This window comes from Nostoc sp. LPT, assembly GCF_017115165.1.
Taxonomy (GTDB): Bacteria; Cyanobacteriota; Cyanobacteriia; order Cyanobacteriales; family Nostocaceae; genus Nostoc.
In genome coordinates this window covers 1-56731 of record NZ_JABXKF010000184.1, presented here as the reverse complement: position 1 = coordinate 56731, position 56731 = coordinate 1, and the positions used below count along the sequence as shown (strand labels likewise).

At 42.2% G+C, this 56731-nt stretch carries 61 protein-coding genes, 1 tRNA gene and 2 pseudogenes (1 of these 64 cut by a window edge); 26 read left to right on the top strand and 38 right to left on the bottom strand.

What is annotated here, in order from left to right; genetic code table 11:
- Positions 1–78: the end of a polysaccharide deacetylase family protein gene (locus HWQ58_RS36485; protein WP_292873470.1), read on the top strand. 768 nt of this gene lie to the left of the window's left edge; 78 of the gene's 846 nt are visible here — the last part of the coding sequence; its start codon lies beyond the left edge, outside the window; the stop codon is at positions 76–78.
- A gap of 34 nt (positions 79–112) precedes the next feature.
- Here HWQ58_RS36485 and HWQ58_RS36480 read toward each other — a convergent pair whose 3' ends face one another.
- The 3 genes from HWQ58_RS36480 to HWQ58_RS36470 all read right to left on the bottom strand — a co-directional run bounded on the left by HWQ58_RS36480 (position 113) and on the right by HWQ58_RS36470 (position 1391).
- Positions 113–502, bottom strand: coding sequence for an alr0857 family protein (locus HWQ58_RS36480; protein WP_292873469.1), 390 nt, complete (start codon positions 500–502; stop codon positions 113–115).
- Between the two features lie 16 nt (positions 503–518).
- Complete coding sequence (locus HWQ58_RS36475; RefSeq protein ID WP_292873628.1) at positions 519–1025, bottom strand: HNH endonuclease; 507 nt, start codon at positions 1023–1025, stop codon at positions 519–521.
- 114 nt (positions 1026–1139) lie between these two features.
- Positions 1140–1391, bottom strand: a complete 252-nt coding sequence (locus HWQ58_RS36470) for a hypothetical protein (protein WP_292873468.1) — start codon at positions 1389–1391, stop codon at positions 1140–1142.
- Between the two features lie 71 nt (positions 1392–1462).
- Here HWQ58_RS36470 and HWQ58_RS36465 point away from each other — a divergent pair, with 71 nt between their 5' ends.
- The 3 genes and pseudogenes from HWQ58_RS36465 to HWQ58_RS36455 all read left to right on the top strand — a co-directional run bounded on the left by HWQ58_RS36465 (position 1463) and on the right by HWQ58_RS36455 (position 5263).
- Positions 1463–1798: a hypothetical protein gene (locus HWQ58_RS36465; protein ID WP_094347436.1), complete on the top strand. Its 336-nt coding sequence runs from the start codon at positions 1463–1465 to the stop codon at positions 1796–1798.
- An 859-nt stretch (positions 1799–2657) separates the two neighbouring features.
- A pseudogene (locus tag HWQ58_RS36460) lies at positions 2658–4683 on the top strand (GAF domain-containing protein).
- On the top strand, positions 4676–5263 hold the full coding sequence (locus HWQ58_RS36455; RefSeq protein WP_292873466.1) for an SRPBCC family protein: 588 nt from the start codon (positions 4676–4678) through the stop codon (positions 5261–5263). Before HWQ58_RS36460 ends, HWQ58_RS36455 begins: the two are co-directional and overlap by 8 nt.
- A gap of 94 nt (positions 5264–5357) precedes the next feature.
- On the opposite strand, the gene HWQ58_RS36450 is transcribed toward HWQ58_RS36455, so the two are convergent.
- Positions 5358–5430 (bottom strand) — tRNA-Glu (locus HWQ58_RS36450).
- A gap of 461 nt (positions 5431–5891) precedes the next feature.
- Between HWQ58_RS36450 and HWQ58_RS36445 the strand changes: the two genes are divergently transcribed.
- Positions 5892–7811, top strand: a complete 1920-nt coding sequence (locus HWQ58_RS36445; protein ID WP_292873464.1) for a cation:proton antiporter — start codon at positions 5892–5894, stop codon at positions 7809–7811.
- Between the two features lie 67 nt (positions 7812–7878).
- Here the strand turns inward: HWQ58_RS36445 and HWQ58_RS36440 are convergent, their stop codons facing one another.
- Entirely contained in the window at positions 7879–8490 is a 612-nt protein-coding gene (locus HWQ58_RS36440; RefSeq protein WP_292873463.1) for a cytochrome b N-terminal domain-containing protein, read from the bottom strand.
- A 100-nt stretch (positions 8491–8590) separates the two neighbouring features.
- Positions 8591–9286 carry a triacylglycerol lipase gene (locus HWQ58_RS36435; protein WP_292873462.1) on the bottom strand — a complete coding sequence of 232 codons (696 nt, stop codon included), beginning with the start codon at positions 9284–9286 and terminating at the stop codon, positions 8591–8593.
- Positions 9287–9894: 608 nt separating this feature from the next.
- Here HWQ58_RS36435 and HWQ58_RS36430 point away from each other — a divergent pair.
- Positions 9895–11400, top strand: a complete 1506-nt coding sequence (locus tag HWQ58_RS36430) for a hypothetical protein (RefSeq protein ID WP_292873461.1) — start codon at positions 9895–9897, stop codon at positions 11398–11400.
- A 236-nt stretch (positions 11401–11636) separates the two neighbouring features.
- Here the strand turns inward: HWQ58_RS36430 and HWQ58_RS36425 are convergent, their stop codons facing one another.
- The 7 genes from HWQ58_RS36425 to HWQ58_RS36395 form a co-directional block, all read right to left on the bottom strand.
- A complete protein-coding gene (locus HWQ58_RS36425) occupies positions 11637–11843 on the bottom strand; it encodes a hypothetical protein (RefSeq protein WP_292873460.1) in 207 nt (68 codons plus the stop codon).
- Positions 11844–12004: 161 nt separating this feature from the next.
- Positions 12005–12349 carry a cytochrome c6 PetJ gene (gene petJ / locus HWQ58_RS36420; RefSeq protein ID WP_292873459.1) on the bottom strand — a complete coding sequence of 115 codons (345 nt, stop codon included), beginning with the start codon at positions 12347–12349 and terminating at the stop codon, positions 12005–12007.
- Between the two features lie 248 nt (positions 12350–12597).
- On the bottom strand, positions 12598–13014 hold the full coding sequence (petE, locus tag HWQ58_RS36415) for a plastocyanin (RefSeq protein WP_292873458.1): 417 nt from the start codon (positions 13012–13014) through the stop codon (positions 12598–12600).
- 251 nt (positions 13015–13265) lie between these two features.
- Entirely contained in the window at positions 13266–13757 is a 492-nt protein-coding gene (gene psbV, locus HWQ58_RS36410) for a photosystem II cytochrome c-550 (RefSeq protein WP_292873457.1), read from the bottom strand.
- 133 nt (positions 13758–13890) lie between these two features.
- Entirely contained in the window at positions 13891–14106 is a 216-nt protein-coding gene (locus HWQ58_RS36405; protein WP_292873456.1) for a hypothetical protein, read from the bottom strand.
- Between the two features lie 211 nt (positions 14107–14317).
- Entirely contained in the window at positions 14318–15154 is an 837-nt protein-coding gene (locus HWQ58_RS36400; RefSeq protein ID WP_292873455.1) for a carbohydrate ABC transporter permease, read from the bottom strand.
- Positions 15151–16059 carry a sugar ABC transporter permease gene (locus HWQ58_RS36395; protein ID WP_292873454.1) on the bottom strand — a complete coding sequence of 303 codons (909 nt, stop codon included), beginning with the start codon at positions 16057–16059 and terminating at the stop codon, positions 15151–15153. Before HWQ58_RS36395 ends, HWQ58_RS36400 begins: the two co-directional genes overlap by 4 nt.
- A 343-nt stretch (positions 16060–16402) precedes the next feature.
- Between HWQ58_RS36395 and HWQ58_RS36390 the strand changes: the two genes are divergently transcribed.
- Positions 16403–17053, top strand: coding sequence for a hypothetical protein (locus HWQ58_RS36390; protein ID WP_292873453.1), 651 nt, complete (start codon positions 16403–16405; stop codon positions 17051–17053).
- Positions 17054–17214: 161 nt separating this feature from the next.
- Here HWQ58_RS36390 and HWQ58_RS36385 read toward each other — a convergent pair whose 3' ends face one another.
- The 5 genes from HWQ58_RS36385 to HWQ58_RS36365 form a co-directional block, all read right to left on the bottom strand.
- A complete protein-coding gene (locus tag HWQ58_RS36385) occupies positions 17215–18105 on the bottom strand; it encodes a proline iminopeptidase-family hydrolase (RefSeq protein ID WP_292873452.1) in 891 nt (296 codons plus the stop codon).
- 167 nt (positions 18106–18272) lie between these two features.
- A complete protein-coding gene (locus HWQ58_RS36380; protein WP_292873451.1) occupies positions 18273–18482 on the bottom strand; it encodes a hypothetical protein in 210 nt (69 codons plus the stop codon).
- 91 nt (positions 18483–18573) lie between these two features.
- Positions 18574–18816, bottom strand: a complete 243-nt coding sequence (locus HWQ58_RS36375; protein WP_292873450.1) for a type II toxin-antitoxin system HicA family toxin — start codon at positions 18814–18816, stop codon at positions 18574–18576.
- Complete coding sequence (locus HWQ58_RS36370) at positions 18809–19033, bottom strand: type II toxin-antitoxin system HicB family antitoxin (protein ID WP_292873449.1); 225 nt, start codon at positions 19031–19033, stop codon at positions 18809–18811. Before HWQ58_RS36370 ends, HWQ58_RS36375 begins: the two co-directional genes overlap by 8 nt.
- A gap of 529 nt (positions 19034–19562) precedes the next feature.
- On the bottom strand, positions 19563–20783 hold the full coding sequence (locus tag HWQ58_RS36365; RefSeq protein ID WP_292873626.1) for an ABC transporter substrate-binding protein: 1221 nt from the start codon (positions 20781–20783) through the stop codon (positions 19563–19565).
- A gap of 222 nt (positions 20784–21005) precedes the next feature.
- Between HWQ58_RS36365 and HWQ58_RS36360 the strand changes: the two genes are divergently transcribed.
- Positions 21006–22433 carry an MFS transporter gene (locus HWQ58_RS36360; protein WP_292873447.1) on the top strand — a complete coding sequence of 476 codons (1428 nt, stop codon included), beginning with the start codon at positions 21006–21008 and terminating at the stop codon, positions 22431–22433.
- Positions 22434–22493: 60 nt separating this feature from the next.
- On the opposite strand, the gene accD is transcribed toward HWQ58_RS36360, so the two are convergent.
- From accD to HWQ58_RS36325, 7 genes are all read right to left on the bottom strand, one after another.
- Positions 22494–23444: an acetyl-CoA carboxylase, carboxyltransferase subunit beta gene (gene accD / locus HWQ58_RS36355; RefSeq protein WP_292873445.1), complete on the bottom strand. Its 951-nt coding sequence runs from the start codon at positions 23442–23444 to the stop codon at positions 22494–22496.
- Between the two features lie 213 nt (positions 23445–23657).
- Entirely contained in the window at positions 23658–23894 is a 237-nt protein-coding gene (locus HWQ58_RS36350; protein WP_292873443.1) for a hypothetical protein, read from the bottom strand.
- A 143-nt stretch (positions 23895–24037) separates the two neighbouring features.
- Entirely contained in the window at positions 24038–24865 is an 828-nt protein-coding gene (locus HWQ58_RS36345; RefSeq protein WP_292873441.1) for an A24 family peptidase, read from the bottom strand.
- 144 nt (positions 24866–25009) lie between these two features.
- Entirely contained in the window at positions 25010–25270 is a 261-nt protein-coding gene (locus HWQ58_RS36340) for a hypothetical protein (RefSeq protein WP_104908437.1), read from the bottom strand.
- Positions 25271–25360: 90 nt separating this feature from the next.
- On the bottom strand, positions 25361–26449 hold the full coding sequence (leuB, locus tag HWQ58_RS36335) for a 3-isopropylmalate dehydrogenase (RefSeq protein ID WP_292873439.1): 1089 nt from the start codon (positions 26447–26449) through the stop codon (positions 25361–25363).
- 141 nt (positions 26450–26590) lie between these two features.
- Positions 26591–29341: an HAD-IC family P-type ATPase gene (locus tag HWQ58_RS36330; RefSeq protein WP_292873437.1), complete on the bottom strand. Its 2751-nt coding sequence runs from the start codon at positions 29339–29341 to the stop codon at positions 26591–26593.
- A 103-nt stretch (positions 29342–29444) separates the two neighbouring features.
- Positions 29445–29987, bottom strand: a complete 543-nt coding sequence (locus HWQ58_RS36325) for a hypothetical protein (RefSeq protein ID WP_292873435.1) — start codon at positions 29985–29987, stop codon at positions 29445–29447.
- A gap of 290 nt (positions 29988–30277) precedes the next feature.
- Here HWQ58_RS36325 and HWQ58_RS36320 point away from each other — a divergent pair, with 290 nt between their 5' ends.
- From HWQ58_RS36320 to HWQ58_RS36310, 3 genes are all read left to right on the top strand, one after another.
- Positions 30278–30703 (top strand): universal stress protein, encoded by a 426-nt coding sequence (locus HWQ58_RS36320; protein ID WP_292873433.1) that lies wholly within the window; start codon positions 30278–30280, stop codon positions 30701–30703.
- A gap of 138 nt (positions 30704–30841) precedes the next feature.
- Positions 30842–31021, top strand: coding sequence for a hypothetical protein (locus tag HWQ58_RS36315; protein WP_292873431.1), 180 nt, complete (start codon positions 30842–30844; stop codon positions 31019–31021).
- A complete protein-coding gene (locus HWQ58_RS36310) occupies positions 31005–31493 on the top strand; it encodes an SRPBCC domain-containing protein (RefSeq protein ID WP_292873429.1) in 489 nt (162 codons plus the stop codon). The genes HWQ58_RS36315 and HWQ58_RS36310 overlap by 17 nt, the downstream gene beginning before the upstream one ends.
- A gap of 343 nt (positions 31494–31836) precedes the next feature.
- On the opposite strand, the gene HWQ58_RS36305 is transcribed toward HWQ58_RS36310, so the two are convergent.
- On the bottom strand, positions 31837–32223 hold the full coding sequence (locus HWQ58_RS36305) for a hypothetical protein (RefSeq protein ID WP_292873427.1): 387 nt from the start codon (positions 32221–32223) through the stop codon (positions 31837–31839).
- 140 nt (positions 32224–32363) lie between these two features.
- On the opposite strand from HWQ58_RS36305, the gene rppA reads away from it, so the two are divergent.
- Entirely contained in the window at positions 32364–33044 is a 681-nt protein-coding gene (gene rppA, locus HWQ58_RS36300; protein WP_292723872.1) for a two-component system response regulator RppA, read from the top strand.
- A 97-nt stretch (positions 33045–33141) separates the two neighbouring features.
- Positions 33142–34422 carry a HAMP domain-containing sensor histidine kinase gene (locus HWQ58_RS36295; protein WP_292873425.1) on the top strand — a complete coding sequence of 427 codons (1281 nt, stop codon included), beginning with the start codon at positions 33142–33144 and terminating at the stop codon, positions 34420–34422.
- A gap of 131 nt (positions 34423–34553) precedes the next feature.
- Here the strand turns inward: HWQ58_RS36295 and HWQ58_RS36290 are convergent, their stop codons facing one another.
- Positions 34554–35162: an EcsC family protein gene (locus tag HWQ58_RS36290; RefSeq protein WP_292873423.1), complete on the bottom strand. Its 609-nt coding sequence runs from the start codon at positions 35160–35162 to the stop codon at positions 34554–34556.
- Between the two features lie 232 nt (positions 35163–35394).
- Between HWQ58_RS36290 and HWQ58_RS36285 the strand changes: the two genes are divergently transcribed.
- The 6 genes from HWQ58_RS36285 to HWQ58_RS36260 all read left to right on the top strand — a co-directional run bounded on the left by HWQ58_RS36285 (position 35395) and on the right by HWQ58_RS36260 (position 41890).
- Positions 35395–36345: an ABC transporter ATP-binding protein gene (locus HWQ58_RS36285; protein WP_292873624.1), complete on the top strand. Its 951-nt coding sequence runs from the start codon at positions 35395–35397 to the stop codon at positions 36343–36345.
- Between the two features lie 43 nt (positions 36346–36388).
- The gene (locus HWQ58_RS36280; protein WP_292873421.1) at positions 36389–38158 is read left to right on the top strand and encodes an ABC transporter permease subunit; all 1770 of its coding nucleotides are present in this window, start codon (positions 36389–36391) and stop codon (positions 38156–38158) included.
- 100 nt (positions 38159–38258) lie between these two features.
- On the top strand, positions 38259–38741 hold the full coding sequence (locus tag HWQ58_RS36275) for a pentapeptide repeat-containing protein (protein ID WP_292873419.1): 483 nt from the start codon (positions 38259–38261) through the stop codon (positions 38739–38741).
- A 65-nt stretch (positions 38742–38806) separates the two neighbouring features.
- Positions 38807–39970, top strand: a complete 1164-nt coding sequence (gene purT / locus HWQ58_RS36270; RefSeq protein WP_292873417.1) for a formate-dependent phosphoribosylglycinamide formyltransferase — start codon at positions 38807–38809, stop codon at positions 39968–39970.
- Positions 39971–40367: 397 nt separating this feature from the next.
- Positions 40368–41309 carry a hypothetical protein gene (locus tag HWQ58_RS36265; protein WP_292873415.1) on the top strand — a complete coding sequence of 314 codons (942 nt, stop codon included), beginning with the start codon at positions 40368–40370 and terminating at the stop codon, positions 41307–41309.
- Between the two features lie 191 nt (positions 41310–41500).
- Positions 41501–41890, top strand: a complete 390-nt coding sequence (locus HWQ58_RS36260; protein WP_292873413.1) for a hypothetical protein — start codon at positions 41501–41503, stop codon at positions 41888–41890.
- On the opposite strand, the gene crtH is transcribed toward HWQ58_RS36260, so the two are convergent.
- A complete protein-coding gene (gene crtH, locus HWQ58_RS36255) occupies positions 41891–43381 on the bottom strand; it encodes a carotenoid isomerase (protein WP_292873411.1) in 1491 nt (496 codons plus the stop codon).
- Between the two features lie 331 nt (positions 43382–43712).
- Here crtH and upp point away from each other — a divergent pair, with 331 nt between their 5' ends.
- The 3 genes from upp to HWQ58_RS36240 all read left to right on the top strand — a co-directional run bounded on the left by upp (position 43713) and on the right by HWQ58_RS36240 (position 45191).
- Entirely contained in the window at positions 43713–44363 is a 651-nt protein-coding gene (upp, locus tag HWQ58_RS36250) for a uracil phosphoribosyltransferase (protein ID WP_292873409.1), read from the top strand.
- A 74-nt stretch (positions 44364–44437) separates the two neighbouring features.
- On the top strand, positions 44438–44791 hold the full coding sequence (locus tag HWQ58_RS36245; protein ID WP_292873407.1) for a hypothetical protein: 354 nt from the start codon (positions 44438–44440) through the stop codon (positions 44789–44791).
- Between the two features lie 130 nt (positions 44792–44921).
- Positions 44922–45191 carry a YggT family protein gene (locus HWQ58_RS36240; protein ID WP_292785188.1) on the top strand — a complete coding sequence of 90 codons (270 nt, stop codon included), beginning with the start codon at positions 44922–44924 and terminating at the stop codon, positions 45189–45191.
- 85 nt (positions 45192–45276) lie between these two features.
- On the opposite strand, the gene HWQ58_RS36235 is transcribed toward HWQ58_RS36240, so the two are convergent.
- Positions 45277–45708, bottom strand: coding sequence for a biotin carboxylase (locus HWQ58_RS36235; protein ID WP_292873405.1), 432 nt, complete (start codon positions 45706–45708; stop codon positions 45277–45279).
- 87 nt (positions 45709–45795) lie between these two features.
- Entirely contained in the window at positions 45796–46056 is a 261-nt protein-coding gene (locus tag HWQ58_RS36230; protein WP_366839264.1) for a Uma2 family endonuclease, read from the bottom strand.
- Positions 46057–46135: 79 nt separating this feature from the next.
- Between HWQ58_RS36230 and HWQ58_RS36225 the strand changes: the two genes are divergently transcribed.
- Positions 46136–46288: a hypothetical protein gene (locus tag HWQ58_RS36225; protein WP_292873403.1), complete on the top strand. Its 153-nt coding sequence runs from the start codon at positions 46136–46138 to the stop codon at positions 46286–46288.
- 42 nt (positions 46289–46330) lie between these two features.
- Here the strand turns inward: HWQ58_RS36225 and HWQ58_RS36220 are convergent, their stop codons facing one another.
- Positions 46331–46561 carry a Uma2 family endonuclease gene (locus HWQ58_RS36220; protein ID WP_292873401.1) on the bottom strand — a complete coding sequence of 77 codons (231 nt, stop codon included), beginning with the start codon at positions 46559–46561 and terminating at the stop codon, positions 46331–46333.
- A gap of 392 nt (positions 46562–46953) precedes the next feature.
- Here HWQ58_RS36220 and HWQ58_RS36215 point away from each other — a divergent pair, with 392 nt between their 5' ends.
- A complete protein-coding gene (locus tag HWQ58_RS36215; protein WP_292873399.1) occupies positions 46954–47589 on the top strand; it encodes a hypothetical protein in 636 nt (211 codons plus the stop codon).
- Between the two features lie 48 nt (positions 47590–47637).
- On the opposite strand, the gene HWQ58_RS36210 is transcribed toward HWQ58_RS36215, so the two are convergent.
- Positions 47638–48837, bottom strand: a complete 1200-nt coding sequence (locus HWQ58_RS36210; RefSeq protein ID WP_292873622.1) for an alpha/beta hydrolase — start codon at positions 48835–48837, stop codon at positions 47638–47640.
- Between the two features lie 178 nt (positions 48838–49015).
- Positions 49016–49201: pseudogene (locus HWQ58_RS36205) on the bottom strand (hypothetical protein); the annotation flags it as partial.
- A gap of 236 nt (positions 49202–49437) precedes the next feature.
- Between HWQ58_RS36205 and HWQ58_RS36200 the strand changes: the two are divergent.
- Positions 49438–49848 carry a fasciclin domain-containing protein gene (locus tag HWQ58_RS36200; RefSeq protein WP_292873397.1) on the top strand — a complete coding sequence of 137 codons (411 nt, stop codon included), beginning with the start codon at positions 49438–49440 and terminating at the stop codon, positions 49846–49848.
- 709 nt (positions 49849–50557) lie between these two features.
- Here the strand turns inward: HWQ58_RS36200 and HWQ58_RS36195 are convergent.
- The 3 genes from HWQ58_RS36195 to HWQ58_RS36185 all read right to left on the bottom strand — a co-directional run bounded on the left by HWQ58_RS36195 (position 50558) and on the right by HWQ58_RS36185 (position 54756).
- The gene (locus HWQ58_RS36195) at positions 50558–51205 is read right to left on the bottom strand and encodes a Uma2 family endonuclease (RefSeq protein WP_292873620.1); all 648 of its coding nucleotides are present in this window, start codon (positions 51203–51205) and stop codon (positions 50558–50560) included.
- Between the two features lie 357 nt (positions 51206–51562).
- The gene (locus HWQ58_RS36190) at positions 51563–53080 is read right to left on the bottom strand and encodes a pitrilysin family protein (protein ID WP_292873395.1); all 1518 of its coding nucleotides are present in this window, start codon (positions 53078–53080) and stop codon (positions 51563–51565) included.
- 35 nt (positions 53081–53115) lie between these two features.
- Positions 53116–54756 carry a pitrilysin family protein gene (locus HWQ58_RS36185; protein ID WP_292873393.1) on the bottom strand — a complete coding sequence of 547 codons (1641 nt, stop codon included), beginning with the start codon at positions 54754–54756 and terminating at the stop codon, positions 53116–53118.
- A gap of 151 nt (positions 54757–54907) precedes the next feature.
- Between HWQ58_RS36185 and HWQ58_RS36180 the strand changes: the two genes are divergently transcribed.
- Positions 54908–55522 (top strand): TetR/AcrR family transcriptional regulator, encoded by a 615-nt coding sequence (locus tag HWQ58_RS36180; protein WP_292873391.1) that lies wholly within the window; start codon positions 54908–54910, stop codon positions 55520–55522.
- 192 nt (positions 55523–55714) lie between these two features.
- Here the strand turns inward: HWQ58_RS36180 and HWQ58_RS36175 are convergent, their stop codons facing one another.
- Positions 55715–56164 (bottom strand): DUF4332 domain-containing protein, encoded by a 450-nt coding sequence (locus HWQ58_RS36175; protein WP_292873389.1) that lies wholly within the window; start codon positions 56162–56164, stop codon positions 55715–55717.
- A 362-nt stretch (positions 56165–56526) separates the two neighbouring features.
- The coding region (locus tag HWQ58_RS36170) for a hypothetical protein (protein ID WP_292873387.1) at positions 56527–56731 on the bottom strand (205 nt) is incomplete at its 5' end.

The window sequence follows — 56731 nt, the reverse complement described above, 5'->3', positions numbered from 1 at the left end:
CCACAAATCATTAGTGGACTCAAACAGCAAGGCTACCGATTTATGACAATTCCTGAACTACTAAAAATGGCGCAATAAAGGGTGAGAAATTCTCCTCACCCGACTATTTCGTTTACTCGCTCATCACAGAAGCACAAAATTGAGCTTCCTGCCAAAGTTTGTGCAAAAAGAACTCAGCGCGATCGCTCATAGTGGTGACAAACACACCGACAGCATCCTTAGAACTAACTGATAGCCAAGAACCCCGCAGGGTGACTTCCATATATTCGGCATCACACGCACAGAGGGCAATGATTTCTCTGTCATCTCTTTTTACCTCAGCCCTAAGTACTTCTACTCCTGGCAAATCAACAGGAAGCAAAAAGGAAGCGGTAGTGGGTTCAATGCACAAACCTTGCCCAACTCGCAGGGCTAAAATCACTCGTTGCGCTACCCATTCTTCTAGCGACAGAGTGACACATTCTAAATCAAAACTGCTTTCAGTGTAAGTTAATTTCAGCATTCCTTATGCTCTCCTGTTATTCCAGGCTTGCTTGCATATCTATCCAAAACTGTTCAGCAAAAGAAATCGCGGGGTGGATTGGCGCTTTTGGTTTGGTACGCAGTTGCATACCAGCTTCAAACAGGGTGCGATCGCCTTTACGGGAGTTACATCTTTCACAAGCTGCGACCACGTTATCCCAAGTGTGAGAACCGCCTTTAGAACGCGGCATCACATGATCTAGCGTTAGATGTTTGCTGCTGCCGCAATATTGGCAACTGTGATGGTCTCGTCGCAATACTTCCCGCCGATTCACTGGCGGAACTTTCCACATCCGCTCATTAGAAGTGATTGTCAAACGAATATGTTTTGGCACATCAATTACCAAACTGGGTGAGTGAACTTGCCATCCGCTTTCTGTGGTAAAACCCAGCGGTTGCGCCTTATTGGTTACTAACAGCACAATCGCCCGCTTGATATTGACCCGACATAGTGGCAAGTAATTTTGAGAAAACACCACCACAGATTGCTCTAACACTTGCATTGCGTTCGCGCCGCGCATGGAAGATATCGTCACAGCTTAACTCCTTATAAAAAAACCCCCGCTTCAAGTTTTCGGTGAAGCGGGGGTTAGAATTGACCGGAAAATTTTCTGGTCTCATATCGGTACAGGATTCCTTTGTCTGTACCCCCCGCTTTTTTGATCTAGTTGTGGTTTTGCAATTAGTGCACTAATGGCTACATACTTATAATCATCATTACCTTCTGTGATTTGCCCATGATTTCGGCTACCATCGCCCATAAATAAATACTCCACTTCCATAGCAGCTGATTCCCAATTGGTTCGGCAATTGGTAACGCACAAAATTGAAGTAGAGATGGGGTAGATTGATTTCACAGAAAATTTCACCTATTGAACATTCCCTTAAACATACTACACTTGTATTACTATCCTGTCTATACCTTTAAGGAGAAAAACTGATGCATACGATCGCTCGCACCCCAACCACCGATATGGAAGTTACCAGCATTCGCCTAGAGCGAGAACTCAAAGATAAGCTCAAAGAAATAGCTGGGAATCAGGGATATCAAGCTCTGATCCGAGATATCCTTTGGAATTATGTCCAGCAAAAATCAGGTGAGTGGAAGCCTCGATTTTCGCGATCCGACATTCGAGCTAGCATAGCTGCCACAGCTCAGCAAGAAGAACGCTGTGTACTTACAGGTCAACTAATTCAACCCCAAGAACCGATGTTGTTAGGACTAACGAGGAATGGCGATATGGTTCCTCTGAGTGTCGAGAGCTTGGCTGGATAAACTTCGTCCATTTTGAAACCTGGAGTAGGGCGGGCCGAAAAGCCCGCCACTACCAGCAGGGAGTACAAAATGCTCTTACTACTTTAAAAAATATAATTCTGAAAATAGATGTGGTTTAGTTTTATATTCAGACGAATGCAGCCTAGTTATTTTTACTAATAACTAGGCTGCATTCAAAATTTAGCCAGAACTGCCGCAACCTCTGATCAGCAAGAATTTATTTAAATTTAAGCTCTACTCCAAATTTCTGCCACAGGTTGAGAGCAAGACGCTCACGAACTCGCTACCACAGTTACGCTATCAGTGTAGGTCTGAACTACAAGTGTGTCTCGTTAGTGCAGCCTCTTGTAGAGAAGAGAAGCCTATACTGCAAGAGCAACCTCCTCGTGTCTCCTTTACTTTTATTGATATTTTACTGAGAGTTACGGAGATCAAAGAGTAGCTTGTTAAACCTACTAGTTTTTTCAAGAAATGTAATAAAGCTTTATAAAGCAAGTTACGTAATTTTACGCCCTCAAAAGGGGAATTTTGCTGTAATTCCAGAGAAATTACGGTTTATGTATACTTACAGACAGGATACAGTTAATAAATTATTTCAAGATAGAGCAGTTAAAAATAAGCTAACTTAAAAATTTATAGGATATCTTAAGTATTTTATTACTTATGTACCAATGTAGCAATTTGCTTGATCTAGTGGAAATTTGGCCATCTGAGATAGAAAAGGGCTATAACAGGTGAGAGAAAGTATTCACACAAAATTTGTCAATTATCAGGGTGTAGCAACACAACTAACGGTGAAGAATATGCCAAAAGGTTGGGTGCAAGAACAATGGGGTTATTATCCGAGGGCGTGCCAAAAATGAAAAAGCCTTTATCATCGCCGCCACATTACATAGATGACATAGATCGACTACAACCTTACCAAGTCAAGCTGATGCAGCATCAGGAAGAACCTGCCCGCGAGTTGGTACAAAAGATTAACCAAATCATTGCTAATAGCTCTGCTACGGCTTTGATGCTGCAAGATATTGCCCAATTGCTAGGAGTGGCTTTTCAAGTAGATTGCTGCTGCTTGGTTTCAGTGGCGGATGAAACATCCCAGGAAGCAACTACTACTAATTGGTGTGCTGATGAGTATCTAGGATTGCCCCACCCAGAAGAAATGTTTTCGATGGAACAGCTGCTTATGCACTCGCCAGTGCTGCAATGTGCTGCTCAACCATTGACTATTGAAGACATTTCCATAATTCAGAACAGTCTAGTAGTTGGGTGTCAATATTTACCACTACCGATAAAAGCGGTTTTGGCAATTCCCACTCGGTTTGGTGGCAATAATAATGGAGTGATTAATCTGATTAAATTCCAACCTTATGAATGGAGTGAATCAGAAAAACAATTGCTCAAAGAAGTGGAGTCGGCTTGCGCGATCGCTTTTTCTGGAGTAGCACAAGCTCAACAAATTACTCATCAACAGCAGTCCCTGCAAAAGAGCAAGCAGCATCAAAGCTTGATCAAGCAATTAACTATATTGAGTCGTAGCAACTTGGAGCTAAATCAAATGCTCCAATTAGTTATCGCCTCGACTGCTGAATCTCTACAAGCAGATCGAGGTTTGCTTATACAACTGAAATATACAGATAGGACTCAAGCTAAAAAACAAATTCCGAAAGCAAAAGCTACCGTGAGTGGTGAATGGACTAAGGTAATCCAGAGTTCCCGCGTTAGTAAACCAGATACCTTAAATCAGTCGTTCTTAATTTCAGATTGTGGTTTATGCCAGCGTGCCTTCCTAGACTCAGGAAAACCAGTAATCTTTGATGATTATACAGAGCAAAATGATACCTCAACAGCTACTCCATTATTGGCAGTAGAGAAATTTCCGGCGGTGCTGTTAGTGCCATTAGAAAGTCAAGGTATAATTTTAGGATTTTTGGTGCTACAGCAAGCTGTCACTCGCAGTTGGCAAGCAGCAGAATTAAATCTTGTAGAAATGGTTTGTGCTCAAGTAAGTAACGCCATAATGCAGTCAACGACATTGAGCGGAGTCCAAAGTTTGGTAAAAGATCGGACGGCGCAACTCCAGAGTAGTCTGGAACTCCAGGCAAAATTGAATGAAAGAACACGGCAATATGTTGAGCAGTTGCGGAAACTCAACGAACTCAAAGATGAATTTTTGAGTAACATGAGCGATCGCCTACGCTACCCTTTGACAAATATGCTGATGTCAATAAAAAACTTGCGTTTGCCAGGAATAGCACCAGAGCGTCAGACTAAATATCTAGATATTCTTGAGCAGGAATGTTCAAAAGAAATCAACTTGATTAATGACTTGTTGACCCTCCAAAAGCTAGAGTCGCCTCACGAAGCCCCGCAATTAGAATCTATAAATTTAAATACTAGAATTCAGGATATAGCAGCATCTTTTGAGAAAAAACTTGGCGAAAAGGGATTAAATATTTCTGTAGATTTGCCAGAGGAATCGCTCAAATTGCAAACTGAACTGGAGAGCTTTGACCGCATCCTGCAAGAATTACTAACGAATGCCTGTAAATACTCAGAGCCTGATACAATAGTCCATCTTGAAGCTGCTCACCAAGTTGATCGACAAATCGATCAAGTTATCATAAAGGTGACGAATACAGGACGTGCCATCTCTGAAGAAGAAGCGACCTACATCTTTGATAAATTCCGTCGTGGAAAAGGGCGTTGGACTCCAGGGACTGGCTTGGGACTTGCTTTAGTCAAGTCTTTAGTGCAGCATCTGAATGGAGCGATCGCTGTTGAAAGTCTCCCAATTTCGGTTTCTGAACAGAGCGAAATTTGCTTCACTTTGACTCTGCCCCAATTTTCTGACGAAAGCAAACCATAATTCTGAAAGTGACTAAAAAACAGAACACAACAGAGAACCCTAATTTGCAGTCTTCCACTGATGACACCAACCTAGAAGGGGATTTGCCTGCTCAGGTAGAAGTTCAAATTGAGAAAATAGCAGAGCGACAGCGGCAAATCAGTGCTAAAGTCCAAATCCCCCACCCAGTGGAGCAAATCTGGAAGGTTCTAACAAATTATGAAGCCTTACCTGACTTCATCCCCAACCTCGCCAAGAGTTGTCTAATCGAGCATCCCAATGGTGGAATTCGACTGGAGCAAGTAGGCTCCCAACGCTTACTGAATTTCAACTTTTGTGCGCGGGTAGTTCTAGATTTGGAAGAATACTTCCCTAAAGCAATTAATTTCTGCATGGTAGAGGGAGATTTTAAAGGCTTTTCTGGTAGCTGGTGCTTAGAGCCTTATTCTTTCGGTGAGTATCTAGGAACAAATCTGTCCTACACAATTCAAGTTTGGCCTAAACTCACTATGCCAGTGGGAATTATTGAAAATCGCCTGAGCAAAGATTTGCGGTTGAATCTTTTGGCTATTCACCAACGTGTAGAAGAACTAGCCAGCAAAAAACCGTATGCATAACAACAATTAAACCATCATTCAGGTGTATTCCTGAATGATGGTTTTTATTGCTAGATTTCAAACAAAAAAGCTTTTGCTTTTTATTGTTTTTAAGTACCCCCAGGGGAATTCGAATCCCCGTTACCTCCGTGAAAGGGAGGTGTCCTAGGCCTCTAGACGATGGGGGCATTGGACTCAGACCTTTTATAAGTTAACCAATTTCCTTGCCGTTGTCAACAGGTTTTGCCAAAAAAAGTTTCTGGCAGCTAAACTGGGTGGAAGCAAAAGCTTAAAGAGGATATAAAGATATGGAGACAGTTAACAATTCAAAATTCAAACATTTTAGACATTTTCAGACAGGGATTTAAACCCCGATTGAAACTGACTAAAGGCGGAGTGGCTCTGACTCCACGCTACGTGTAGACGTAAGGGTCTTAAACCCCTTGATTTACGATAAAAAAGTCCGTAGATGCTTGTGCGATCAGCCGCAGAGTGCGTCAGCGTTAGGCGCTGGGAATTTTGGGGTATACACATATCTAAAAAACGCTGAAGACAGCAAGGAACAAAGGGTATGATGTTGTACCCTGTAGAGTTAATATCTACGGTTTTTTACAAGAGATTTTGAAATAAATCGCTCAAAATCTACAACATGGAAGCATCTTTTGAAATCACCATACAGATGGCGATCGCTGTCTTTGCAGGCATTAGTGCCCAAGTGCTGGCTGCATACCTTCGTGTACCCAGCATCGTCTTGTTATTGCTGTTGGGCATTTTGTTTGGCTCCGATGGCATAGGGCTATTGCATCCCCATTCGCTAGGCACTGGACTGGAAGTTATAGTCGCCCTGGCAACGGCAATCATTTTGTTTGAAGGCGGACTTAACTTGGATCTGCGTGAGTTAGGTAGAGTTTCAGTCAGCCTACAATTGCTCGTCACTCAAGGAACGCTAATCACCCTGCTTGGTGGGAGTATGGCTGCTCACTGGCTGGGTGAATTTCCCTGGAACATAGCTTTTCTCTATGCTTCCATAGTCGTAGTGACAGGCCCAACCGTCGTTGGCCCATTGCTCAAACAAATCAATGTAGATCGACAAGTGGCAACACTTTTGGAAGGAGAAGGGGTTTTAATTGACCCTGTAGGGGCTATCCTCGCCTTCGTTGTCCTCGATACAATTTTGAATGGTTATGCTGACCCGATCAATGCGATCGTCGGTTTACTTATACGTCTGGGTGTTGGCGCAGCAATTGGTGGTGCTGGCGGTTATCTGATGAGTTTGATTTTCAAACGCGCCAGTTTTCTGTCATTTGAGCTAAAAAACTTAGTGGTGTTGGCGATACTTTGGAGCTTGTTTACCTTATCGCAGATGATCCGCAGTGAATCGGGAGTAATGACAACAGTAGTTGCAGGGGCTGTCTTTGCCAACTCCTCAGTCCCGGAAGAACGTCTGTTACGCAGCTTTAAGGGTCAGCTGACAATTCTCAGTGTCTCGGTGCTATTTATCTTATTAGCTGCTGACCTATCCATTGCCAGTGTGTTTGCTTTGGGTTGGGGTAGTTTATTCACCGTTTTGGTACTAATGTTTGTCGTTCGCCCGATTAATATCCTCTTGTGTACCTGGAACAGTGACCTAAACTGGCGACAGAAACTATTTTTAAGCTGGGTTGCTCCCAGAGGAATTGTTGCTGCCTCTGTAGCTTCTTTTTTTGCGATTTCCCTGACACAACGCGGCATTAACGGTGGTGATTCCATCAAAGCTTTAGTTTTTCTGACAATTATCATGACTGTTGTCTGCCAAGGGCTAACAGCTGGCTGGGTTGCTAAATGGCTGGAAATCACCTCTAAGGATGTAACTGGAGCAGTGATTGTGGGTTGTAATCCTTTGAGCCTTGTGATTGCTCGTTTCTTTCAAGAACGGGGAGAAAATGTGGTGATGATTGATACTGACCCCGAATGTCTTGTGCAAGCCGAGGCGCAAAATCTCCGGGTTATTGCCAGCAGTGCGCTGGATGCTGCTGTTTTGGAAGAGGCAGGACTTGCCTCTATGGGTACTTTTTTGGCGATGACAAGTAATGGTGAGGTGAATTTTGTTTTGGCTCAAAGAGCAGCTGAGGAGTTTAAACCCCCGCGCGTCTTAGCTGTTTTTCCCCGCGATCCACAAGCTAGTATCTCGGCTAGTAATAAAGTTAATCAAGCTTTTATTCCAGACTTAGCAATTAAAACTTGGAATGAATATTTGAATGATGGGCGAGTGAAGTTGGGGACAACTACGCTAGATGAATTTGAGTTTTCGACTCAATACGATCGCATCCAAGAAAAGATTCGGACTGGGGTGTTGATACCGCTATTGGTAGAACGAGCAGAACGCTTACAGGTAATGCCAGCTAACCAAGATTGGGAAATTGGCGATCGCATTATTTATCTGTTACATGACCCCAGACCTAGCCTTTTAAAACGCTTATCTGGTGCCACCCAATCCACTCCCCTTTCTCTAGAGAAGTTACCAGAGGTTGAAGACCTATCCCTTGCCCAATTATCTCAACTTTCTACTAGTGAAGCTCCTGGGGGATGAGGGAGCAGTTCTTGAGCAGGGGGATGAGGGGGATGAGGGGGATGAGGGAGCAGGGGGAGAATAATTACTAACTCCTAACTCCTAACTCAGCTTGATATATTTGCCATTCTTGCCAGAGTAAAGCAGACAAATGTACTATGGCGAGAATTAGCGTCGCTACCGAAATCAGATAACTGTGGATTGTGTAAAGGTGTTCGACGGTAATTGTGTTGATGGCTCCACCACCAGTCAGGATTTCGCGCAGTTGCCCACCAATCAAAGGAATGGCTTCGATGGTTCCTAGCTCAATGCTAAAACGCCAGTATCCTTCCTGAGTCCAATCTAAAATCATCGCTGTCCAATCCAACCCGATCGCACTCAAGGTTAACAAAATCACACTAATCCAAGCAGCCAGCCAACTCTTGCGAAATTGCCGACCTAAAAACATCACCACAATTTGAATTAGAGCGATCCCAATTACCGCATTACCAGCAATATCATGCGCTCTCCAAAACAACCAGCCGTATGGTAGTTGTGTATTAATCATCTTTAATGAGTTATAAGCTCCGCCTGCTGTCGGTTCATAGTAAAAAGAAAGCAAAACTCCGGTAGAGATATAAATTAAACACAGAGTCAAAATCACGACTGATAATATCGTTGCTATTCGTCGCAAAATCCGATCGAACTGGGTGCTTTGCATGGCTCACCCCTCCTGTTCTTAAGTAAGTATTTATTCTTATTACAATTTTAGCTAAGAAATTTTAATAAATTTTACTTTTCTTATATAAAAATAAAGTTTTTTAAATTAAATATTGCACCCAAGCTTTTAAGGGTTCTGGTGAGCCATACCAAATTCCAGGACTTCTGGGAGAATGCTTGACACCTTCAATTACCAGATTTTCTGCCCCTTCCAAATGAGCAGCTTCAATGGGCGTAATGCCATCTCCCCAAGTGTTACCCTTACCACAAGTTAATTGATAACTACTGTAAGCTAACCAACTACCAGGCCGCCTTTTGCCAAAGATAGTTTTGCCAGCTACACAAACGTAACGAACGTTTTTGTAAAAAGCTCCTGGGTAGTTATTGGTGACAAAATCTAGATTGGAGCGTGTCCAGCGTTCTTGGCTAATATGGGGTGTACCTAAGGTGATGAGAGTAGCAACCAAAGGATGCCCTTGCCAGAGAAATGGCTTGACATCACCGCGTGCCAAATAGGGCTTTTCTCCCATGTAGATCCGGGATATCCAACCTCCAGCTGAGTGACCAATTAAGTTAATTTGAGTAGCATTATGTTGCTCTAATGTATGCTTAATCGTACGATCGAGTTGTTGCAGAATCAGGGTTACAGGTCTTCCTCCCAAAGTGGGGAGCCAGTCACGCCTTCGCAGTGGTACTGTAACTGTGGGAAAATCTAACTTTTGTAGGGATTGTTCTAGCTGGCGATAAGCGATCGCGCTTTCTAGATATCCAGGCAAAATAACTGTTGGTAACGGCATTTGAAATTTTGGATGCAATGATTGAGGGTTTGAACTTTTTTGACGAAGAAGTAGTCATATTCAGGAGCTAGAATTGCGATCGTCTGACTCACTCCTTGCAGAAAAACCAATAGCTTTGGTGAGATTTAAGGCTAGAATGTCAATAAAATTGTACAATTTGCAACAGTTTGAGAGGCTGCCGATGTGGTAGTATTTTCAAATAGGGCTTAGTCTCAGATAAGCACGTGTGTCATCTGTTACAGAAGTGTAGTTAACTGAAAAACAGTTGAAAAAACAAGGCAACTTCGGCAGATGTTTTGATGTATTCAAACTTGTGCGTTTACTTAAAATTTATAAAACTCCCAGATATTAATTTTAATTGTGTGCGTCATAACAATAAAAAATCAAAAGTAGTAATTTGAAAATATCTCTTTAGCAAGCTTGAATTTTGAAGATATGATACACCGTCATTAGTTAAAAACTTGAATAAATGGCAATTTTGGCGTTTTGATTGCCAGCAGAGGAAGTTATTATTTCCTTATGAAGAACGCATATCTTGCAAGATATTGCAATGCCGAAAAGAGAAAATCGCTAGTCAACTGCAACTGAGTGAGTGAACGATAACAGCTATGTCTTACGTCTCCCTGCTGAAAAATATACCAGAAATTTTAAGCCAGCCAATTGGGATAGCAGCTATAGCCTCCCTTGGTATTCACGGTGCGATCGCCATGATCGTACCATTGATGCCGATGGAGTCTAACAAGCCCAAAGAAACAGCATCATCCAAAACAGTTGGACTTTTGGAATTGAGCCAAGCCGACCAAAACCGTTTGCCGCAAAGCACACCCCAAATTGGTTTACAACAATTACCTCCAGTCGCCCCACTTGCTGCTCCAAACTTTAGCGTCCAACCGGGATTAACCCCATTAGCGCCATCACCATCCGGTCAGCCGATATTACCTCCGCTACCGGCATCATCGAATAACTATCGAGTCTCTTCCTTGCCTACAAGGCAGTCTTTGCGGATGATTCCTAGTGATAATTTGCGGTTTGACGCGTCTAAATTTGATAGTTCTAAATTTAATACCAGCGCCAGATTCTCTCGACCAGTTCCTCGCGTGAATGTGAGTGAGAACGTCGCCAAATACGAGTCACCTAAGCCGCTAGCTGTAAATAGGTTGCCAGGATTGCAGCCGCAGCCAATACCTGCTGATATTCTGCGGAATGCCCAGCCTCCAATCTTATCTGACAGTACACCCATTGCAACAGCACAGGTAAATACGACTTCGCAGCCAATGACGCAACCAATTCCTAATGCGTCGTCTACAATTGCTCAAAACCCGCTGATAAATTCTCTAAAACAAGCTCCAATGAATGGGGGTACTTTAATTGGAACTAGGAAAAGCACGCTACAAACAGCGGATTTATCGACTAAGGGAACTCAACAGGCAATTGCACAGCTAGACTCTTACGCCAACCTGAGAAAGCAAGTCCAGCAACAATACCCTAACGCTGAACAAAAACCAGTCATCCGCCAAACATTATCCACGGATAAGTCAAATCTTGAAGGTGCTGTTTTGGGTGTATTGGTTGTAGATCCTGATGGTAAGGTCTTAGATATCAAATTTCAAGACAAGTTAATTTCCCCGGAATTGCAATTAAAAGCAAGGCAATACTTCAACAAGCAATCCCCCAAGGGAGATAAACAGATTAGTTCCTATCCATTCAACCTACGTTTCCAAAACAGCACGAGCAATCTTACTGGAATTAATCAAGAGCAAAAGCCCTCGTCATTATCTGCACCGGGAATCAATAACAATCAGATTACTCCCTCACCAGCAGCTACTTTTAAACCATTACCTAATTTACAAATCAGAAATAACCCGCCTACGTCCTCACCAACAGGTACTCTCAAACCATTAACTGCACCAGCAGCTACTCCCAAACCATTATCTGAACTGCAAATTAAAAATAACCAGCCTACGCCTTCATCGGCAGCTACTACTTCTGAACCGTTATTGTTGCCGAAAATCAATCAGGGTCAGCCTACATCTGTTGCTGAATCGGATAAAAAATTAGTAGAACGGTTACGCGAAGTCAAGGAAAGCAGACAAAAGTCTAATCCAGAAAAATAATCACCCGCTGATGATTTTGGTATTCAGGTAGGGGTAATTGATCTAGACGTATTGGCAGCGTCTTATAAAGAAGCGGCTACTCTATGAGTTCTCAACTGGAGTACCCGCAGGTTATTGTCCTTACCTGAAAATCATTCTTTTCGACCATTGTTTGCATAAGTCCTGTTTAAAATAAAATACGCTTGGGCTAAGGGTTATTGGTGTAGTTTCAAGACGCGATAAATCGCGTCTCTACATCAGGGTTTTGGGTTTAAAATATTGTTTTTAGTCGTTGATATCATGTCCGCCAAATCACCCATAATATAAAGAACCCCACCCCCAACCCCTCCCCGCTTTTCGGGAGGGGAGCTAAAGCGCAGCTTTTGCGGGGTGGCGTTCCGGTTATTATGGTTAATTATCCGGACATCACATGACGAATTAGCGATCGCTAATTCGTCATCCATAATATTTAACTTAGAAGTTCGTTAAAAGCTTCCAAGAAGGAAATGCACTGAGGGATTTCCAATAAATAAATTACTCCTATGTTGTGGGGTGAGCGTCTAGCTCGTCAGTAATTAAAGATAGGCAAACGCTCACACCACAAAAACTAGACGGTATAGCTACTTTACCAGCCTTGTTCTGCATTATGAAAAACGTAAGCAGCTACCTCCAGAATCTCCTCAGAACTTAACTTGGCTTTAAAGGCAGGCATAGCATTTTTACCATTTTGCACTTGGTGGATAATCGCCTGTATTGAGTCTTGATTGTAATTTTCTAGGTACTTTGACAATGCTTCCTTTTTCAAGGTTTTCTGGTTGATAAGGATGTTACCGCCACCTATATGGCAAGAAGCGCAGTTAGCCTCGAAAATTTTAGCACCGTTGGATGTTTCGGCAGCTAGTGCTGGACTAATGAATGTAAATTTGAATAGAGCGATCGCCGACAGTAGAATTAATAAAAGTATTCTCAACAGAATTTCCTCGCAACAAGCCTCCAGCAAGAGTATAAACGCGATTAATCCCTGATTAAGTCAAATTTGATCAGAATTGGCGGTAACGAGTTCACTCCTCGATCGCTACAGATTGTTTAGCATCTTAGGGAAGGATAGGACTCGTTACCGCCATTTGCGTATTTTGTGCGTCACTCTAGGAGTGTAGCGTGTGGCGATGAGCTAATTTCACTGAGTAATCATCTCGTGTCAAACGCTGGTGTTTCTAGCTATTCGACAGTGATTGTACCAACCATACCAGCACCACGATGAGGTTCACAGTAGAAGGTGTAGACACCAGCAGGTGCGTCTGCTGCAAAGGTGGTTGTTTCCTTTTGACCGGGACTCATGAGCAACTTCTTATGAGACAGAGATTTCGCTAAATCAGGGCTCTTAGAGGGGTTTTTGGCAGGATCAAACACAACATTATGGGGAGGAACTTTATTGTTCACCCATTCAATTGTGTCACCTGCTTTGATGGTCGAATTTTTCGGATCAAATACTAACAGTCCTTTATCGCTACCCAATTTCACCTTGTAGGTTTCAGCTGAAGCACTGGGAGTAAAAACAGCAAAGCTGCTAACAACTAAAAGGATTGTCAACACAGCTAAACTAAGGCGTCGCCAGCTTGCCGAAATTAATTTCATAGCTCTCTCCTAACAAACAATTTTTTTTCCCTTTCTCATTTTAAATAAAATCAACGCCAAAGTATGACAATCTGTCATAGATATATTTTTTTTTTAAGAATGGAGAGTAATTTATTGCAAAAAGCCGTCCAATCAGCAGTAAATGGGGAATAGGAAATATGGAATGGGGAATGGGGAATGGGGACTAAATTCTTCCCAATGCCCTATTCCCAATGCCCAATGCCCTATTCCCAATGACTCAACTCCGGGATTTAGTAATAGATTTTTCCGCCTCCCCACTTAGTACCAACGATTTTGGGTTGTAAGAGAATATGACCGGCGATCGCTTCCAAGTCATCATCCGTCAGATTTCGCACTGCTGTGAAAATATCTGCGCTTTTGAGACTGGGATGTATTTCGGAAATCTCTTCTTCCCCGTCGTAAGTAGTGGGATTTTTTAGGTAATCTACTAAACCTTCAATGTTGTTACGGTTAGGTGTTGCTAGTGCCAAGTCCTCTGGAGTGAGTCCCACATTTTGGTTTGTCTTGGTAACTCCACCAGCATGACATTGGGCACAAGCGTAATTAAATAAGCGTTTGCCTTCTTTGACTTGTTTAAGGCTGAGTACAACGGTATCACCTTGAGTATTTAATGGCACTGTTCGGGTAGCTTTGTCCAGTTCCACTGCTGTCGCACTACCGACAAGCAACTGAAACGAGAGTAAAACAGTAGCCACAACAACGCCAATTAGTCTTATAAACATGTTTCCCCTTAAAGATTTTGACGCTCAACACAGCTAAGAACGCGATTCTCAATCTCCAAGCTGCTAATTGCTAATGACTCATTGTTTTTTGTCATTAGCTATCAGTTATTAGCGAAAGTTCTGAGATAACCCTTCAGGGGACTTCGTGATCGTCCACCAAGTCGTTAGTACCTTTGGGGCGTATTTCAGATGATATTTGGGAAATAATTGCCTTTGCATCTTCTAACGCCAAACGGGTCTTTTGGTGTTTGTAGGCGATTCCCAGTTGGTTGCACAGAGAAAACACTTTTTCTACAGGAATGCTGTAGTCGGCTGCTATCTCTGCGATCGATAGGTCTGCAAAACCCATAATGCTTGTTTACTGATAGATAGAGATTGAGTCGCTGTAATACCAATATCACGTTAGGAGTGCAATTTGTTGCCTAAAATACTGTTTGGGGAATGGGGCATTGGGAATGGGGCATGGGGTATAGGGCATGGAAAATGAGGGGATGAGGAGGACAAGGGAGACAAGGGGAATAACCAACGCCCAATGCCCAATGCCCAATGCCCAATATTTATTAACCTTTTCCCCCGGTAAAGGTAACGCTTTGAATAAAGTAACGATTAAAAAAGGCATAAATGCCTAAAGCTGGCAGGGTAAAGGCCATAGAAGCCGCCATAATGTAATTCCAATAGCTGATGTATTGACCTTTGAAGGTGTTCAGCCCCAAAGGAAGGGTAAACATTTCTGGGTCAAATAGGATAACTATAGGCAGTAAAAAATTATTCCAACTCCCCATGAACACAAAAACTGCCTGTGCTGCTAGTGCTGGTTTTGCCAAAGGTAAGACAATGTGTCGAAAAATTCCAAAAGTATTTAAGCCATCGAGTTGAGCTGCTTCTTCTAGTTCTTTAGGAAAATTAACGAAAAACTGCCGCATCATGAAGATAAAAGTGGCATTAACCATGCTAGGAACAATCATGCCTTGGTAAGAATTTAGCCAGCCGATCGCTTTCAAAATCAAAAATGTCGGAATCAGGGTGATTTGCGTCGGTACTGCTAGTACTGCCAAAATTAGGAAGAACCAAAAGCGCTTGCCCACAAAGCGCAGTCTTGCCAGGGCATAACCAGCCATTGAATTTAACAACAAGTTTAAAAGCGTAACGCTGACGGCGATCGCTACACTGTTGAATAACCAGCGCCAAAATAACGGTTCTTGGAGAAAGATTTGCTTGTAGTTGTCAAGAGTAAAATTTTTGGGGAGAAAGTTGGGTTCATCACTGACAATCTCTGTTAGAGGCTTAAATGATGCTGAAAGTGCCCAGAGAAAGGGAATTAGGGTAATGATGGCATAAAGTGTCAGTAAGACGTACAACAGGGCTTTGAGCCAGGATAAGCCAGAGGTGTTAGTCAAATTCGTTCGCCTCCGAAAAGTCGCCGCTGAATCAAAGTGATGGCAATGATCACTGCTGTTAACAAAAATGCGATCGCAGCTGCATATCCCATTTGTAAATTCCGAAACACAGCTTGATAAATTAGCAGCACCACAGTTAAGGTAGCGTTGTTTGGCCCGCCAGTACCGCCAGAGAAGATGTAAGACTGGTCAAAAAGTTGAAAAGTGCCAATTACCCCCACTGTTGCCACAAAGAAGGTTACAGGCTTAAGCAAGGGAAGAGTAATGTGGATAAATTGCTGCCATCCATTTGCGCCATCAAGTTCCGCGGCCTCATAAAGTGTTTGGGGTATATCTTGCAACGCCGCCAGATAAATCACCATGAAAAACGGTGCGGTTGACCAAATGTTCATGATCATAATGCCTTTGAGCGCAACTGCTGGATCACCCAACCAGTTATAAGTAGGTAGCCCCACAAAATCGAGAAAATCGTTTAGTAGCCCATCAGTGTTATAAATCCACATAAAGATGAGCGTCAGCACTGCTGAAGAAGTGACTGTCGGCAAAAAATAGAGAATGCGCCACCAGTTTTTACCGCGAATCCCAGAATTCAGAGTTACTGCCAGAATTAAAGCCAGGATAGTTTGAGTTGGCACAACAATAACTACATATTCGGCTGTGTTTCTCAAAGCAATCCAAACTCTTTCATCTTCAGCTAATCGCGTGAAATTCCGAAAACCAATGAACTCGTACTCAATACCGCCAAGAAGTTGGACTTTTTGCAAGGAAAGAAAAACGGCGTAGAGAATAGGTAAGACTACAAAAGTTCCCAAAACTAGAATGGTGGGCATCATGAACATATACCCAGCCAAGTCTTCGGTGATGTTCCATCTGGAGTTTCTGCGCCGCCTGTTGATTTCAAACACTACTGAACCTCCGTTTAATCTCGCACTAACCCGGCTGTAGCGATGGGTTGTGCATGATTATTTATCGTACTCCTGTCACAAAAGCATTCAATCCTCATTTTGTAAGGAAAAGATGATTCTGCTTTGGGAAAAGGTAAGAAAATTGTTGAAAAATTTGCTTAACTTAGCTCTTGTTCTCTTTTTGGGCTATGCACCGGAGTGGAATTTTTATCTTTAGAGGAGGTTTATGTATATCATCTGATAAAAAATGCCAATTTTATCAAATGATTATTCATTGTAACTGCTTCTTAGGTATTGTAAACTCCCTGTGAAAATAGGTACTTTTTAAAAATGGAGATTTTAAATGATGCTTCATTCACTCAGAATGTGGATTGTTCCACTAGTTTTGACCTCAGTTAGTCTTTGCTCAAATGTAAGCAGAGCAACAGCAAAGACCATTTATCCATTTATTGGCAATTATCGGACAACAGTCAATATTACGCCTATTTCAGGCAACGTTTCGCAGGTATTTGAGGTTGGTTTGAGTGATGATGCCCCCTATGATTTAGGATTATACAAAGGTTTGACATACTCCGTAATTGATAACAAGGGAAATCTCACTTTTAACAATAATCCAGAAGTATTTGGTGTCCAAGGTTTCCCGTTAGGCTACATCGTATTTGGCGACGGTGATAACAAGTTATTTGGAACTAGTGATGCCAGTGCTTCAGTTAATTTTGATAATCTGACAGCGAAAGGTTCTGGCATCGTGAATATCACTGGCGGTAAGGGCATATTCAAAAATGGTATAAGCACACTATTGTTCTCCGAAGAGGACATTGTTAATTTAGGATCAACTACTACCTTGAATGGTCTGGCTCTAGTCAGCGGCTCTATCGAAGTTCCCCAAGAAGTTCCAGAACCAACAACTATCATGGGGGCAGTAGTAGCGTTTGGTGGATTAGCTGTTGGTTCGTTTGCAAAGCGAAAGAGAACTGCTAGAAAACAACATTAGTAGCAAACATTAAAGTATTCATAAACGCTTTAATTCTTATTATGGATGCTTTAATGTTTACAATATCGGAACTTCGTGCTCAGAACTCGGAACTTCGAGAATTCGAGAATAAATAAAGACTTAGGTTCAAGGAATATGAGACTCAACTTACAATCTCACCTTTACAGGGCTGTTTCGACACGATTCAAAAATTCGCTCAAGACTTGCAAGAATCGTTCCGTCTCTTCGAGATGAGGCATATGTGAACTGTTTTCAAACATTACCCACTCACAGCCAGAAATACCCTGGTGAACTGTTTCAACACAAGTAGGCGTAACCTCATCGTAACGACCTGATAGCAGCAGTGTAGGTACGATAATTTCACCGAGGCGGTCTTCAATATTCCAGTCGATGATTTTGCCTGTACCCCGAAACTCTGTACCAACTTTACTGTAGGCTCTAGTTAAGCTGCTGGGCCAAGGGTCTAGTCGGCAAAGAAAAGAATGATTGAATACTTCCATTGCCTGTTTGTATTCGGGGTCTTGAGTAGTACCATCGGCTTCGTGTTTACGAATGACCTCTTGTACTTCGATTGGTAGCTCATTCATCAGGCTATAAGCTTCAGTGACAAATTGTCGAATGCTAGAAGGCGTGTTAGCTAGAACGAGACTGACTAACCCAGTCGGTTGAGAAAGAGCATGTTCCAAGGCTAAACAACCGCCCCATGATTGCCCAAAAAGATGAATTTGGTCTAAATTTAAGGCACTGCGGACGGCGAAGAGTTCTTCTTTGAACAAATCAATGGAATATAAGTTGGGGTCTGTGGGGCGATCGCTATTTCCACACCCTAATTGATCGTAAAAAATCACCCTGCGTCCGGTTGTGGCGATGCCTGCGGCGGGCAAAGCCAACGCTTCTAATGGTTCTAAGTAGTCGTGGGGTACTCCTGGGCCTCCGTGAAGACACAGCAGCGGTAGCTTTTTAGAATCTTCTTGGTCTGGTTTGACGATGCGATACCACACCTGATGACCACGGAATGAGATAAAACCTTCAACGGCAGAAGTTGTAGTCATGGAGTGTGTGTTTTACTGCTGAAACAAATATACTCAATTACGCGATCGCTTCCCACTCTCCATTTAAACTGAGTTTAGTAATAGGCGATCGCAACTAAATTAATTTATGAAAATTTGCCAAATATTTTTTTCGATACGCGTAGCGCAAGAAAAAATACATCCTTGCCTCATCTATCTTCGGTTGAGATAATTTCTTGCGCTGGAACTCCACTTTCTCTCGCTTGAGTGCACCGTAAAGAGTCTAGTAGTTGCTGCTTCACCTCTGGCTTTACCTGTTTGCCTTCGTCGGGGTCAATCAGTAGGGATTGAATAGTTTTAGCAACAGTTTTCTGAATGAGTAGCTTGAGTTCTTCTATAGTCAAATCTTTGACTTGCATAGGTCGATAAATAATAACTGTTTACCTGATTGTGGCATTTAGCGGTCTTTTGGTGGAGAAGATAAAAGCGCCGCTAGGCAGGATGGTATTTTTATTCATCAGTCTCAGGTACTACTTCTTCTGCTGTCGCTTCATTCTCAGAAATTTCAATGGCTTGTAGAACCTGTTTAACTATTTTTGGGTGCAATATTTTTCCTGAATGAAAAGGAATCACTACTCTCACTTCTTCTCGAAAATAAATCCTGTGACTTCCTTTACTTCTAATTTGAATAAAGCCTGCATCTAATAAAAGTTTTTCAGCTTCTGTTGCAATGAGGCGTGGCAGTTTAGGCAACTTTTACCTCCAAGGTTATTGTGAATGTCTCCTTGTTCTGAAGCACCTGTTTTTCTGAATTTGACAAGGTTTCTATATAAAGCTCAACTGCTTCTTTAATATTTGCCTGTACTTCTTCTAGGGAATCACCTTGAGATTGACAACCAGGAAGTTCAGGACAATAAGCATAATATCCATATTCATCTTTTTCGATAACAATGCTAACTTTATACGACATATCAAAGTTACCTTTACTCGTTCAATAACTATTATCACCTCTCATCCCTCTCTCGTTAGGAAGCGTCATGAAGTACTTTGAGGATTTAACTACATCAACTACTGAGGAATGGACACAATTGTGAAGATAGTCCTTGACACTTGTGCCTTAATCTGGTGAAGTTTAGATCCAGCCAAACTTTCTGAACAAGCCAAAGAAGCGTGCAACTACATGGAAAGGGCTAAAAATGGTCTTGTCCCGTCCATAGCTATATGGGAAATTGCGATAAAAATTAAAAATAAAAAACTAGATTTACGAGTCAATCTTAACGAGTATGTAGTAACACTGAAAAAGTCTAGTACCGTTCAGATTCTACCCATTGATCAAAATATTTGAATAGAAAGTGTCAATTTATAATGGGGTCATCGAGATCCAGTAGATCGAGTTGTCGTCGCACTAGCCAGAAGTAATCAAGCTGCAATAATTACATCTGATCAGGAGATCGGAAATTTCTACTCAGAAGTGATTTGGTAGAGGTAAGAAAGATTACTTACTCCATCGTCTTAATTTGCTGATTAGCTTCATTCTCTGCCTTCAGCATCGCTTGCTTTAATGGTTGTTGCCTTAACAAGGCGCTGACAAACTGGTTATCAAAGTTATTTACGATCGCAGCTGGATACTGACCTACTTGCCACGGTGTAGCATAATCAACACCCGCTACTAATGGCGATCGCAATGGTTCTTGGTCATAGCCCAAATTCTTTGCCACTGATTTACGTGTTGGCAAAGCAAACCCTGTCCCTGTCCACTTCTGCATCCCGACTTTACCCGTGAGATAAGAAATCAACTCCCAAGCTTCGGCTTTGTGTTGTGCCTGCTTGTTCATCACGTAGGCAACGGTCAATAGCATTGTACCTTTTTTATTATTAATTGTAGGCACTTGTGCGGTAGCAAACTCTAGTTGGGGAAAGGTTTCGGTTAGATAGGGAATTGCCCAGTTACCTTCAATCACCATTGCCACCTTGCCTTGACCAAACATTTCACTACCTGAGTTTGTGCCAACATCAGATTTTTGAGCAGAGGAGCGGTCTTTTTGATACTGATCTATCACTAACTCTAAACCCTGTAAACTTGCCTCACTGGCAAAGGTAGCATAACTATTTTGATCAACGAGTTGCCCACCAAAGGCTTTAATTTTATAAACCTGACGTGCTAAGTCGGGGTTTTCTCCAAAGCCGTATTTATTAAGTTTGGCTGTCAATTGCTTAGAGTAAGTGCGTAGTTCATCCCAAGTAGCTGGCGGATTACTCAAGCCTGCGGCGGCAAAGGCTTTTTTGTTATAAAACAGGGCAAGGGTGGAATAGTCTTTAGGAAGACCATAAATATGGTTCTGGTATTTGAAGCTGTCAAGTAGGCTATCCTCGAAGTCCGCTAGGTCAAATTCGGGGGTAATGTAAGCTTCTAGCGGTTCGAGGACATTTTGACTCATCAAAAAAGGAGCTTCCACCGACTCCAGATAAAAGACATCAGGCGCTGCTTCTCCAACCAAACGAGTTTTGATTACATCCATGTATTGGTCAGAAATCGCCTCATATTTGACCTTAATATTTGGATGCTGTGCCTCAAAGTCTAGCAGTACCTGTTTCAAAAGTTTTTGCTCAACAAGATTGCCCCCCCAACCACTGAGTTTAATGGTGACTGGGGTAGATGCTGAGAGTTTGCTTGGTAATTCTAGGGTGTGACAACCAATAATGGCGATCGCGATCGCCATCACCAATGCCAAAAAATTAAATAATCCTTTATTAATCACAAACAAATAATACGTCTCTTTCCTCGCTCATACCTTGTGTTATTAAGGAGTGATATCTTAATTATTTGAAATTTTGGTTAAAAATTGCAAGCTAAAATAACGAAAAATTATCAGCGATGCTAACTAAAGCATACTGAAATCCTTTGCAAGCTGATTTATCCGAGGATACTTCACCCATAATCTATGTTTACGGATTCTGTTCAGATTGAAACAACTGCACCACTGATCCTGGAATTTACCCAGATTGCCTCACCACCAACAGCAATCTCTTCAAACTCTCGAATTTCCAAGGATACTATTCGCACTAGTTTAAAAGCTTCCACTGCGGATTCTGTCTTAGCATCGGTTTACTCTCTTGGAACTGGCGGGATTTTACTCAGCAATTTATTGGTGGAATTGGGTGCTAGTCCAGTGGTATTTGGAATGCTGTCCTCTATTCCCATGTTGGTCAATCTCATTCAGCCGTTGGGTGCTTACTTGTCTGAACGCAGCACCAGCCGCTTTCAATATTCGCTTCGGACACACGGAATTGGTCGGCTGCTATGGCTGGTTTTAGTAATTGGTATTGCCAGCACCAGTTGGGGAGTGATTGATGCTCACCAGTTAGTCATATTGACACTCTTGATTGTTCTATTCAGTAGTCTTTTGGGAGGACTAGGAACTGCATCGTGGCTAAGTTGGGTAGCAATGATAGTTCCCCGGCGATTACGAGGCAGGTATTTTGGGACACGCAATAGTGCTGCTAGTCTAACTAATTTGGTTTGCGTACCAATGGCTGGTCTAGTTGTATCACATTGGTATGGGGGAACTTTACAAGGCTATGGAGTAGTTCTACTGATAAGTGTTGTGTTTGGGATTATGGGATTGGGTTGCCAGTATTTCCAGGTGGACATGAATCCGCAATCGCAAAACACTTATTATGGCAAGTCACCACAAACCAGTGAGATTCAATCAGAGGTTACAAAAGATGAATCTTCTGAGGTACTTCAATCAATTCATTTGCCACAAGACCAGTCAGCTAACAGCATCTGGAAAAACTCTAACTTTTTGATATTTCTGCTGTATTTCAGCTTTTGGACGCTTGCTGTTAACCTTAGCAGTCCTTTTTTTAACTTCTATATGCTCAACACGCTGAATTTAGATGTCAGCTATGTGACTATCTACAACAGCCTTCAGGCGGGGGCAACTTTGCTAATGCTTATCCTGTGGGGAAAATTAGCAGACAAGATAGGTAATCGTCCCATCCTCATCTGTATTGGGATTTTGGTTGCAGCTACACCATTGCTGTGGCTGGGGATTAGTGTTAATCGCCTTGACATCTGGCTGTGGTTGCCACTACTACACATCTTGACTGGAGGTACTTGGGCGGCAATTGACTTGTGCAGCAACAATATACAATTGGACATTGCACCAATTAAAAATCAGTCTATCTATTTTGCGATCGCAGCTGCCGTTGCTGGAGCGAGTGGTGCTTTGGGCACAACTATAGGCAGCTTTCTCGTCCAATTTGCTCAGTCTGGAGGCTTACTAGGCTTGTTTGCCCTCTCAGGTCTATTCCGACTAGTAGCCCTTGTTCCACTCATGTTTCTTCAAGAGCCAGGGAAAGGATGAGGGGGATGAGGGGGAATCAAATAGTAGTTGACTACCTCATCTCCCCCTACTCCCCCTGCTTTATTCTGCGGCGGTAGAAGTCAAGGACATTGTTTCCCACAACACCATGTGAGGTGTTGTTAGTACAGGCTGGTGTAGAGCAATCAGCTGGGCTAGGGTATTCTTTAATTGGGTACGGGGTACGATATCATCAACAAAACCATGCTGGAGCAAATCTTCAGCAGTCTGGAAATTTTCGGGTAGTTTTTCCCGCAAGGTTTGCTCAATCACTCGCCGACCGGCAAAACCAATCGTTGCCTTGGGTTCTGCCAAAATGATATCGCCCAACATTGCAAAACTAGCGGTAACACCGCCCGTTGTCGGATTGGTCAAAACAGGAATATATAATAGTCGGGCATCTTTATGGCGCTGTAAGGCTGCGGAGATTTTTGCCATCTGCATCAAAGAGAGCATACCTTCTTGCATCCTCGCCCCGCCGGAGGTACAGACGATAACTACAGGATAGCGTCGTTGAGTGGCTTGCTCAATCATCCGGGTGAGTCTTTCTCCCACGACCGAACCCATACTACCACCCATGAAGCGGAAGTCCATAACCCCAAGGGCAATGGGTAAACCATTGATTTGACCCAAACCAGTTCTAACCGCGTCTATTAAGCCAATTTTATCTTGTGTTTCCCGCAAGCGATCGCTGTAGAGTTTGCGATCGCGAAATTCCAGGGGGTCGGTTGGACGCAAATGCTCATCCAGCGGTTTCCAGGTATTGTTATCTATCAATTGACGAATGCGCTCATCGCTGTCTACCCGATTGTGATGACCACATTCGACACAAACCATCTGATTGGCTTTCAGGTCTTTTGTATATGCTAACACACCACACTTAGAACATTTATGCCACAAACCATCAGCAATTTCACGTTCTTGGCGTTCGAGGCTGGTAGATCCTGACTTCCGTCGATTTGCAAACCAATCAAATAGAGACTTTAAACCACGTGATTCTTCGTTGTTAGCCATTTTTTATTTTATTTTAAGTGGGTATGAGGTCAAAAACATGTCAAACCGTATTGGGTTGTCCTTAGTCATTAGTCATTTTTATTTATTAAGACTAATGGCTACATCGTCAAACTAAGCTTTTAAGCAATTCAGACCTTAATTTTCATCTTTGGTTGCCAGCTTAACGAAAATACTTATACCAATACAAGTCTCTTGCTCTTTTTTTCAGCAGACTTAATTATATGGATGTAGTGACAAAGCCATGAGAATACCAACCTCCAAATAAGATCCTCTCCCCCTCCCACCCAAATCAATTATTCGTATTGCTAGGTTCTGAACAATCAGCATCTGTTGTACTAGTTGCGCTTGCCAACGGTTAATCGTCGTTAAGAGGGTAATACAAGTCACAAGCTGAATATTATCAAAATGTGAAAGGTAGATGGGGTAATGTTGGTTACAGTCACGAATCATAAATATTTCTTATGAAAAGGCATTGGGCATTGGGCATTGAGAAGAGACAAGGTAGAGGGGGGAGATAAGGGAAAGACTTGTTCAATAATTCCCCCTTGTCCCCCTGCTCCCCTGCTCCCCTGCTCCCTCTTCCCCACTCCAATTCAAGAGGCTGAAAAAAATAACCGCAGGTAGCTAGACAAAATGGCTTCGCCGCTAAACAAGGTAATCACAGCTCCTAAAGCCAGAAAAGGGCCAAAAGGTATCTTTTGTCCCAATTTTTGTCGCGATCGCTGCATAATCAAAACACCGATACCAATTAATGCTCCCAACGCACAGGCAATAAAACTAGCCAATAGCAAATATTTCCAGCCTAACCAGGCTCCCATCATGGCTGCTAACTTGGCGTCACCTGCACCCATTGCAGTTTTACCAAAGGCAATTGAACTCAATAGGGCGATCGCATCAAACAGCCATAAGCCCAATACAGCACCAACTATCGCCATCATAAGCTGATTTACCAATGCCACAAAACTACCCTCTGGTAGAAAACCAACCACCATTTGAAACAAAATCCCCACCACTAATCCCGACTGAGTAAGTGGATTGGGTAGGGTCATTGTATCTAAGTCGATGAGTGATAGCGCTAATAACCAACTGCAAAAAGCCCAATAGCCTATTGTTAAAGTCGAAACTTGAAAGACCAAAAAAATTAGTAAAAAAATTATGCCCGTTACCCCTTCTACCACGGGATAACGGACAGAAATTTTGCTTTTGCAATATCGACACCGCCCTCTTAAGGAAATCCAGCCGAACACTGGTACATTGTCATAAGCTTTTAGCTGGTTTAAGCATTTAGGACAACGAGAAGGCGGCCAAAGAATTGACAACCCAGCAGGTAGGCGATAAACAATAACATTGAGAAAACTACCAATAGATGCACCCAAAGCAAAGACCATTACACTCGCCGGGATGGCGAACAAAATGTCCATACAGTCATTTGTCCTTTGTCATTTGTCCTGTGTCATTTGTCGTTTATCTTTTGTCCTTTGTCATTAGTCATTTGTCCTTTGTTGAAAACTAATGACCAATGACCAATGACCGATAACTAATGACCAATGACCAATGACCAATGACTAATACATGTGCGATTCAATTTGACTTAAGGGCACAAAACACTCTTGAGGTAAAAGAACTGGTTGGTTAGTAAAAATAACCTTACCTCGATGAGTCACACGATTAATTGCTACACCGGAAGGTTGCCCAGCTATTTCGGGATGGACTTCACAGTGAGTATAGTATATCTGCCCAGCAGCTCTGATTACAGCAGGATCAATCAAAGGCGATTGGTTCTTTGGGGCGGTAAAATTTACTTGACCTTGTCGTAATGCGTACACTATCGACTGTTATTTGATTGCTAGATTTCACTTTAGTTTACCCGAAACTTATAGCAAAGGTTGCCAAATTGCCCAAGTTGATCTACAAAATTATTTTTCTTCAATAGCCTTAATGAGTGAGTCTCCCATAGCACGGCAACCCAGGAGGTTTTTTCCTGGAGAAATTATATCCCCGGTGCGATCGCCTTGTTCTAAAACTTGCAATACGGCTTGTTCAATGCGATCTGCTGCTTTTGGCTGGTCTAAACCGTAGCGTAACATCATCGCCACACTCAAAACCTGTGCTAGAGGATTTGCCTTATCAAGTCCGGCAATATCTGGGGCGGAACCATGAACTGGTTCAAACACACCAGGCCCAGAAGCGCCCAAACTAGCTGAAGGTAACATCCCAATACTACCTGTGAGCATGGCAGCAGCATCAGAGAGAATATCACCAAACAAGTTGCCTGTAACTATGGTGTCGAACTGCTTGGGAGCGCGTACTAACTGCATAGCTGCATTATCTACATATAAATGAGATAGTTCGATATCTGGATATTCTTGAGAAAGTTGGGTGATGCGATCGCGCCACAACTGAGATACTTCTAATACATTAGCCTTATCCACCGAACAAAGTTTCCCACCGCGTTTTTTTGCTACTTCAAACGCCACTCGCCCAATACGTTCAATTTCCGATTCGGTATAAACCATTGTATTTACACCGCGTTTTTCGCCAGTTTCTGTAGCAAAAATCCCTTTAGGTTTACCGAAGTAAATCCCACCAGTGAGTTCACGCACCACCATAATATCTACGCCTTCTACAATTTCGCGTTTCAAGGTCGAAGCGTCGATTAGCTGGGGCAAAATTTTCGCTGGGCGCAAATTGGCAAATAATCCTAACCCTGCACGTAACCCTAACAAACCTGCTTCTGGGCGTAAATTGGATGGTAGGGAATCCCACTTATAACCACCAATTGCAGCGAGTAACACAGCATCACTGTTACGGCAGGTATCTAGAGTGGCAGATGGTAGAGGTTCACCTGTAGCGTCAATTGCTGCACCACCGATGAGGGCTTCTTGGTATTCAAACTTCAGATCAAATTGCTTCCCTACGACTTTCAGCACATCTACCGCCACTGCCATAATTTCAGGGCCAATGCCATCGCCGGGGAGTAGAGTAATGCGGTAGTTTTGGGTCATAGCTAATTATTACTAGGTAAATGCTTACAGATTAAATATCATACCTAGCAAAATGTCCTGATGGAGTTTTTAATTTATTTGCGTGCGGCTCTAACGTAATCATTTGGCATTGAATAAAACCACTATTGGACTCCTATATCCTTAGTTGAGCGGATCGAAACGCTGCAAGATGAGAGCTATAAACACCACTGGCAAACCTACACCCATGCAAATGAGAGCTTGGATAAGTGTTAAAGGTGTGGTGTCAAACACTTGATTCATCATGCTCCACTGACTGAACAGACATTGTAAAATCACCACAGCCACAATTCCGAGCGCAGGTGCATAAGCTACGGGTGTGCGTTTACCTTGGATTCTCACAACTAGAGATGGTAAAAACTGGGTAATGCTTAACAGGTAAAAGACTTCTGCTGCCACCAATCCATTAATCGCCATCGTGCGAGCTAAGGCTTCATTGCCTGTAGTTTGAAGTATCCATTGAAACACCCCAAAAATTACCACCCAATTGAAAACAGAAATCGCTAATATGCGCTTAAGTAAACTACCTGATAAAAGCTTTTCTCTAGGGTTGCGTGGTGGTTGCTGCATCACCTGTCCAGATTTTGGCTCAAAAGCGAGGGGAACAATCAACCCTACTGAACTGACCATGTTCAACCAGAGAATTTGGATTGGTAAGATGGGAAGCACAGTTGCCAGGAGAATGGCAATCAAAATCGTCATGGATTCTCCAACGTTGATCGGCAGCAAGAAGGCGATCGCTTTTCGCAAGTTGCGGTAAACACCACGTCCTTCCTCCACAGCAGCTTCTATTGAGGCGAAGTTATCGTCAGTTAGAAGCATATCCGCCGATTCTTTGGCAACCTCTGCCCCGGCTATGCCCATTGCTACACCAATATCTGCCTGTTTGAGAGCGGGAGCATCATTTACGCCATCTCCAGTCATGGCAACAATTTCACCCTGAGACTGCAACGCTTTCACCAGATGCAATTTTTGTTCGGGAGCAACTCGCGCAAATACCATACCTTGTTCAGCCGCTTGGGCGAATTCTTTTTCATCCATCTGAGCTAATTGCTGTCCGGTAAATACCTGTTCTTCAGTCGAGCAAATTCCCATTTGGCGGGCGATCGCAGTTGCTGTAAGCGCATGATCCCCAGTGATCATCTTCACCTGAATTCCAGCAGATTGACAGGCCTTTACTGCGGCGATCGCTTCCTCACGCGGCGGATCGATTATGCCCTGAAGTCCCAGAAACACCAGTCCTCGGTCGATATCATTGCGATTTAAAGAGCGCTTAGTGGCAACTTCTTTGCTGGCAAAAGCTAGCACTCGTAACCCTTGGTTTGCCATACCAGCAACTTCCTGCTCCACTGCGGCAGGATTGAGACGAACGAGTTGTCCTTGAGCATCGAACATGCGATCGCATCGTTGGAGAATTGCCTCTACAGAACCTTTGAGATAAATGATATTGAGCGATCGCTTTGCATCTAATTCGTGCAAAGTCGCCATATACTGGAATTGAGACTCAAAGGGAATGGTGTCTATTCTACGTAACTCTTGCTCTAGATTCCCTTGCGTCAATCCCGCTTTATTGGCAGCTGTAATCAATGCTCCCTCAGTTGGGGTTCCTACTAAGTCCCACTGTCCATCTCCCCATTCAATGTGAGAATCATTGCAGAGCAATCCTGCTTCCAGGGATTCCCAAAGAGCAATATGTCCATCTGCATTGAAATCAACAGGCTGTTGATCCATTAGGATTTCACCGTCTGGGGCATAACCAATACCGCTAACGGTGTAGTGTTGCCCACCCGCATAAATCTTTTGAACCGTCATCTGATTTTCAGTTAATGTCCCAGTTTTGTCAGAGCAGATAACAGTGGTACTTCCCAAGGTTTCCACTGCGGGTAGCTTGCGAATAATTGCCTTACGTCGTGCCATCCGGGAAACTCCGATCGCTAAAGTGACGGTAACAATTGCAGGCAATCCTTCTGGAATCGCGCTGACTACCAGAGCTACACTCGCTTTGAAAACATCAATCCAAGATTCACCCTGTCCTAATCCGACTGCAAATGTCAGGGCAGCTAAACATAAAATGACATACAACAAGCTTTTGCTAAACTTGTCAATATTTCGTGTCAGCGGTGTTTTCAGATTTGTGCTGCTTTCAATTAATTGCGAGATGCGACCGGTTTCAGTGGCATCTGCGATCGCTACTACAATCCCTTCTGCCTGTCCAAAACTAACGAAACTTCCTGCGTACACCATATTGCTTCGTTCCGCTAACGGTGTTTCGACAGCCAGCGATGCTGTTGCTTTCTCAACCGGAACGGATTCGCCTGTTAAGGCAGACTCGTCAACTTGCAAGCCACGCACACTTAATAGCCGCAGATCCGCAGGTACTTTATCCCCAGATGCCAGCAATACCAAATCACCAAGAACAAGTTCAGTCGAAGCCAGACGGGTTTTTTGACCATCGCGAATTATAGTTGCTTCGGTAGTGACGGCTTTGGATAAAGCAGCGATCGCGCCTTCTGCTTTCGATTCTTGAATGTAGCTAATGATGACATTAATTAGGGTGACGGCAAAAATTACTCCCGCATCTATCCAATCTCGCAGCAGCAGCGTTACTACTCCCGCCGTCAGCAAAATATATAGTAGTGGTTGATTAAATTGCTCTAAAAATCGTAGCCAAGGACTTTTTCCACTTTTACCAGTCAGTTGATTTGCACCCATCTGCTGGTGTCGTTTGGTAGCTTCTTCATGGGTCAAACCTGCTTCCGGATGGCTGGCTAACGTTTGCACAACCTTTTGTTCACCCAGAGTATGCCATTCATAGTTGAGTAAATCTTCTGTTGTCTGAGCAAAAGTATTTGTCGCGATAGTATCTGCTGTCATCTCAGTCTCCAAAAACTAATTCGTAATTCGTAATTAAGATTCATCAGATTTATATGGATTTCTCTGTTTGAATCTGTACTTTTCTTTTTTCAAATTGGTGTTACTACGAGAATCTTTTGCTAAGTTCATAAATATGCCATTCCCGCACACCCCAATAACGGAGAATCGATTCTGCTTGCCAGATTTCATCTATTGTTCCTTCTACCTTCACCAAAAATTTTTCTTGGCAGGTGGCTGGCTCACAGAGTCTAGGTTGCCTTTCGGGAGCAAACCAACCTTGAAATGCGCCATAAACACTGCCAAAAATCGCACTCGCTCCACCCGCCAGCAGTGTACTCACCACAGATTCAACCGCTAATGCTGGCCCAAAACCAGGAATAATTAATACGCCAAGTCCGGCTGTTAGTGCCAGGAAGCCCCCGGTTGTTCCTCCTGTAATTGCACCTGCTTTAGCACCTTCGATCGGAGTTATGGGATGTTTACCCGCATTAGCATCCTCGTGCAACTTTTCGTCTTCAGAGTCTAAAGTGAACACAGAAATTTTCTGCATGGGAAAGTCAATCGCTCTGAGTTCATCAAGCACCTGTGTTGCAGCCTGACGGGTAGAAATGATACCGATTGCATTTTTAACTGGACTGAAATTCATCACAACATCTCCTATCAAAATCAGTAAGTTTAAAACGAAGCTTTATTAATCTCCAAATAGTAAAAACTATAGTTTTCTAGTGTGAGCATGAACCGTATTAGGTAAGAGATTCGTTTGAAACCTCAGTTAGCTTAGTTTCGTTTCTCTGCTTCTTTTCCAGGATTGCCGATGAATGTGAACGAAAAGTGAATAAATCGTTTATCCTACTTAATTTCACTTTTAAATCACATTTGTCCCTCAAGCTAAAAGACAACAAAAGTGAATGAAGTAATTGATTATTGGAGCTGGATATGAGCTTTAAGAAGATTTTGGTGGCGGTCGATGATTCACCTGCGACTGCAACAGTGTTTACAAAAGCGCTGGAGTTAGCCCAAAGAGATGCTGCTCAGTTAATGATTGGTTACAGCATTGAGCTAGCAGTTTCTACTCAACTCACTGTGAACTTAGTAGACCTGGAAATAGAAACACAACAGGCACAAAGTTTACTCCAGTTGTACTATCAGAAAGCGAAAATACTAGGCATTATGGCAGAATCCAGTTATCAAACAGGAGATCCTGGGACTAACATCTGTGATTTAGCCCGAAATTGGGGAGCAGATTTGATTGTGCTTGGTCGTACAGGACTTAAAGGTTTTGCCGAACTTTTAGCAGGAAGTGTGAGCAATCACGTCGTTCATCACGCTCCATGTTCCGTTCTGGTTGTTCAACGTCAGTAATTCCTTCACAACTGTCTACCAACCGCCAGAATTTTGCTGTTCAAACGTGAGTTTTCTACGAATAGTATTCATTATGCTTGACAAGAAACAATCTAGTTTCCTCGTAGTCCACCAAAGAGACTTTGCGGAGTTTATTTTATGGTAGAGAAATCAAGTTATTTTCTTCCCCTGCTCCCCCTGCTTTATCTGCCTGCCTTCATCCGTAATTTTTGGGTTGATCGATTACTAGGATTAGAATACATGGGGTTGTTTTTAGCAGGAATAACCGTTTTAATGCTGGTTTTTTTATCAACTCATACCCATGAAAATCTACACTGAAATCGAAATTCAGGCATCCGAGAAGCAGGTATGGAACTTACTCACTGATTTTGCCAGTTTTCCACATTGGAATCTGTTTATTCGTCAAATTAGTGGTTCGCTGAGTGAAGGGGCACAGCTAACCGTTCACTTTCAGCCTCCGGGTACAGATATTATGATCTTTCGACCTACTGTGATTACGGTAGAACCTAATCGTAAATTGCGCTGGTTAGGGCACTTTTTGATACCAGGGTTATTTGACGGTGAACACAGCTTTATTATTGAACCGCTAGGAAGCGATGTCTACGACGGGCTACGCCTACGCGTCCGCTTCATTCAGCAAGCATCTTTCCAGGGTTTACTAGTACCTTTGCTGGCTCGTCGATTAAATATTGACGTTCGTCAAGGGTTTGAAGCCATGAATCAAACATTAAAAACCAAGGCAGAACGCATTAATCAAACTACGACTACTTCATTAAATACACAAGTCTAGCTGAATCCCCAAATTAAAAGAGGCATATATTACTACAAATATCTAGAAAGCGCGATCGCGTTCTTTTATAGATAATTTTCTGCCCAGATTTCATTACCCTTTCTGACATCATTTGTAAGTCCCTGATATTAGAAAAATTGGTACAATTCACTGACGCTCTGAATTAATGTTTTAGAAAATACGTCTAAAAATAATCTTGTTTCTTTATAGGTACAGTTCGATGAAAAATAATCATATACTGCCTATCTGTTTCTACTGAGGTTACAAAATGCTTCTTAAGTTAGGTATTATGTCACTTGGGTTAGGATTTGCAGCTCATTGGTTTGCAGTTTGGTTTGGCATATTAGTCAACAACTTCATAGCGCACTAACTTTCTAACATCTTCACGGGGTAGACCTAGTTCTTGGGCAATTGTCGCTTCTATTTGACTGAATTCTATCGTTGGAAGTTCTAATTCCAGTCGCTTCAAGATGGGGTCTGCTGTTTCCACTTCTACCTGGGTAATTCTTTTAGTTCGGTTGACAGCAGCGTTAATCAGCAATACATTGACTGATACCCGTGCTTCAAGTTGAGTATCTGACTGAAGTTTTTTCTTCGTGGAGTGGGGTCGGCTTAACTCTTGAGCAGCTAGGAAATTACAGCCAAGCCAAAACACAACCGCTACCAGTGGTAGAGGCAACCAAAACTCTAATCCCAGCCCTTGCAGCCAACGTTTACTAATACGCCACACACTACACCTGCTTCTGATTTTGCTAGGTCACACTTCATGTATATCCTAATGGGGTAGACAATCCTCTGAAATCTGACTGATGAAAGACGTTGAGATTGCTTCAATGGATTATTCTAAACAAGCACAAGTGTATAAAGGTGATGAAAATCTTACTGGTAGAGGATGATCCCAAGCAATTAATGCCGCTGCAAATGGTTCTCTCTCAGGCTGGACACAGCGTCGATGGTGTCAAGGATGGTGAAACCGCTCAATGGCTTTTGGCTGAAAAAGAATATGACCTGCTGATTTTGGATTGGATGTTACCTCGGATTAGTGGAGTGAGTTTGTGTCAACAGTATCGGGCGGCGGGAAAAACAGCTCCCGTATTAATGATTACGGCAAAAGATACCACACCCGATAAAGTCATAGGATTAGATGCTGGAGCTGATGATTACCTCGTCAAACCGATTGATATCGTGGAGTTCATGGCACGGGTGCGGGCATTGAGGAGGCGATCGCCTCTCTGGCAAGGAGACACCCTCTGCTTGGCAGACCTCGAACTTCATCTCGATAGACTAATTTTGGAGCGACAAGGGGCGATCGTATCCCTTTCCAGCCAGGAATTTCAGTTGCTAGAGTACTTCATGCGTCATCCTAAGCAAGTCCTGACTCGTAACCAGATTGAGCAAGCTGTATGGGAGTGGGGTAGTGAACCAGAAAGCAATGCAATCACCGTTCTAGTTCGTAAACTTCGCCAACGTTTGCAAACATTAGCAGCAGCCGATTGGATTGAAACTGTCTACGGTATGGGCTATCGCCTCAACCCTCCAGAACCATCTTGAAACTTGATAATGGCTGAGACGAGGTAGGGAATAGTGTAGTTCAATTACTTGAAAAGTTTTGTAATTACGAATTATGAATCACGAATTAGCATAAGTTGTGTTTAACCGCAGTCGTCGTAACTTAGCTCGTTGGTTTACCCTTTCAATGGGGTGCATTCTGATTCTCTTTGCTGGAGTCATTTATAATCTTGAGATAAAAGACAAGCTCAAAGCATTAGATCAACTGCTTTATAAAAGAGCAGAGCTAATGGCAGCCAGTTCGCAGTATCGGCTGTATCAAGGACAAAAAGAAGTCGATCTGAGCAATATACCGCTATTGGGTAGTGGTTCTCACCCCGCTGATATTGAACTAGTGTATATTCGCTGGTATGACCCCAATGGCAAACTCAATCGGTTTTTTGGTACTCTACCTCCAGAGCAGTTAGAAATAGCATCTGAGTTTCTCACGATTAAGTCTGTTGACCAGTTTACAGGTAAGACGCTTTGGCTTCGTCAAGTCACGCTACCTGTTCAAGGCGGAAATTCGGTCATCGGTTATCTGCAAGTTGCTATCCCATTGACAGAAACTCAAAATGAGCTTAGAGAATTTCAGTTAATATTGACGCTGGCTGTACCTGTAGCACTGGGGTTAATTGGACTTACAGGTTGGGTACTCAGTGGCATAGCTATGCAGCCTGTTCAGCTAGCCTATAATCAACTGCAACGCTTCACATCAGATGCTTCTCATGAGTTGCGCTCGCCCCTTTCTGCGATTTTGACCAATGCCCAAGTTGGGTTACTAATGGCAGCAGACCATCCTCAAATCCATCCCTCAGTGGAGAACATCATCGATAGCGCCAAGTCGATGAGTACCTTGGTCAATAACCTACTGCTGTTGGCTCGGCATCAGGGAAAATTAACTCCCGAATCTCTCAAAAAGGTTAATCTCAATAGCTTGCTAGAGAATTTAGTTATTTATTACAATACTGTTGCTGCAAAAGCGTCGATCAAGTTGATCAGCCATTTACCAAAACAACCTATTAAGTTGTGGGCTGACCCCGATTTGCTGCGGCTAGCTGTGGAAAACTTGCTCAACAACGCTTGCAATTACACTCCGTCTGGTGGAACTGTCTGGTTACGCTTAGAACCTCACCCAGATCGGGCAGTAATTCAGGTTATTGATACTGGAATTGGAATTCCAGAGGCAGATTTACCTTACATTTTCGATCGCTTTTACCGAGTTGATACAGAACGTGCCAGAGAAAGCGGCGGATTTGGGTTGGGATTAGCGATCGCTCAACAAATTGTCCAGGCTCACGGTGGTCACATTCATGTGATGAGCAATGAGGGTAAAGGCTCGACGTTCCAGATAAAGTTACCACTTATGAGCCATTCCTAAATCACCTTTAAGAAAAGTTTATTTGGTGGACTACTAGGCTAAACAGTCAAGTTTTAATCTGAGAATTTTACTAAATAGCAGAATACAAATTAAAAAATAGGTAGGGCATACGCCTTACCTATTTTGCTAATTTATGACCTGTTCCAAGCCTTGATAAAAGCAATTACTGAATGTCCACAAGCATTCATCATTACTCCATTTACCGTACCACCAACCGCAGACCCGATAAAAGGCATCATTTTTGCTACGTTCACTAAAGTTTTTTCGCCTGCTTTAGAGATTAACTTAATTCCTAAAGCTTTATTTATCTGAGCAAAAGTTTTACCAGGAATAGACATCAAAGCTTTCTGAATAGCTTGTGATGCTGCCTTAGTTCCTAATTGATTAGCCAGTTCAGATACACTAACTCCAGCAGCAGCAGCTAAGACTAAGGGTTGTGCAGATTGGCTATTGGTGTCAATTCCATATATGGTGAAAAGAGTAGATGCGAGTTTGACTTGGGAATATAAAGTATTGGCAATATCAAAGGGTATTCCAACGATTCCTACAAACCCACTCCCAATACCCTCGCCTACTGACCAGAGTGTTGACTGATATATAACGTTATTTGCCATCTTATCTTTATCACCCCACCACCGCGAATCGTTGAGATATGTTTGCCCCCACTCTCTACCTCCTTCAATTGCACTAGCAATAGTTTGCCCGATAACAGGCATTTTCATAATCGATTCAATATCCATACAGCTTTTACCTAATTAACTGAAAAGACCTAGAGATTTATAGTTTTAGTATTCCCAGTAGGAACCAACTAATTATTGGTATGATTTAAAACTTTAGTGAAGATAGTGGTAAATAATGTCCATTACTCAAAGCAACTTTACGTAAAGCAGTTTCAATTTCCGAAACAGGCCTGACAAAAGCTGTAGAAAGAGGTTAGGTTAAGTGTTAATCACAAGCCGCATCCCAGCAGCGATGGTAAAAGAATTAGCAATTTGCACCCGTGGACTAACTAAGCAATTTGACCGGCATATTGCTGTCAATGATGTTGATTTAGAAATCCAGGCGGGGGAAGTATATGGATTGATTGGGCCGAATGGCGCGGGTAAAACGACTCTCATCCGCATGTTGGCAACTGCTGAGGAACCAACTACAGGTGAGATTTATATTAATGGCGATCGCCTACTCCGTGACAAGAGTAATCCCAAACTTAAGCGTCGTCTAGGCTACTTACCCGATGACTACCCGCTATATGAGGATTTAACAGTCTGGGATTACTTAGATTATTTTGCGCGTCTGTATTGTTTGCGAGAACCACGTCGCACTCAACGCCTGCATGAAGTTTTAGAACTCATCCAACTTGGTAATAAACGCAATAGTCAGATTTCTACTCTGTCGCGGGGGATGAAACAGCGCTTGAGTTTAGCGCGAACCATTATCCACGAACCAATTTTACTATTACTAGATGAGCCTGTTTCTGGGCTTGACCCCATCGCCAGGATGCACTTCCGGGAAATCATCAAGGCTTTGCAAGAAGCTGGAATGACTGTGATCATTTCCTCCCACGTTCTCAGTGATTTAGCGGAACTCTGCACATCCGTGGGAATTATGGAACTTGGCTTCTTGGTAGAAAGTACTTCCCTACAGCAACTTTACCAACGTCTTGCTCATCAGCAAATTGTGATATCAACTCTAGGGAATCTAGAGGCACTTTTGAGCGAATTAAAACATCATCATTTAGTAGAAGAGTGGGAGGTAATAGCAGGAAAAAACAGCGTGCGGGTGAATTTTTCGGGCAAAGAGGAAGATAGTGCTGAGTTGTTGCGATCGCTCATCAAAGCAGGCATTCCCCTAACTGATTTTCACTGTACGCAAGAAGACTTAGAAAGTATTTTCTTAAAATTAGGTCACAAACAAGCATCTTGATACGTCAATAAATATCACTCCCCATTTTGGAGAATTTTTTCCTATGATGCCAAATTTGATAGATAAAATCGGTGATTGGAATCCGCAACTTTTGCGGGAAATGAAAGGACGCCTGAAATTTTTTAATGTAGCGATCGCATTTGCAACTTCCCTACTACTGCAATTAGTAGTTTTTTTATATCAGTTCCGCGAATCTCCTGGTGATAGATACTCGCTAACTGCCACATACTGTAATCTGCGTCAAGTATATCAACAGCAACAAAATCGGCTTTACCAGCAATCAGATCAATCTATAATTGATGAATTCAATAATTTCCTATCAAATAATTTTTGTCCCCAAAATGAAATTAATTGGCAGTTGTGGTGGCGAGACCATTGGGAATATATATTCCTCTCTTTTACTGTAATTTTTGGATTTACACTATTAGTTGCAGGAACTTATTTACTAATCAACGATTTAGCCAAAGAAGAAACTCGCGGTACGCTGAATTTCATCCGTCTTAGTCCCCAGTCAGAAACAAGTATATTGACTGGTAAGTTGCTAGGAATTCCAAGTTTAATTTATTTGACTGTTTTAGTAGCAGTTCCTTTACATTTGTGGGCCGGACTTTCTGCCCAAATTGCCTTTAGCTACATTTTGAGTTATTACGCAATTATTATTGCTAGCTGTATTTTCTTCTACAGTACTGCACTACTATTTGGCTTAGTTAGTCGCTGGTTTAGTGGTTTTCAACCTTGGTTAGGTAGTGGTGCAGTTTTCCTTTTCTTGTTGATAACGTTTCAGATAACATCATCAGATCATTCAGGCGCTTGGTATAATTCAACGGCTTGGTTGAGGCTGTTTGCTCCTTGGGATGTAACAAATTATCTATTTCCTAACTTATTTCATCTAGACAAGGGTTCTACCTTGAAAAAGTTGCAGTTTTTCTATTTACCATTAGGCACAAGTGTTGTTAGTGTTGTTTGCTTGTATTTATTAAACTTTCAATTGTGCAGTTACGGTATTTTACAAGCTCTTAAACGTTGCTTCCGTAATCCTCAAGCCTCAATAATCAGTAAGAAGCAAAGTTATTTACTAGTAGCTTTTTGCCAATTGATGACATGGGGATTTGCTCTACAAAATGGGAATAATAATAATACATGGGATGAACAGGTTGCGGGAAATTTCGTTTTGCTGGCAGTGTACAACTTGGTGTTGATTTTAAGTTTAATTGCAGTTCTTTCCCCTCATCGTCAAGATGTACAAGATTGGGCAAGATATCGACATCAGGGAGTTTCTAACTATAAGAGTGTTTGGCAGGATCTAATTTGGTCTGAAAAAAGCCCTGCACTTGTGGCGATCGCTATTAATTTGACAATTGTTGCTATTCCTTGGTTAGTTTGGCTTTTACTTACATCTGTTGTTGACGCAAACAATGGCCGAACGGAAATTGTTAACGAGATTGACAGGTTTAAAGTACTTTTAACTATAGCTTTGTCCATCAGGTTAATGATGATTTATGCTACCATCGCCCAATTGATACTTTTGCTGAAAACTCGTAAGCGTTCTTTCTGGGCAATTGGGACTTTAGGTACTGTAATGTTTTTGCCACCGATGATTCTAGAATTTATTGGTATCTCGTCATGGAAATATTCTACTGTATGGATGTTTACAACTTTTCCTTGGACAGCTATAGAATATGCTGGGGCAACAACAGTTTTTATGGCACTCTTAGCTGATTTGAGTGTTCTAGCGTTGTTAAATTTCCAGTTGACAAGGCAGGTGAGATTAGCAGGCGAATCTGCTACGAAAGCATTGTTGGCAGGACGTTAGGTAAGTAGTTGAGACACGTTAAATCCCCGATTTATTTGAAAAGTCGGGGATCTTGTTTTTTATGTAGCATTGGTATAAGTATCACAACAATCTGAGAATCATGTTAAATATCCCTACTCAAAACCTACGCAACACAGTCATCCAATTTTTAGAAGAAAGTCCTCCACAGCGTTTACAAATTCTTAAGCAAATGGGCATTGCTCGTTATGATTTTTTAACTAAGATCCGCCTGAATGAAGCAAATATCATCTGTATGATGCGGTTTTTTAAATATCCAAGTCAGCTAAAGTTTCCGAATCTTATAGGAGCAGATTTATCTGGTTTAATTTTGGATGGAGTAAACTTAATTCGAGGAAATTTGTCAGAAGCAAATCTACAAGGTAGCAGTTTAGTCAATGCAGACCTTTTATTTGTAAATTTTACGAAAGCCAATTTGATAAATGCAGATTTACGAGGTGCAACTTTGAACGAGACTATTTGGTTAGAGACTCTAGTAGATAAGTGTCAGCTTGGTATAGGTACTGGTTTAACTCAGCTACAACGTCAAGATTTACAACTGCGCAAAGCAATATTTAATTCTTGAGAAGACGGTAATTAAAACACAAAAAATTATAAAATTATTGGATTGAGATTGACCTGGATAAGTTAATGAGTATTAAGTTGCCCCAAAAATTGATGCTGCTAGGTTCAGGAGAACTAGGTAAGGAATTTGCGATCGCGGCTCAACGTCTTGGTAATTATGTGATTGCCGTTGACCGCTATGCTAATGCTCCAGCGATGCAGGTTGCTGATGCTTATGAAGTTATTTCTATGCTCAGTGCTGATGATTTAGAAGCTGTAGTGACAAAACATCAGCCAGATATTATTATACCAGAAATTGAAGCAATCAGAACCGAAAAACTGATTGAATTTGAACAGCGAGGGATTACAGTTATACCGACTGCGGCTGCCACTAACTATACAATGAATCGCGATAGAATTCGGGAACTGGCACATCAAGAATTAGGCGTGAGAACGGCTAAATATGGTTATGCAACAACTCTCGAAGAATTGATAGCAGTTTCTGATGAAATTGGCTTTCCTAATGTTGTTAAGCCTGTGATGTCATCCTCTGGGAAAGGTCAGTCTGTAGTGCAAAATAAGACTGAGGTTGAGAAAGCTTGGAATTATGCAATCGCTAATTCTAGAGGAGACAGTCAAAAGGTGATTGTAGAAGAGTTTATTAACTTTGAAATTGAGATAACTTTACTGACAATTAAACAGTGGAATGCACCGACAATTTTCTGCTCTCCCATTGGTCATCGCCAAGAACGAGGCGATTACCAAGAATCGTGGCAACCCGCAGAAATTTCTGAAGATAAAATATTAAAATCCCAAGAAATAGCTATAAAAGTTACTAATGCTTTAGGAGGAGCCGGAATTTTTGGCGTTGAATTTTTCATTACTAAAGATGAAGTGATTTTTTCGGAACTTTCTCCTAGACCCCACGATACGGGAATGGTGACATTAATCTCACAAAATCTCAATGAATTTGAACTACATCTACGAGCTATTTTAGACTTGCCAATTCCTCACATAGAACAGCTAGGAGCCTCAGCTAGTGCGGTAATTTTAGCATCAGAAAAATCTCATTCTATTGCTTTTAGTGGTGTAGCCGATGCTTTGTCGGAAAAAGATGTAGATATTAAATTATTTGGTAAACCTAATGCTCATCCATATCGGCGAATGGGCGTAGCTTTGGCGAAGGGTGTTAATGTCCAAGAGGCTAGGGAAAAGGCTACTAGAGCAGCAAGTAAAATCACAATTATCTAATTACTCTAGGGGTACACATCTGTGCCGTGGTGTCAACTTAAGCTCAAACGCTTGTCCCCACATACACTTTACAATGTTTTCTTTGTGTGTGAGCAGCATCAGCGATCGCTTTGTGTGTGAGGAAGACTCTGAAACGAACAAAAGCCGCCCACCATTAAAGCACAATTATAAAAAGTTTTGTAAATTATGCGTTTACACGCAAAAGCATCTGTTACAATAAGTATTTAATTTAATCAGTATATAAGTATTCCGTAATACTCTACGGTTACTAAAAATTCCAGCTTATTGGGCAAAAAGATTTAATTCGGACGCAATTAGCTTTTTCATCATTTTTATACTGAATTATCTCATGGGGTAAATAAGTAATAACTTTATCTTGACACAGCTAAGTATGTCTATGAGGGTTTCTCATATCCAGAAATTCAGCTTATGGAAATTTTGTATAGTAGCCTGTACTATCAGTTTCACCATCAGCGGTTGTACACTTGAAAAACGAGCGATGCTGCGAGTAACTGCCGAGACTTTTCGCGATCGAACAGCTGATGCTATTACATCGGTGAAGAAAATTTACCAACTGAATAATTTACCTATAGATGATAATTTAGTTGTCGATCAATTACTAACTGATGCCAGTATTGAATTCGGAATTCTTAGAGAAGTAAACAGCATTATCACCGGAGAAAGTCAGCAAAATCTCCAGTCATCAGATGTCGATCAAACACTCGACGCTTTGAAAGCAGAATATGATACAGCCGTTGATGTATTAAACAAGTTGGAAACAATTGATTATGAAAGTAAAAGGATAGTTGCTCAAACTGCCCAGCCAGCAAGATGTCTAACAGTAAAAATGCTACTTTTAGCCAAAAGAATTCAGGAAAGACCACCAAGACCAATGGATTGGGAACGGGTAATCATTAGTTCCAAGCTAAAGGATCTCGGTGAACGATATAGAAAGTTAAGTATATCTTCACAACCAGAAGCAGAAGAAATTAAGCGTCAAGTTATTGAAAAGATAGATGATTGGCGAAAGGTTAATGCTGCTGAACAACAAAGTTTGAATGAATCTATCTCGAAACTTTTGGCAGCAGCTGACACCGGGCGAAAACTTTCAGAACTTATTGACGACTATCCTAATCTTAATTTTGAAGTTATTGCTGCTAGAGTTACTCAGATTGTTGGGGTAACTACCAGTTTAACTGGTAACAATTACAATTCAACACTTAGTAATATTCACACTCTTGAAAGAGAAGTTAACAAAGATGAAGTTTTAAAAGAATTTATGAAAGAAATATCTCTCAAGAACAGACAGGTGCAACCACCATCTCAATTATGCCAATGATTTTTAGGGTACAACTAGTCACGTTGCTTCTCTACGAGACGCTGCACGTAGCTTGCTTCCCCAAAGGGGTACGCTCTGAATTCAAAATTCAAAATTCTTGCATTATTGATTCCCATAAATAAATTTAGGGGCTTGTATCCTTTTCGTTTTCGGTTATAAGTAACGTTCAAAATTAACTGAATATATAAATAATGTCCACCAATAATATTTTAGATACTTTTGCAGAAATAATTTTTCAGCTTCAAGAAATTAGTGGCAATCAAATCGATTTAGAAAAACTCAATAATACAGAAGAAAAATTACAAGATATTCTCTTTCAGCTTAATTTTGAACTTGTCAACGCCCAACGTCAAAAAAACTGGGAAAAAGTAAATAAGTTCCAGAGAGCAGTTAGCGAATGCAAACTTACTCTCGATCGGGTAAGAGCAGCAATTATAAATGTTAGTATCATCGGCATCAATCCAAAAAATCTGGCACAGATGCAGAAAATATTAGAGGAAATCGAGACTGCACGTAAAACTCAGGTAAACATAGATTTGGCTATCCGTTTACTAGGTTTTTTGCGTAAGCTGTTCCTGTAATTAAAATCCTAAATCTACAGCAATGCGGTGGGCGCAAGCAAACCCAGAAAAAGCGACTGCATTCAACCCTTGACCCGGAAAGGTACTATCCCCTACACAATAAAGTCCTGAAATAGCTGTGCGATTAAAGGGCATATTCAATAACCCCCACAACTTACGTCGGGGAATTGGCCCATAAGTGCCATCCTCACGACCCAAAAAGCGGCGATGGGTGCGTGGTGTCCCCACTTCTAAATAATCCAATCCGGCATCTAAACCGGGAAAAATCTTCTCTAGGCGGTCAATAATTCGCCAAGCCGCCTCTTCTTTGTTCGCTTCGTACTCACTTGGAGAAAGTTCTTGCCAATCATCAATCCAGTGAGGCGTGAAGGCATGAATGATGTGATATCCATTTGGTGCTAAATCTGGGTCAAGCAATGTGGGTATCGAAACAAACACTGTGCCTTCTGCTGCTGTCATCTTTTCCCAATCTTCCAGCAAAATATGGTGACACTCTGTCCCCGTAGGTAAAACTGACTCCTTTACTCCTATATGCAAACTCAAGAAGCTTGGAGATTTTTGATAGTTTTGTTGCCATTTTTTCTCATTATGTGGCATTTCATCTGCTGGTAGTAATTGTGTAAATGTATCCCAGCGTGTAGCATTAGAAACTATGCGTTTACCCCGATATACTTTACCATTAGCCAGTTGCACACCTACCGCTTTTCCCTGTTCTGTAAGAATTTTCGTGACTCTAGCTTGGTACTGAATCTTACCTCCAGCCTTCTCTAGACCTTCTACTAGTTTTTGGGCAATTTGTCCGACCCCACCTTTAGGATAGTTAACTCCACCATAATGTCTATCAGAAAAGACCATTCCAGCATTAATCATTGGTGTCATGTCTGATGGAACCACCGACCAGCAATAACATTCCATATCGATAAATTTCAATAATTGCGGGTCTTTGATGTAACGCCGCGCCACATCCCCAGCATTTTGAGGCAGATACTTGGCTAAACCGAGACACGCCAAAGGATGCTGGAAAAATACCCGCAGTAAATACCGAGGTTCTTCCAACGACAGCAAATCCATGCTGTTGAGGCACTTGAATACTTTTTGGCATTCGTCATAAAAACGACGAATCCCTTGTTCTTCATGGCGAAAATGAGCAGTAAGATTTTGCAAAAATTTTTCATAAACCCGGTCAACCTTCAGGTCTAAACCTTGGGGTAGATGATAGTGAATCTGTACCGGATCTGCGATCGCTTCTTGGCTGACATTTACACTTGATAATGCACGGGTGAGTAAGTTGGTAGTACCGTTCTGTCCCAGTCCAAAAATCATTGATGCGCCAACATCGAATCGATAGCCTTGGCGTTCAAAATAACCAGCGCTACCACCTGGAATCAAATAACGTTCCAGTACCAGCACTTTCGCTCCCTTCGCCGCTAACTGGGTCGCTGTTACTAATCCGCCAATCCCAGACCCAATTACGATTGCGTCATTTGTCATTTGTCATTTGTCCTTTGTCATTTGTCCCTTGTTCTTTGTCCCTTGTTCTTTGTCTAGAGTCAATCAATATTTACTAATGACCAATGACCAATGACCAATCAAAAAAAAGAGGGACGAGTCTGCTACTGCTGACTAATCCCGTCTGCCGATCCTTAAAAGAGAGGAGAACACTGTATAAGAATATAGCCTTGATTGAGAATAAATGTCAACTATTAATGAAAAATTTTATCAATAAAATTGAGATTGTTAATTTTAAGCTGTCAGCCGGATGCAGGAAAGAGTATTATGGTGTTTCAGTTGTTATACAATAAAAAGGCGCCTATTTCTGGCTATGACGCTACAATTGCGCGTTTATGTTCCACCCCATCCCCTGATCGAGCACTGGCTAGCAGTTGCCCGTGATGCAGGCACGCCTTCAGTATTGTTCCGCAGTGCCATGACTGAGTTGGGAAGATGGCTGACTTATGAAGCTGCACGAGACTGGTTGCCGACTCAAGAAACAGCAGTACAAAGTCCCTTAGATACCTGTCTGGCAACAGTAATAGATCCGCAAGTGCCTATGGCAGTAGTGCCGATTCTGCGGGCTGGGCTAGGATTACTAGAGGGAGCACAGACTTTACTGCCTTTAGCATCGATTTACCACCTCGGCTTGGCGCGAGATGAAGAGACACTGCAACCTCATTGTTATCTGAACAAGTTACCAGAAAAATTTGACCCCCAAACACGAGTATTAATTACCGATCCAATGTTGGCAACTGGAGGGTCAATCATGGCGGCAATGGCAGAATTGACACAACGAGGTGCCGATCCAACTCTGACGCGGATTGTTTGTGTAGTGGCGGCTCCGCCGGCTTTGCAAAAATTGAGTGAAGCTTATCCAGGTTTAATAATTTACACCGCTACTATTGACGAAAAACTGAACAGCAAGGGATATATTGTACCGGGATTAGGAGATGCAGGCGATCGCATTTTTGGGACTTAAGCTAGTATGCAGCTAGGGCAGGAAAATAGCATAACTACTGTAAAAGTTGCAAGGTTTGTGAAGGCGGTAAAGATATGAGTCAGCGAGATGGTTTTGGCAGTGGTTTTGTAGCAGGGGCGTTTGTTGGTGGCGTATTTGGCGGTGTTATCGGCGCACTGATTGCTTCTCGGCGCGATCCTCAATTGCTAATAGAAGAGGAGACAGAACTGACAGATAGCCAAGCCGAAGCGAAGAAAATAGCAGCAAAGCGGCGTCAGATGAAAGCCTCAGAAAGTGAGAGCAACGGTATAGAAACGGCCAGGCGATCGCTAGAAGATAAAATTGCCCAGCTAAATGCCACAATTGATGAAGTGCGAAATCAACTGGGAAAAGTGAATAGTAGTTCACCCCAAGCAACCAATGACCGCTCCCTCACTAAAGACTCCTGAAGTTTGTTCAGGCGTGGTGAAAGTGTCAAGTGTGGTAAACGTGAAATCCGCAAACACTTTTGACTTTGGACTAAATTAAAATTATAAAGATAAGACCGCGTTTGACACCTAGTAGGAAACAAAGCTATCCATGAGTTTACTGATTACGACACTAATTACCTTTGTCACCTTTTATAGCTATTTGCTAATTATCCGGGTTTTGCTAACCTGGTTCCCGACAATCAACTGGTATAACCAGCCATTTGCTGCTTTAGCCCAGATAACCGATCCCTATCTGAATCTATTCCGCTCAATTATTCCCCCATTGGGTGGTATGGATTTTTCGCCGATCTTAGCTTTCTTAGCACTCAATGTAGTTACTGGGCTTCTGAGTGCCATTCCATCTAACCTGCCCTTATAGAAAGATTTTGATTACTACCTTGGTAAAGAATTGTGTAGAGACGTTAAGTATACAAGCGTCTCTACAATTTTTTACGAATTACGAATTACCTACGCACTTGACCGCTAAACCCGGCAGCCTTAAACTGCTTTAGCTTCAACGGAGTAGGCTGATTCGCAGGTACGGAAATTCTCAATTCAAAATCGCTAATACCTGGTGGCACCTCGGTAATAGAGCCTAAGCGAGTGCGGTTTTGCATTACCGAGTCATTATTGGCATCATAGATGCGTCCAAAAATATCTGCGTCGTAGACTGTTTTATTAGTGCCATTTTCTGCTTTGCCAATGACAATAAAACAATTGGCTGCGGCGCTACCACTACTGATAACAGCGCCTTGTGCTAGTTCTGATGGACAATCTTTATAAGAGACATCAAATAGTTTAATCTGTGTCAGGGCTACAGCTGGGGGAACAATCACCCACGATAGAAAGGTAATGAGACAGCAAATAAAAACGACCGTGAGCGAACGCAACCGCATAAAAGACCCCGTGATTTAATTTAATAATTATTAACTGATAACCTCAGCTTACAACATACCCCTACTCTCTATTCTCTACTTCCCTGATTAATTCGCCACTGCAAATACCTGCTCCACTATCAATTCCCAATCAGGTACTATATCTGATGCAATGGTCGCCATACCCTTCAAGACCGTATCTTCATATTGTCCCTCCACCCACTTGCAAACGGTGATTTGTTTTAACTCAGGATCAACAATCCAGTATTCAGTAATGCCTCTAGCTGCGTATTCCGTGCGCTTTTCATTAGGGGTGTAAGGGTTTAAGGGTGTAAGGGTGTAAGGTGAAGTCCTTTGGATTGAAACCAAAGGACTTCACGGTTGCCCCAAGGGGCAGGGCTTTTGACGATGCGGGTGGTTGGGGTTAGTTCTTCCCCCCCGTACCACCATGCAACCCCCACACCCGCCCCAACGGGGCTTGGTAACGGTAATCGCGGCTGCGGTTCTCGGTTCCGGGACTGACGACTTCAACCACCAGCGCAGGCGGGGGCATATCGCGGGTAATCAGATTGCGAGGACTGCCAATCAAAGCCGCTTTTGACTCTTCCGTATGTACCACCAGATCGGGTAGGCGACAAGTTGCTCACTGCCCATTAACTTCAACTTCAATGTCCTTGTAAGCTAGCAAGGTAATAGGAAAACGCTTTGCCAACTCAAACAGTAAAAATTTGGCAATATCACAATTTTCCTGGCTCTGGGTTGGCATTTCTACTAGCTCTCCATCCACTAATTCATGGCGGGTATCAGTGCGATCGTCATAAGCCAGAAATTTCTCAAAAGTCAGGAGTTTTGTGGGATGCTGAGTTTGAGTCATGGCAATTTCCCTAACTAGGTGATAAATAGGTCAACACTAGAAAATATCAAACCGATACCAGGAACTCAGGAGACAGGAGACAGATTAACAATTCAAAATTCACGCATTCAAACATTTTAGACATTTTCAGACGAAGAGAAGTGCCTTGCGCGGGTTCCCCGCGTTGTGGCAACTTCGGGGGATTTAAACCCCGACTGAAACTGGTGCTACATATAGATGTAGGGGTCTTAAACCCTTTGATTTCCGATAAAGTTTTTCTCCTGACTCCTGACTTCCTTAAATATTAGGCATCTTACGTATAATTATGTCTATATTTAACTACAGGGTGATTGGAGACTTTAATTTAACATTTGTAATAATTAGGGGAATAACCCCTCAATTGCTATTAAATTATGACTCCAGATGAGATTGAAACAGCTATGCTTGCAGCCTTTAATAGTTGTGATGCCGCAAGCTGTCCTCTCACTGACACGCAGAAACAGATATTACTGCACATGGTCGAGCAAATTCAGGGAAATTCTGCCTCTGAGAAGTCAAATATTGCCAATCCCTTAGATGAACTTACCCCAGAGGAGTTAGAAGCATTTTTACAGTTTGTTAAGGATGAAGAACAACGCAACCGCACTTGGAAAGTGCAATTACTCAACGACTGGTTGCTAGAAAATGACTCTGGAACGGTACAATTTATTCGCCAACGCTATGGTTTACAGTGGCTGAATCGTGTTGAGTCATATCATTTTGACAAGTATTCTTATTTTGAAGATGCACTGAAGTTAAGAGTAGGCGATCGCATTGAAGTTTCCAATGGACTATGGGAATGGGTGCAGGAGAATGGGCCTTGTAAGCGGGAGTGGTTTCCTTGTATGGTGATTAAGGTTGAGGAAATTAGCGATGTCTACGACGGGCTACGCCTACGCGATGATTCCTCTACTAATTGCGTCATCCGCTTCTTTAACGGCGCTGAGTATGAAATTCAAGGAATGTATGAATGGAATCGCTATAATTGGCGCTGGCCTCAAAAGGAGTAAGGAGTGCTGAGTTTTTAATACTTGTGAATGAGTCTGCGAATAAAATCATTACCTGAACAACGCCCAAGCCAAAAACCTCTCAGTGTAATACAACGCTAATTGATTGCTTACACCGTTGAAAACAGCATCAAAAGCATGTTCTGCCCAAGGAATTTCGAGAAAAACCGCAGTGTTGCCAGAGTTATGTAAACGTTCATACATCTGTCTACCAAATCGCGCTTCCACCAAATGGTCGCGACTGCCGTAAATTAATAAAGTTGGCGGTAAAGGGTGCGTTAGGTAATTTATCGGTGAAGCGATTTGATACTGATTAGGCAATTCTTCTAAAGAACCACCAAGAAATGCTTTTAAAACAGCGCGGGTATTTATAGGATCGGGATTTGGTGGTGTTTTGTATCCTTCAGTTAAGTTAACAGGCCCGTAATAGTTCACCACAGCACGAATGGGTGGTGCATCGGGTTGATAAGCCGCTAGCATTGCTAGATGTGCCCCAGAAGAACGTCCTAAGAGTACCATACGTTCTGAATCGGCTTCATATTCAGCTGCATGTTTGCGAATAAAATTTAGGGCTGTACGCACATCATCTAACTGAGATGGAAACCGATATTGAGGTGCGTGTCGATAGTTGATCGCAAATACCGTATATCCATGATTAGCAATATATTGATTAAACTCAGAATTGGCATGAGTATTGCCATATTGCCAAGCTCCACCATAAATTACTACCACTGCTGGATATTTCCCTACCTCTGAGGGTTGGTAAACTTCCATTTTTAAAGGCACTCCTCTAGGAGAAGCAAAGAGAATATCTTTTTGATGACGCGTTTTACCTAATGCAATACTCCGAAAGAAATTAACTAAGTTAAAGGGATAAGTTTGCATTTTAGCCCTTACTTGGGGTGGAATTTGCTCTAGATAATTTGCTCCCAACCCTTGTTTCATCGCTTTAGCCATCTGCATTTGAGTTGATGGGATATTCACTAACACCCATCCACAAATTAGCAATCCGATTAAACTGAAAATACAAACTAAACGTTGTAGCTGACGGCGACGGATATAGAATAAAGACAGCAATAAAAAAAGCAAATTTAATAATAATAACCAAGGACTGACTTCTGGTGCTCCTACTGCTAGCGTGAGTAAAAACATATTTTGAGCAGGAAGAATAATCCAAGCACTAAGAAATAGACTTGCAAAACTGAGTAATAATGCAAGCAATGATAAAAGTATTTTGGGTTTAGCAAACATATTTAATGGTGATGCTGTCATGCTTCTAAAATGCCGCATTTAGGTCATTTTCAAAAATACAGCATTTGTGATCGCACCTGCGGAATCTGGGATATAAGCTGTAAAAAATTTATAATTAAAATCGGGTAATAATGACTTCAAAGAAGTACAATTTATCCGCTAATGCTAGGGCGTGTCATCAATTGAGCCAGATGACAGAAGCAGCCAGATAAATATAAATAGCACCTAGAAAGTTGGTTGCTCGTTTATCATAGCGAGTTGCGTAGGCGTAGCCCGCCGTAGGCATCGCCCGGTACTGTTTGAGTTTAGCAAAGAAGTTTTCAATTAAATGACGAGCTTTGTACAAATCTAAGTCGTAATCACGAGGATTGCTGCGGTTGCGCTTGAGTCGTTGGGGAAACTGAACCGCGCTTATTTGACTGCGCTAGAAGAAAAATTGTTGAGTATGTTGGAGTTTGAGTACGAGTATGGATAAGCCACCAAACAATATCTTGTTGGCATCAAGTCATTAACATAATTTAACCTATCTGTGGATAGATAGTAATAGTTTGAATAAAAGTATATTTTCAGTGACGAAAGATACATAAATTTCTAAAACATATGGCTGACATTGTTGATACTGCTGTTAGTGCTGGTTCCTTTAACACATTAGTAGCGGCAGTACAAGCTGCTGGTTTGGTGGATACCCTCAAGGGCGCTGGTCCATTTACGGTCTTTGCACCAACTGACGAAGCATTTTCTAAGCTACATGAAGGGACAGTAGACTCACTACTTGCTGACGTTCCACTACTGACAAGAATCTTAACTTATCATGTTGTTTCAGGGAAAGTGTTGTCAACAGATGTGGTCAATTTAGACTCTGCTCCAACCGTTGAAGGAAGCAGCATCAAAATTGATGCATCTAATGGTGTTGTGAAAATCAATGATGCGACAGTTATCACGCCAGATGTGGAAGCTGATAACGGTGTGATTCATGTGATTGACACAGTATTAATTCCTGAACCTGCATAGGCACTTGTTTCAATAGCTAATTTGTATTTCGATTTTGTAGGACAGCGATTATATTTAATTGCTGTCCTACAAATTTTTAGATGCAGTGCAGAGCAGGGGTGAGTGTTGGGCTTCGTTAACCATGTCGGTGAATTTAGTTTTAACGTGAGAATATGTGACAAAGACGGGAGCATCATAACCTATTATTTTTGACAAATACTTGATAGCTAACAAGTCAAAAGCATTCTTTCCTCTAAAACTTTATTTGTCCCACTAAAGCAGGGTTTCTATACTCGACTAAAAGATGACAAACCCTAAAATTGGCAATAGTTATACAATATAATTCAGAATTTAGAAGTAATATCAAGTTCGGATAATTAGTTATCATTGCAGTCTTTACATTACCCCTCCCTAACCCTCCCTGTATGTATTGGGGAGGGTGCGCGGTAGCGCGGGTGGGGTATTTTGGGATTTATAAGTGATTAAGCGAACTTGATATAAAACATTCTTGGGAGCATCTCACCTTTGCAAATATACCAGGCGATTAGAAATAGCGGCTACACAAACATTCGCCCTTGGCGTTCCCGGAGGGTAGGCTGCCTACGTGGACTCAAAGAATTTGAATGTATAGCCGCACATTCCATTCGCCAGGAGAAGCTTTGAGACTTAGCTTGTGTATTTCACTAACTTGAAATCCTCTGTTTGTTGTGAATTCTGATAACAGCATAAATTATTGCTGTTGTATCTGTTTTTGTACCCAAAGACGAAAAGTTTTGAGCGTTGCATTTCTACCTGCTGTTGTACTTTCCTCCAAATATTGGGGAATTGCTTCAATTAGTGAGAATAGAGGAAAATTTAGGCTTTGTTGAGATTCTACATAATATCCGTCTTGGAAAACATTAATTTGGAGCTTTCCTCGATCAAAACGCCAAAGTTCAGGCACTTTTAGGGCTTCATAAATATTAGGATGAGTACGAGAAGTAATATCAATTTCTAGAGCTAAATCTGGAGGAGGGTCTACTGCTAAATCTAGCCGTTTCTTGCCGCGAATCTTGGATTCATTTTTTATATAGAAACACTGATCGGGTTCTATACCTTGAGCCATTGCTTGATTTTTGAAAGTGGTAGAACCAAGGCTGATGAACTCAGTACTCAACTCTTCTAGAAGCGCTTTGACTAAATCGCTAATAATTTCTTTGTCATATTCATGTTCTGGCAGTGGTGCCATAATCTCCAGTATTCCCCTATCATAAGCAATTCGTGCTGCCCGGTGTTCCCCTAAATCTTCTAGAATTGCTTCTAATTCCTGCCAGGTTACATCTCGCAGTAGCACTCTTTGTCCTGGTGGAACATGGATGCGCTTTAATTCCAACAACATCATCTCCACTCCCAGTAGTTGAAACCTAAATTTAGCTTACTCTAGTTAAATGATTCGCTGCGACAATTTTTGCTGCTTCATCGCTAGATTCTCGGTTAGACATCGCTTGCTTGAAGAAGCCCTTTATAGAAGTGTATGCTGGAGCGATCGCTTTGAAAAAGAAAAGAAAAAACCTCTGGAGTTCCCAGAGGCTTTGGTTCCTGATTTAGTTTCTACTTGTTACTCCAATTTGTCCTCAATCATTTCCCGATAATGAAGAAAATTATTTGAACAACAAGATCCCCGACTTCTCTAAGAATTCGGGGATCTGAGCCTTACGATTTTATTTGGATATTGAATGTCTACCTATCTACGCTATTAATTCTTCACCTGTGGCTGCGAACCAGGAATCGTTACATCTATTGGTGTTACCTGTTTAGCTAACTGTGTCAATGGCGGTTGAATGGCGGTTTGATTCCCCACTACTAGAGTCACAATCTTTTCTGGCTTGAGGTATTCTCGTGCTACCCGTTGGACATCGGCTGCGGTGGTGGCGGCGACGGCTTTTTGATAGCGAAAGAGAAAATCAGCAGGATAGCCGTAATATTCGTATCGCATCAACCGTGATAAGGTTTGGCTGGGGTCTTGAAAGTTAAACACAAAGGAGTTGAGTGTAGACTCTTTGGCAAAAGCTAGTTCTTTTGCTGTCACTCTTTGAGTTTGGGTGCGCTTGATTTCAGCTTGTAAAGCTTTGACAAATTGGACAGTAGCATCCGATCGCGTTTCTCCACCAGCAATAAATATGCCAGGATAATCGTAGCGGGGACTCCACTGGCCGTAGACAGAGTAAGCTAAACCTTGACGCGATCGCAATTCATTAAATAAGCGTCCACCAAATCCATTTAACACTCCATTCAATACATCCAGCGCTGCATAATCGGGATTGTCGAAACGTCCGCCCAAATGCCCGATAAGCACACTACTTTGTGTCAGTTGGGGCTGATTGACAAAAAAGACTCCACCTGTATTAGCTGGCGAAACCTTTGGTAATGTGGGTTTAGCAATACCTGGGTTACGCTGCCAACCGCCAAACTTAGCTTGAATGAGCGATCGCATTTTCTTACTCTCAAAATCGCCCACAATCCCCAAAATTATATTATTGGGGTGGAAATATTGCTGATAAAACTTGAGCAAATCCTCACGCTCAACCTTATCCACCGTTGCATACTCTATCGTGCGAGAGTATGGGCTATCTTTCCCATAGAGCAATTTTTTAAATTCCCGACTAGCAATCCCATCTGGATTATCATTACGACGGGCAATGCCACCTTTGGCTTGTGTCTTAGCCAAGTCTAGCTTTTCTTGAGCAAATACAGGCGATCGCAACACCTCAGCAAACAACCCAAACACCGTTTCTAAATCTTCACTGAGTGCGTCAAAGCTATCACTACCAGAAGCTTCACCAATACCAACTTCCACAGATGCTGCCCGTTGTTCCAATATCTCGTTGAGTTCATCAGGCGAATGGTTCTTAGTTCCTCCAGTTCGCATTACCCCGCCTGTAAAACCAGCCAACCCAACTTTTTCCATTGGTTCCAAGCGATTCCCTGTCCGCACAAACGCCGTACCATTCACCAATGGTAACTCGTGATCTTCCATTAAATACACAACCAAGCCATTTTGCAGCACAAACCGCTCATACTTGGGTAACTTAATCTCAGGTAGCGGTGGTAGCTGCAATTGTGTGTAATGTTTCGCCTCAGCCGTCGCCGCCAGAGAAAAATTACAAGTTAAAAGTAAGCACGCAAAAACAGCAACCAAAGCATAAATCAACCCCTTCCTATTTTGAATTTTCAACGCTATCTGCCTTTTACCTTTCACCTTGTACCTCTGCATATCTCTCTTCCTTTGCGCCCTTTGCAGTTTGTTTTTCATGCTTCTTTCGACAACAACTTACCAATCGTGCGATTTTCTGGCGTAAACGTCTTTTTTGCCACGCGCACAATATCAGCCGTCGTCACCGCTGAAATGTCATCCAACTGCTTAAACAAATTCCGCCAAGAGCCAGTTTTCACCTCATATTCCAACAATTGTTGAGCCATGCCCATATTGGAATCGAGAGTACGTAACAAACTCGCCCGTGCTTGGGTTTTCACCCGTTGCAAATCAGCCGCCGCTACAGGCTCAGTTTTTAATTTGTCAATTTCTTGACGCAAAGCTACTGCCAACTCATCAACTGTATGACCAGGAGCTGTGAGAGCATAGAAAAAGATCAAGTTTGGGTACTTATCTCCAGGAAATCCACTGTAACCTTGAGCATTTAGCGCCAAACGCTGCTTTTCTACCAAAGATTTATATAGCCGCGACGTGCGTCCATCACTTAATAAACTGCCAATGATTTCATAGACGGCATTATCTGGATGGGTAATTGCCGGACGATGATAACCTTCTAAATACCAGGGTTGAGAAGGTAGCTGTAAACTAACTTCCTGTGTTTGTTGTTGTGGTGGTTCCACTGGAATTTCTTCAGCAGCTTTGGTTTTGGCTTGATAGCGGCCAAAATAAGTTTGCGCCAGTTTTTTCACCTGAGTGGGATTTACATCTCCGACAATAGCGATCGCTAAATTACTTGGTACGTAGTGAGTATCAAAAAACTTTTGGACATCTTCTGGTGTCAGATTGCGGATATCTTCGTCATAACCAATCACCGGACGCCTGTAGGGATGGGCTTTGTAAGCAGTATCGATAAACTTTTCCACCATCAATCCAATGGGTGAATTCTCCACCCGCATCCGTCGTTCTTCTAAAATTACATCTTTCTCTTTATAAAATTCACGACGAATTACCGGATCGAGAAATCGTTCCGACTCCAACGACATCCAAAGTTCTAGCTTATTGGCAGGAAAGCTGTAAAAATAACGAGTGGCTTCGGTTGAAGTGTTGGCATTTAAACCCACGCCTCCCGCTTGTTCGACAATTTGCCCCAATTCATTTTGCTTGACTAACTTACCTGCTTGCGATTCCACTTGCTCAAACTCAGTTTGTAACCGAACAACATCAGCTTTTTTGCCATCGGCTTTCGCTGTTTTAATTTGAGCATTCAACTGCTCTAAGGTATCTAGTAGCGGTTTTTCTTTTTTGTAGTCTTGTGTACCAATGCGCGTTGTGCCTTTAAACGCCAAATGTTCTAGAAAGTGAGCTACACCAGTTTTGCCATCTGGCTCATCCACACCACCCACATTCGCATAAGTAAGAAAAGAAACTACGGGCGCTTGATGTCGTTCCAAGACAATGAATTTCAAACCATTGTCGAGGCGAAACTCCGTTAATTGCTTAATAACTCGATCGAGATAAGGTTGGATTGAACTTTGAACTGGTGGGGTTTGAGTTTTAGCTGCTTGAGGAGGTGCTGTCTGAGTTTGAGCTAGAGCGACTTCTGGCAGCAATCCCCACGAGAAGATAATTAAAGTCAACAAAGTGACAAACAACCGTCGTAATATGACAGATACTCGATCTAACCAATCAAAAATCCCCAATCTAAAATCTAAAATTGACCGACTGCTCTGGTTCATAAGCGAAAATTAAAATAAAGTTACATTACCTAAATAACAGGATACTCAGCAAAAGAGCGTTAATCTTGTATTAAGTTTTCAGTGGCTCTTTGCACTTGACATTAGACAATAATGCTACAAGTCTTGTTACGGATATCTAACCATAACTTTTATGCGAGTTTTTAATTCTTCCCCGCCCTCAGAGGCTCAGACGCGCACCCGGATTTTACAGGCAGCGCAACGGTTGTTTGCTTCTCAAGGATTTGACGGTACTACCACCCGCGACTTAGCACAAGCAGCAGGTATAGCTGAAGGTACTCTATTTCGTCATTTTCCGAATAAAAAAGCAATTTTGGTAGAAGTAGCCACGAGTGGCTGGGTAGAGATTCTTACAGATTTGCTCACAGAATTAAGTGAAATGGGTAGCTATAAAGCCGTTGCTCAGGTGATGCGCCGTCGGATGTGGAATTTCCAAAAAAATGCTGATTTGATGCGTGTTTGTTTTATGGAGGTGCAGTTTCACCCCGATTTGCGCGATCGCATTCAATCAGAAGTCATTACCAAAATGACTGATGTCGGTGAAGCATTCTTTCAAACAGCGATGGATAAAGGCATTTATCGTCAAGGGGACGCGAAGCTAGTTGCGAAAGTTTTCTTAGGAATGTTTGCGATCGCAGGTTTTTCTAACAACACCCTGATAGAACCTGATGCCTCTCCCCAACAAATGCAGGAAATGGCCGAAGGACTTGCTGATATCTTTCTTAATGGTGTTTTAGCTAAAGATTAGGGAGTGGGGAATTGGGCATTGGGAATTGGGCATTGGGAATTGGGCATGGAGAAGAGACAAAGGAGACAAGAAAGAAGGGGGAGACAAGGGAGAGATTTATTCAATAATTCCCCCTCATCTCCCTTATCCCCCTCATCTCCCCCTGCTCCCCTGCTCCCCTGCTCCCCTGCTCCCCTGCTCCCCACTCAGCACTCAGCACTCAGCACTCAGCACTATTTTCGCTTGCTGACTCCACTGTTGTACTAGCTCAATTGCTGGACACAAATCTCGGCGCTGCATTGTTGCTACCTGCAAGCGCATAATTTGTTGGTGCAATCTGTGAGTGGGAGTTTGAGCTAACTGCATTACAGAACCAATACCTGCATGAAGCAATAAACCACAATATTGTGTCCCGACACTAGGAATACGCGCCAAGTCAGCTAAAGCCATCCATTTATTTACATATTGAAGATGAATCTGTAGTTTATTTGCTAACACCAGTCTTGACTCTAGAGTTTTACCTTGTTTGACTAAGGCTACTGTGCTAGTAATTCCACAATTTTGGAGTTGAGATTGTTCCTCATGGCTCAGTCCAGGTAATTGCTCAATTGGCCAATCACGAGATTGGATAGTAGTTCTACTATCTTTGTGTTTAGCAGACATTTTTGAAATAAAAATATAGGCTTGTTTAAATATTGTGACAGTTGTTTCTCCTTTAAAAGTACACTCTTACGGTTTAGTATTTGTATTGACGTGCAATTTTAACTCAATCTTCTGCAATACGATTGTTTCGCCTAACAAACATTAGATATCTTGCAAAACTCCCTAACTAGCCCCTAATATGATGTTCGAATAATTAACCATAATAACCGGAACCCCACCCCGCAAAAGCTGCGCTTTAGCTCCCCGCTTGCGGGGCTACGGTGTATACACAAGTCTGAAATAGTTACTCACCTGGTTTTTCGCGTCAGTTTTACCCCACCCTAACCCTCCCCTTAGAAAGGCTACGGTGTACACACAAGTCTCTACGTTGTTCTTTGAATCTGGGTTTTACCCCACCCTAACCACTGCTTGAATTCAATGAACGATACCTCCAATTCAATAAACGACCACCCGAAATCAATAAATGACCACCCGAATTCAATAAACGACCACCCGAATTCAATAAATGACCACCCGAATTCAATAAACGACCACCCGAATTCAATAAACGACCACCCGAATTCAATA

Excerpts from the sequence above, each read along its gene's own strand:
- HWQ58_RS36445 (WP_292873464.1), top strand. The coding sequence starts at position 5,892 with ATGGAAGCATCTTTTGAAATCACCATACAGATGGCGATCGCTGTCTTT.
- HWQ58_RS36215 (WP_292873399.1), top strand. The coding sequence starts at position 46,954 with ATGACTCCAGATGAGATTGAAACAGCTATGCTTGCAGCCTTTAATAGT.
- HWQ58_RS36480 (WP_292873469.1), bottom strand. The coding sequence starts at position 502 with ATGCTGAAATTAACTTACACTGAAAGCAGTTTTGATTTAGAATGTGTC.
- rppA (WP_292723872.1), top strand. The coding sequence starts at position 32,364 with ATGAAAATCTTACTGGTAGAGGATGATCCCAAGCAATTAATGCCGCTG.
- HWQ58_RS36220 (WP_292873401.1), bottom strand. The coding sequence starts at position 46,561 with ATGACTCAAACTCAGCATCCCACAAAACTCCTGACTTTTGAGAAATTT.
- HWQ58_RS36330 (WP_292873437.1), bottom strand. The coding sequence starts at position 29,341 with ATGACAGCAGATACTATCGCGACAAATACTTTTGCTCAGACAACAGAA.
- HWQ58_RS36360 (WP_292873447.1), top strand. The coding sequence starts at position 21,006 with ATGTTTACGGATTCTGTTCAGATTGAAACAACTGCACCACTGATCCTG.
- HWQ58_RS36235 (WP_292873405.1), bottom strand. The coding sequence starts at position 45,708 with ATGCGGTTGCGTTCGCTCACGGTCGTTTTTATTTGCTGTCTCATTACC.
- HWQ58_RS36290 (WP_292873423.1), bottom strand. The coding sequence starts at position 35,162 with ATGGATATTGAATCGATTATGAAAATGCCTGTTATCGGGCAAACTATT.
- HWQ58_RS36465 (WP_094347436.1), top strand. The coding sequence starts at position 1,463 with ATGCATACGATCGCTCGCACCCCAACCACCGATATGGAAGTTACCAGC.
- HWQ58_RS36185 (WP_292873393.1), bottom strand. The coding sequence starts at position 54,756 with ATGAACCAGAGCAGTCGGTCAATTTTAGATTTTAGATTGGGGATTTTT.
- HWQ58_RS36320 (WP_292873433.1), top strand. The coding sequence starts at position 30,278 with ATGAGCTTTAAGAAGATTTTGGTGGCGGTCGATGATTCACCTGCGACT.
- leuB (WP_292873439.1), bottom strand. The coding sequence starts at position 26,449 with ATGACCCAAAACTACCGCATTACTCTACTCCCCGGCGATGGCATTGGC.
- HWQ58_RS36210 (WP_292873622.1), bottom strand. The coding sequence starts at position 48,837 with ATGTTTGCTAAACCCAAAATACTTTTATCATTGCTTGCATTATTACTC.
- HWQ58_RS36385 (WP_292873452.1), bottom strand. The coding sequence starts at position 18,105 with ATGACTACAACTTCTGCCGTTGAAGGTTTTATCTCATTCCGTGGTCAT.
- HWQ58_RS36280 (WP_292873421.1), top strand. The coding sequence starts at position 36,389 with ATGATGCCAAATTTGATAGATAAAATCGGTGATTGGAATCCGCAACTT.
- HWQ58_RS36365 (WP_292873626.1), bottom strand. The coding sequence starts at position 20,783 with ATGGCGATCGCGATCGCCATTATTGGTTGTCACACCCTAGAATTACCA.
- HWQ58_RS36180 (WP_292873391.1), top strand. The coding sequence starts at position 54,908 with ATGCGAGTTTTTAATTCTTCCCCGCCCTCAGAGGCTCAGACGCGCACC.
- HWQ58_RS36315 (WP_292873431.1), top strand. The coding sequence starts at position 30,842 with ATGGTAGAGAAATCAAGTTATTTTCTTCCCCTGCTCCCCCTGCTTTAT.
- HWQ58_RS36370 (WP_292873449.1), bottom strand. The coding sequence starts at position 19,033 with ATGTCGTATAAAGTTAGCATTGTTATCGAAAAAGATGAATATGGATAT.
- HWQ58_RS36425 (WP_292873460.1), bottom strand. The coding sequence starts at position 11,843 with ATGGATGACGAATTAGCGATCGCTAATTCGTCATGTGATGTCCGGATA.
- purT (WP_292873417.1), top strand. The coding sequence starts at position 38,807 with ATGAGTATTAAGTTGCCCCAAAAATTGATGCTGCTAGGTTCAGGAGAA.
- HWQ58_RS36430 (WP_292873461.1), top strand. The coding sequence starts at position 9,895 with ATGTCTTACGTCTCCCTGCTGAAAAATATACCAGAAATTTTAAGCCAG.
- HWQ58_RS36325 (WP_292873435.1), bottom strand. The coding sequence starts at position 29,987 with ATGAATTTCAGTCCAGTTAAAAATGCAATCGGTATCATTTCTACCCGT.
- HWQ58_RS36345 (WP_292873441.1), bottom strand. The coding sequence starts at position 24,865 with ATGGACATTTTGTTCGCCATCCCGGCGAGTGTAATGGTCTTTGCTTTG.
- HWQ58_RS36275 (WP_292873419.1), top strand. The coding sequence starts at position 38,259 with ATGTTAAATATCCCTACTCAAAACCTACGCAACACAGTCATCCAATTT.
- HWQ58_RS36350 (WP_292873443.1), bottom strand. The coding sequence starts at position 23,894 with ATGATTCGTGACTGTAACCAACATTACCCCATCTACCTTTCACATTTT.
- HWQ58_RS36200 (WP_292873397.1), top strand. The coding sequence starts at position 49,438 with ATGGCTGACATTGTTGATACTGCTGTTAGTGCTGGTTCCTTTAACACA.
- HWQ58_RS36265 (WP_292873415.1), top strand. The coding sequence starts at position 40,368 with ATGAGGGTTTCTCATATCCAGAAATTCAGCTTATGGAAATTTTGTATA.
- HWQ58_RS36285 (WP_292873624.1), top strand. The coding sequence starts at position 35,395 with ATGGTAAAAGAATTAGCAATTTGCACCCGTGGACTAACTAAGCAATTT.
- HWQ58_RS36245 (WP_292873407.1), top strand. The coding sequence starts at position 44,438 with ATGAGTCAGCGAGATGGTTTTGGCAGTGGTTTTGTAGCAGGGGCGTTT.
- HWQ58_RS36310 (WP_292873429.1), top strand. The coding sequence starts at position 31,005 with ATGAAAATCTACACTGAAATCGAAATTCAGGCATCCGAGAAGCAGGTA.
- HWQ58_RS36440 (WP_292873463.1), bottom strand. The coding sequence starts at position 8,490 with ATGCAAAGCACCCAGTTCGATCGGATTTTGCGACGAATAGCAACGATA.
- upp (WP_292873409.1), top strand. The coding sequence starts at position 43,713 with ATGACGCTACAATTGCGCGTTTATGTTCCACCCCATCCCCTGATCGAG.
- HWQ58_RS36240 (WP_292785188.1), top strand. The coding sequence starts at position 44,922 with ATGAGTTTACTGATTACGACACTAATTACCTTTGTCACCTTTTATAGC.
- HWQ58_RS36175 (WP_292873389.1), bottom strand. The coding sequence starts at position 56,164 with ATGTCTGCTAAACACAAAGATAGTAGAACTACTATCCAATCTCGTGAT.
- HWQ58_RS36405 (WP_292873456.1), bottom strand. The coding sequence starts at position 14,106 with ATGGGTTTTGCAGACCTATCGATCGCAGAGATAGCAGCCGACTACAGC.
- HWQ58_RS36475 (WP_292873628.1), bottom strand. The coding sequence starts at position 1,025 with ATGCAAGTGTTAGAGCAATCTGTGGTGGTGTTTTCTCAAAATTACTTG.
- HWQ58_RS36260 (WP_292873413.1), top strand. The coding sequence starts at position 41,501 with ATGTCCACCAATAATATTTTAGATACTTTTGCAGAAATAATTTTTCAG.
- HWQ58_RS36195 (WP_292873620.1), bottom strand. The coding sequence starts at position 51,205 with ATGTTGTTGGAATTAAAGCGCATCCATGTTCCACCAGGACAAAGAGTG.
- HWQ58_RS36380 (WP_292873451.1), bottom strand. The coding sequence starts at position 18,482 with ATGCAAGTCAAAGATTTGACTATAGAAGAACTCAAGCTACTCATTCAG.
- accD (WP_292873445.1), bottom strand. The coding sequence starts at position 23,444 with ATGGCTAACAACGAAGAATCACGTGGTTTAAAGTCTCTATTTGATTGG.
- HWQ58_RS36190 (WP_292873395.1), bottom strand. The coding sequence starts at position 53,080 with ATGCAGAGGTACAAGGTGAAAGGTAAAAGGCAGATAGCGTTGAAAATT.
- petE (WP_292873458.1), bottom strand. The coding sequence starts at position 13,014 with ATGAAATTAATTTCGGCAAGCTGGCGACGCCTTAGTTTAGCTGTGTTG.
- HWQ58_RS36435 (WP_292873462.1), bottom strand. The coding sequence starts at position 9,286 with ATGCCGTTACCAACAGTTATTTTGCCTGGATATCTAGAAAGCGCGATC.
- crtH (WP_292873411.1), bottom strand. The coding sequence starts at position 43,381 with ATGACAAATGACGCAATCGTAATTGGGTCTGGGATTGGCGGATTAGTA.
- psbV (WP_292873457.1), bottom strand. The coding sequence starts at position 13,757 with ATGTTTATAAGACTAATTGGCGTTGTTGTGGCTACTGTTTTACTCTCG.
- HWQ58_RS36390 (WP_292873453.1), top strand. The coding sequence starts at position 16,403 with ATGATGCTTCATTCACTCAGAATGTGGATTGTTCCACTAGTTTTGACC.
- HWQ58_RS36225 (WP_292873403.1), top strand. The coding sequence starts at position 46,136 with ATGCAACCCCCACACCCGCCCCAACGGGGCTTGGTAACGGTAATCGCG.